This is a genomic window from Litorimonas haliclonae (assembly GCF_965138505.1).
Lineage (GTDB): Bacteria > Pseudomonadota > Alphaproteobacteria > Caulobacterales > Maricaulaceae > Litorimonas > Litorimonas haliclonae.
The window spans coordinates 1-57,671 of record NZ_CBCSCO010000004.1; the positions used below are offsets into that span (position 1 = coordinate 1).

General features: G+C 50.2%; 50 protein-coding genes and 4 tRNA genes (1 of these 54 running past the window's edge). 29 read left to right on the plus strand and 25 right to left on the minus strand.

The window, feature by feature from the left end; all coding sequences use genetic code 11:
• Positions 1-257: 257 nt before the first annotated feature.
• The 5 genes from ACNA05_RS09660 to ACNA05_RS09680 all read right to left on the minus strand — a co-directional run bounded on the left by ACNA05_RS09660 (position 258) and on the right by ACNA05_RS09680 (position 5,790).
• Positions 258-890, minus strand: coding sequence for a CarD family transcriptional regulator (locus tag ACNA05_RS09660; RefSeq protein ID WP_415811277.1), 633 nt, complete (start codon positions 888-890; stop codon positions 258-260).
• Between the two features lie 180 nt (positions 891-1,070).
• Positions 1,071-1,415 carry a ferredoxin FdxA gene (gene fdxA / locus ACNA05_RS09665; protein ID WP_415811278.1) on the minus strand — a complete coding sequence of 115 codons (345 nt, stop codon included), beginning with the start codon at positions 1,413-1,415 and terminating at the stop codon, positions 1,071-1,073.
• A gap of 72 nt (positions 1,416-1,487) precedes the next feature.
• Positions 1,488-1,817 (minus strand): S4 domain-containing protein, encoded by a 330-nt coding sequence (locus ACNA05_RS09670; RefSeq protein ID WP_415811279.1) that lies wholly within the window; start codon positions 1,815-1,817, stop codon positions 1,488-1,490.
• Positions 1,814-4,795, minus strand: a complete 2,982-nt coding sequence (locus ACNA05_RS09675) for a helicase-related protein (protein ID WP_415811280.1) — start codon at positions 4,793-4,795, stop codon at positions 1,814-1,816. The genes ACNA05_RS09670 and ACNA05_RS09675 overlap by 4 nt, the downstream gene beginning before the upstream one ends.
• Positions 4,796-4,869: 74 nt before the next feature.
• Positions 4,870-5,790 (minus strand): DUF3108 domain-containing protein, encoded by a 921-nt coding sequence (locus tag ACNA05_RS09680; protein ID WP_415811281.1) that lies wholly within the window; start codon positions 5,788-5,790, stop codon positions 4,870-4,872.
• Positions 5,791-6,056: 266 nt separating this feature from the next.
• On the opposite strand from ACNA05_RS09680, the gene rpmB reads away from it, so the two are divergent.
• The gene (rpmB, locus tag ACNA05_RS09685) at positions 6,057-6,353 is read left to right on the plus strand and encodes a 50S ribosomal protein L28 (protein ID WP_415811282.1); all 297 of its coding nucleotides are present in this window, start codon (positions 6,057-6,059) and stop codon (positions 6,351-6,353) included.
• Between the two features lie 100 nt (positions 6,354-6,453).
• Positions 6,454-6,954, plus strand: coding sequence for a DUF805 domain-containing protein (locus tag ACNA05_RS09690; RefSeq protein WP_415811283.1), 501 nt, complete (start codon positions 6,454-6,456; stop codon positions 6,952-6,954).
• 3 nt (positions 6,955-6,957) lie between these two features.
• Here ACNA05_RS09690 and ACNA05_RS09695 read toward each other — a convergent pair whose 3' ends face one another.
• A complete protein-coding gene (locus tag ACNA05_RS09695) occupies positions 6,958-7,911 on the minus strand; it encodes a TrmH family RNA methyltransferase (protein ID WP_415811284.1) in 954 nt (317 codons plus the stop codon).
• 141 nt (positions 7,912-8,052) lie between these two features.
• Here ACNA05_RS09695 and ACNA05_RS09700 point away from each other — a divergent pair.
• The 12 genes from ACNA05_RS09700 to rpoC all read left to right on the plus strand — a co-directional run bounded on the left by ACNA05_RS09700 (position 8,053) and on the right by rpoC (position 21,634).
• A tRNA-Tyr gene (locus ACNA05_RS09700) sits at positions 8,053-8,137 on the plus strand.
• Between the two features lie 29 nt (positions 8,138-8,166).
• A tRNA-Gly gene (locus tag ACNA05_RS09705) sits at positions 8,167-8,240 on the plus strand.
• A gap of 113 nt (positions 8,241-8,353) precedes the next feature.
• Complete coding sequence (tuf, locus tag ACNA05_RS09710; RefSeq protein ID WP_415809882.1) at positions 8,354-9,529, plus strand: elongation factor Tu; 1,176 nt, start codon at positions 8,354-8,356, stop codon at positions 9,527-9,529.
• Positions 9,530-9,590: 61 nt separating this feature from the next.
• A tRNA-Trp gene (locus tag ACNA05_RS09715) sits at positions 9,591-9,666 on the plus strand.
• 103 nt (positions 9,667-9,769) lie between these two features.
• Positions 9,770-10,021 (plus strand): preprotein translocase subunit SecE, encoded by a 252-nt coding sequence (secE, locus tag ACNA05_RS09720; RefSeq protein ID WP_415811285.1) that lies wholly within the window; start codon positions 9,770-9,772, stop codon positions 10,019-10,021.
• 3 nt (positions 10,022-10,024) lie between these two features.
• Positions 10,025-10,558: a transcription termination/antitermination protein NusG gene (gene nusG, locus ACNA05_RS09725; RefSeq protein WP_415811286.1), complete on the plus strand. Its 534-nt coding sequence runs from the start codon at positions 10,025-10,027 to the stop codon at positions 10,556-10,558.
• A 155-nt stretch (positions 10,559-10,713) separates the two neighbouring features.
• Complete coding sequence (rplK, locus tag ACNA05_RS09730; RefSeq protein ID WP_415811287.1) at positions 10,714-11,142, plus strand: 50S ribosomal protein L11; 429 nt, start codon at positions 10,714-10,716, stop codon at positions 11,140-11,142.
• A gap of 4 nt (positions 11,143-11,146) precedes the next feature.
• The gene (gene rplA, locus ACNA05_RS09735; protein WP_415811288.1) at positions 11,147-11,842 is read left to right on the plus strand and encodes a 50S ribosomal protein L1; all 696 of its coding nucleotides are present in this window, start codon (positions 11,147-11,149) and stop codon (positions 11,840-11,842) included.
• A 290-nt stretch (positions 11,843-12,132) separates the two neighbouring features.
• Positions 12,133-12,648, plus strand: coding sequence for a 50S ribosomal protein L10 (gene rplJ, locus ACNA05_RS09740; protein ID WP_415811289.1), 516 nt, complete (start codon positions 12,133-12,135; stop codon positions 12,646-12,648).
• Between the two features lie 51 nt (positions 12,649-12,699).
• Positions 12,700-13,071, plus strand: a complete 372-nt coding sequence (gene rplL / locus ACNA05_RS09745) for a 50S ribosomal protein L7/L12 (RefSeq protein ID WP_415811290.1) — start codon at positions 12,700-12,702, stop codon at positions 13,069-13,071.
• 170 nt (positions 13,072-13,241) lie between these two features.
• The gene (rpoB, locus tag ACNA05_RS09750) at positions 13,242-17,327 is read left to right on the plus strand and encodes a DNA-directed RNA polymerase subunit beta (RefSeq protein ID WP_415811291.1); all 4,086 of its coding nucleotides are present in this window, start codon (positions 13,242-13,244) and stop codon (positions 17,325-17,327) included.
• A 131-nt stretch (positions 17,328-17,458) separates the two neighbouring features.
• Positions 17,459-21,634, plus strand: coding sequence for a DNA-directed RNA polymerase subunit beta' (gene rpoC, locus ACNA05_RS09755; protein ID WP_415811292.1), 4,176 nt, complete (start codon positions 17,459-17,461; stop codon positions 21,632-21,634).
• A gap of 89 nt (positions 21,635-21,723) precedes the next feature.
• On the opposite strand, the gene ACNA05_RS09760 is transcribed toward rpoC, so the two are convergent.
• Positions 21,724-22,557, minus strand: a complete 834-nt coding sequence (locus ACNA05_RS09760) for an SDR family NAD(P)-dependent oxidoreductase (RefSeq protein WP_415811293.1) — start codon at positions 22,555-22,557, stop codon at positions 21,724-21,726.
• Positions 22,558-22,682: 125 nt separating this feature from the next.
• Here ACNA05_RS09760 and dnaG point away from each other — a divergent pair, with 125 nt between their 5' ends.
• From dnaG to ACNA05_RS09775, 3 genes are all read left to right on the plus strand, one after another.
• Positions 22,683-24,494, plus strand: coding sequence for a DNA primase (gene dnaG / locus ACNA05_RS09765; protein ID WP_415811294.1), 1,812 nt, complete (start codon positions 22,683-22,685; stop codon positions 24,492-24,494).
• 109 nt (positions 24,495-24,603) lie between these two features.
• A complete protein-coding gene (gene rpoD, locus ACNA05_RS09770) occupies positions 24,604-26,655 on the plus strand; it encodes an RNA polymerase sigma factor RpoD (RefSeq protein ID WP_415811295.1) in 2,052 nt (683 codons plus the stop codon).
• A 153-nt stretch (positions 26,656-26,808) separates the two neighbouring features.
• Positions 26,809-28,014, plus strand: coding sequence for a dipeptidase (locus tag ACNA05_RS09775; protein WP_415811296.1), 1,206 nt, complete (start codon positions 26,809-26,811; stop codon positions 28,012-28,014).
• Between the two features lie 8 nt (positions 28,015-28,022).
• Here the strand turns inward: ACNA05_RS09775 and ACNA05_RS09780 are convergent, their stop codons facing one another.
• From ACNA05_RS09780 to ACNA05_RS09795, 4 genes are all read right to left on the minus strand, one after another.
• Positions 28,023-28,958, minus strand: a complete 936-nt coding sequence (locus ACNA05_RS09780) for a calcium/sodium antiporter (protein ID WP_415811297.1) — start codon at positions 28,956-28,958, stop codon at positions 28,023-28,025.
• 3 nt (positions 28,959-28,961) lie between these two features.
• Positions 28,962-29,843 carry a DUF4349 domain-containing protein gene (locus tag ACNA05_RS09785; protein ID WP_415811298.1) on the minus strand — a complete coding sequence of 294 codons (882 nt, stop codon included), beginning with the start codon at positions 29,841-29,843 and terminating at the stop codon, positions 28,962-28,964.
• Positions 29,844-32,720, minus strand: coding sequence for a M16 family metallopeptidase (locus ACNA05_RS09790; protein WP_415811299.1), 2,877 nt, complete (start codon positions 32,718-32,720; stop codon positions 29,844-29,846).
• Positions 32,721-32,828: 108 nt separating this feature from the next.
• Entirely contained in the window at positions 32,829-33,323 is a 495-nt protein-coding gene (locus ACNA05_RS09795; protein ID WP_415811300.1) for an asparaginase domain-containing protein, read from the minus strand.
• 147 nt (positions 33,324-33,470) lie between these two features.
• Here ACNA05_RS09795 and panD point away from each other — a divergent pair, with 147 nt between their 5' ends.
• Positions 33,471-33,833 (plus strand): aspartate 1-decarboxylase, encoded by a 363-nt coding sequence (gene panD / locus ACNA05_RS09800; protein WP_415811301.1) that lies wholly within the window; start codon positions 33,471-33,473, stop codon positions 33,831-33,833.
• Positions 33,834-33,900: 67 nt separating this feature from the next.
• Here the strand turns inward: panD and ACNA05_RS09805 are convergent, their stop codons facing one another.
• Positions 33,901-34,626 (minus strand): SIMPL domain-containing protein, encoded by a 726-nt coding sequence (locus ACNA05_RS09805; RefSeq protein ID WP_415811302.1) that lies wholly within the window; start codon positions 34,624-34,626, stop codon positions 33,901-33,903.
• 174 nt (positions 34,627-34,800) lie between these two features.
• On the opposite strand from ACNA05_RS09805, the gene ACNA05_RS09810 reads away from it, so the two are divergent.
• Positions 34,801-35,517: a head GIN domain-containing protein gene (locus tag ACNA05_RS09810; RefSeq protein ID WP_415811303.1), complete on the plus strand. Its 717-nt coding sequence runs from the start codon at positions 34,801-34,803 to the stop codon at positions 35,515-35,517.
• Here the strand turns inward: ACNA05_RS09810 and ACNA05_RS09815 are convergent.
• From ACNA05_RS09815 to ygfZ, 10 genes are all read right to left on the minus strand, one after another.
• On the minus strand, positions 35,514-37,037 hold the full coding sequence (locus tag ACNA05_RS09815; RefSeq protein ID WP_415811304.1) for an L-aspartate oxidase: 1,524 nt from the start codon (positions 37,035-37,037) through the stop codon (positions 35,514-35,516). The two genes, ACNA05_RS09810 and ACNA05_RS09815, sit on opposite strands and share 4 nt — an antisense overlap.
• Positions 37,038-37,041: 4 nt before the next feature.
• A complete protein-coding gene (gene nadA, locus ACNA05_RS09820; RefSeq protein ID WP_415811305.1) occupies positions 37,042-38,202 on the minus strand; it encodes a quinolinate synthase NadA in 1,161 nt (386 codons plus the stop codon).
• Positions 38,203-38,288: 86 nt separating this feature from the next.
• Positions 38,289-38,576: a hypothetical protein gene (locus ACNA05_RS09825; protein WP_415811306.1), complete on the minus strand. Its 288-nt coding sequence runs from the start codon at positions 38,574-38,576 to the stop codon at positions 38,289-38,291.
• A 6-nt stretch (positions 38,577-38,582) separates the two neighbouring features.
• A complete protein-coding gene (locus ACNA05_RS09830; RefSeq protein WP_415811546.1) occupies positions 38,583-39,146 on the minus strand; it encodes an HD family hydrolase in 564 nt (187 codons plus the stop codon).
• Between the two features lie 35 nt (positions 39,147-39,181).
• Complete coding sequence (locus ACNA05_RS09835) at positions 39,182-40,327, minus strand: beta-ketoacyl-ACP synthase III (protein WP_415811307.1); 1,146 nt, start codon at positions 40,325-40,327, stop codon at positions 39,182-39,184.
• A 118-nt stretch (positions 40,328-40,445) separates the two neighbouring features.
• On the minus strand, positions 40,446-40,658 hold the full coding sequence (locus ACNA05_RS09840) for a hypothetical protein (protein WP_415811308.1): 213 nt from the start codon (positions 40,656-40,658) through the stop codon (positions 40,446-40,448).
• Position 40,659: 1 nt separating this feature from the next.
• Positions 40,660-41,271, minus strand: coding sequence for a DNA-3-methyladenine glycosylase I (locus tag ACNA05_RS09845; protein WP_415811309.1), 612 nt, complete (start codon positions 41,269-41,271; stop codon positions 40,660-40,662).
• Complete coding sequence (locus tag ACNA05_RS09850; RefSeq protein WP_415811310.1) at positions 41,268-41,648, minus strand: hypothetical protein; 381 nt, start codon at positions 41,646-41,648, stop codon at positions 41,268-41,270. The genes ACNA05_RS09845 and ACNA05_RS09850 overlap by 4 nt, the downstream gene beginning before the upstream one ends.
• The gene (locus ACNA05_RS09855; RefSeq protein ID WP_415811311.1) at positions 41,645-42,118 is read right to left on the minus strand and encodes a GNAT family N-acetyltransferase; all 474 of its coding nucleotides are present in this window, start codon (positions 42,116-42,118) and stop codon (positions 41,645-41,647) included. The genes ACNA05_RS09850 and ACNA05_RS09855 overlap by 4 nt, the downstream gene beginning before the upstream one ends.
• Entirely contained in the window at positions 42,102-42,878 is a 777-nt protein-coding gene (gene ygfZ / locus ACNA05_RS09860; RefSeq protein ID WP_415811312.1) for a CAF17-like 4Fe-4S cluster assembly/insertion protein YgfZ, read from the minus strand. Before ygfZ ends, ACNA05_RS09855 begins: the two co-directional genes overlap by 17 nt.
• Before the next feature lie 98 nt (positions 42,879-42,976).
• Here ygfZ and ACNA05_RS09865 point away from each other — a divergent pair, with 98 nt between their 5' ends.
• Positions 42,977-43,405, plus strand: a complete 429-nt coding sequence (locus ACNA05_RS09865) for an OsmC family protein (RefSeq protein ID WP_415811313.1) — start codon at positions 42,977-42,979, stop codon at positions 43,403-43,405.
• Between the two features lie 85 nt (positions 43,406-43,490).
• Here the strand turns inward: ACNA05_RS09865 and glnA are convergent, their stop codons facing one another.
• Both glnA and ACNA05_RS09875 read right to left on the minus strand, forming a co-directional pair.
• Complete coding sequence (gene glnA, locus ACNA05_RS09870) at positions 43,491-44,900, minus strand: type I glutamate--ammonia ligase (RefSeq protein ID WP_415811314.1); 1,410 nt, start codon at positions 44,898-44,900, stop codon at positions 43,491-43,493.
• 55 nt (positions 44,901-44,955) lie between these two features.
• The gene (locus ACNA05_RS09875) at positions 44,956-45,294 is read right to left on the minus strand and encodes a P-II family nitrogen regulator (RefSeq protein WP_415811315.1); all 339 of its coding nucleotides are present in this window, start codon (positions 45,292-45,294) and stop codon (positions 44,956-44,958) included.
• Positions 45,295-45,617: 323 nt separating this feature from the next.
• On the opposite strand from ACNA05_RS09875, the gene ACNA05_RS09880 reads away from it, so the two are divergent.
• The 4 genes from ACNA05_RS09880 (at position 45,618) to ACNA05_RS09895 (ending at position 49,713) form a co-directional block, all read left to right on the plus strand.
• Positions 45,618-47,909, plus strand: coding sequence for an NADP-dependent malic enzyme (locus ACNA05_RS09880; RefSeq protein WP_415811316.1), 2,292 nt, complete (start codon positions 45,618-45,620; stop codon positions 47,907-47,909).
• Between the two features lie 3 nt (positions 47,910-47,912).
• The gene (locus ACNA05_RS09885) at positions 47,913-49,379 is read left to right on the plus strand and encodes an MATE family efflux transporter (protein ID WP_415811317.1); all 1,467 of its coding nucleotides are present in this window, start codon (positions 47,913-47,915) and stop codon (positions 49,377-49,379) included.
• Positions 49,380-49,443: 64 nt separating this feature from the next.
• Positions 49,444-49,528, plus strand: a tRNA-Leu gene (locus tag ACNA05_RS09890).
• A gap of 32 nt (positions 49,529-49,560) precedes the next feature.
• The gene (locus tag ACNA05_RS09895; RefSeq protein WP_415811318.1) at positions 49,561-49,713 is read left to right on the plus strand and encodes a hypothetical protein; all 153 of its coding nucleotides are present in this window, start codon (positions 49,561-49,563) and stop codon (positions 49,711-49,713) included.
• On the opposite strand, the gene ACNA05_RS09900 is transcribed toward ACNA05_RS09895, so the two are convergent.
• Positions 49,710-50,741 (minus strand): hypothetical protein, encoded by a 1,032-nt coding sequence (locus tag ACNA05_RS09900; protein ID WP_415811319.1) that lies wholly within the window; start codon positions 50,739-50,741, stop codon positions 49,710-49,712. The genes ACNA05_RS09895 and ACNA05_RS09900 overlap by 4 nt on opposite strands.
• Before the next feature lie 514 nt (positions 50,742-51,255).
• Here ACNA05_RS09900 and ACNA05_RS09905 point away from each other — a divergent pair.
• From ACNA05_RS09905 to ACNA05_RS09925, 5 genes are all read left to right on the plus strand, one after another.
• A complete protein-coding gene (locus tag ACNA05_RS09905) occupies positions 51,256-52,308 on the plus strand; it encodes a substrate-binding domain-containing protein (protein ID WP_415811320.1) in 1,053 nt (350 codons plus the stop codon).
• Positions 52,309-52,426: 118 nt separating this feature from the next.
• The gene (gene pstC / locus ACNA05_RS09910; protein ID WP_415811321.1) at positions 52,427-53,683 is read left to right on the plus strand and encodes a phosphate ABC transporter permease subunit PstC; all 1,257 of its coding nucleotides are present in this window, start codon (positions 52,427-52,429) and stop codon (positions 53,681-53,683) included.
• On the plus strand, positions 53,683-55,023 hold the full coding sequence (locus tag ACNA05_RS09915) for a PstA family ABC transporter permease (protein WP_415811322.1): 1,341 nt from the start codon (positions 53,683-53,685) through the stop codon (positions 55,021-55,023). Before pstC ends, ACNA05_RS09915 begins: the two co-directional genes overlap by 1 nt.
• A 14-nt stretch (positions 55,024-55,037) precedes the next feature.
• Entirely contained in the window at positions 55,038-55,805 is a 768-nt protein-coding gene (gene pstB / locus ACNA05_RS09920) for a phosphate ABC transporter ATP-binding protein PstB (protein ID WP_415811323.1), read from the plus strand.
• A 218-nt stretch (positions 55,806-56,023) separates the two neighbouring features.
• Positions 56,024-57,671, plus strand: the 5' portion of a protein-coding gene (locus ACNA05_RS09925) for a TonB-dependent receptor (RefSeq protein WP_415811325.1). It continues 755 nt past the right edge of the window; only the first 1,648 of its 2,403 coding nucleotides appear in the window; it begins with the start codon at positions 56,024-56,026; the stop codon falls past the right edge of the window.

Sequence of the window (57,671 nt, forward strand, 5' to 3'; positions counted from 1 at the left end):
GGGTTACGACGACATTTCCGCCGCCGCTGCCGCCACCTCCGCCGCAGGAAGCGAGCGCAAGCGCGGAAGCGCTGAGCAATGAAATGAGTATAGTTTTAGATTGCATGGAACGCTTAACCCTTATTTATTATTAAAAATAATATCCGAAGGTATCGGAGAGGTTGCAAGTCACATTGGCAGAGAAATGAAGAATATTGCACAAAAAAAGGGTCAAACCGGGGAGGTTTGACCCTTTAGATATAGAGTTTTAACTCAGGTTAAGCGGCTTCTTCGTCGTCACCTTCTTCTGCAGCTTTGGCCTCGGCCTCTTTTGCAGCTTTGGCAGCTTGGCGGTTACGGGCAGTGGTCAGGGTTTCGAGCACGTCGCCAAGAGCCACATCCCGAGACGTTTTGTTTATGGCCGCTACTTCGCGGACCATACGGTCAATGGCAGATTCATAAAGCTGACGTTCGGAATAGCTCTGTTCAGGCTGCTCATCCGTGCGGTGAAGATCGCGAACCACTTCAGAGACCAGGATAAGGTCGCCGGAATTGATTTTGGCTTCATATTCCTGAGCGCGTCGCGACCACATAGTTCGTTTGATGCGGGCCCGGCCTTTTAGCGTTGTGAAGGCGTCCTTCAATATGAGTTCGTTGGAAAGCGCGCGCATTCCGGAATTTGCCGCCTTGTCCGTTGGGACACGCAAAGTCATTTTGTCTTGTTCGAATTTTACGACATAAACTTCGATATCAAATCCGGCGATGACTTCTTGTTCAACGCCTGTTACCTCACCGACGCCGTGCGCCGGATAAACAACATGTTGACCGACCCGGAATGACGATTTGGATTTCTTTTTAGTCGATTTCTTCGCCCCGGATTTTTTTCCGGACGCTTTTTTCTCAGTAGCCATGAATGCTGAGCCCTTTTTAATGGGTGTCGCATCTCACTAATGCGAAAACCCTTATGAAATACGCACAAACGGCGCGGCCTTTTTCAAAGCCGCACCGCTTATGTGAAAGAACTATAACACAAATTTATCGAAAAAACCACTAGCCAAGCCAGAATTAACGGCCGAAAGCGCAGGAAAAGCTTATTCGTCGCCCGTTCCGGGCTTTTCGGAGAAATATTTCTCGAATTTTCCTGTCTCGGATTCGTAAGCTTCCCGATCTGCCGGAGGTTCTTTTTTGACTGTGATAACAGGCCAAAGCTCTGCATATTTCGAGTTGATCTCCAGCCACTTCCCGTCTGGGTCGTCTTCGGTATCAGGCACGATGGCGTCAACTGGACATTCAGGCTCACAAACGCCGCAATCAATGCATTCATCCGGGTGAATGACGAGCATGTTTTCGCCTTCATAGAAACAGTCGACGGGACAGACCTCGACACAGTCCATGAATTTACATTTTACGCATTCGTCTTTGACGATATAGGTCACGCGAGAGCTCTCCGTTGCAGGTTTGACAGGCCAATGCCGATGCGAGGCCGTTTTGTCAATATTCGCTTTTGCTTAGGACTGGATTTGGGCCTCACTTAGCCGTTTGTAAAGTCCCTGAGCCTCTTGGGCCGGGCCGCGGCGCGTCCCCGCTGCCAGCATTTCCACTGAGACCAGTTCTGCCCCCCGCATAAAGGTCACGTGATCGCCTGGTCGAATGAGGGTGTGAGGCTTTTTTGCTTTTTTCGTTTCCCCGTTTTTCAAGACTCTTATCTTTCGGCCCAGTATCATGCGGGCGGCGAGGCTGCGTGTTTTCAACAACCGGGTTCGAAATAACCAGATATCAAGTCGACAAGACGTGTCTGTCGGGACGTCAGTTGCAGGTCGGTCGTTCAGACAGCTCAACTTTTTTTATCGCCTTTTTTCTTTTCGGATTTAGTGCCCGACGTTTTTTTATCTGTTTCAGAACTGCCGTCAATGTTCAACGCGGCTAAGGCGGCAAAAGGAGAGTTTTTGAGAGAGGCTTTGCCTTTTTGAGTAGAGCCGCCGCTTCCACCACTGCGATAAGCAGGTTTCGGTTTCCCTTTAAAGCCTTTTTGATGAGGTCTTTTTCGATGTTGCTGAGAGCCTTTCGGTTTGAACCCTTTTTGTCCGCGGGCGGCTGTGAGCCAAACTTCCTTATTTGCAACTTCCGTCGTGGTGCCGTCTTCCGCATGGACGCGGTTATTATAAAGATTCAAATCATTCCGACCGGAGCTTTTCTTTGGCGTGCGCTTTGGCAATTCAGAAGACGTCTTCTTGTCCGCGTCTTCGCTTGCCGCAGTACCTTTCGCCGGTTTATCTTCGGGATTTGGTTCTGCTGAAGTGTTGTCTCGCGACTCGGGCGTTTTCTCTTCTGGAGACGTTTCTTCAGCTTTGGGTAAATCAGGAAGGCTTTCCCGAACTTCGGATTGGTAGCCTAAAGCAATCAGAACTTTTTGTGTGTCCTCATAGGTTCCGCCCAAGAGAGAAAGCATTTCCTGCATAATCTGAAAGGGGCGTCCCTTTGTGTCTGCTCCGGGTATTTTGCCGAACTGATCCTGCGCTTGGCGTATCATCAGGCTTAATCGGTTAAGGATGTCGAGACGCACGATACGGGTGCCAACGGCCCGGTAGCCCGCCAAAGCCAAGGCGCTTTCGCTGAATTTGTCACTCTGCAAGTCACCTTCATTAGGAATTGAGGTGACACCAGCAAAGGGAATGAAGGGGGTTTTGTCGCCGCCCGCGCCGTAAGCGTTCAACAGACTCAATAGGCGAGCTGGTTTAGGCTTAAGCATTTCGGGCATATAGACATTATAGAATCCAAACTGGACCCCTAACTCGCGTAGTTGACGCCGAGCATCCTGATTGAGATTTTGGATGGTTTTAAGGTGGTCGCGACGTTCGACAGAGCCGTTATTTTCCAAAAGGGTGTACGCGAAACCTTTGGCTTCTGGCAGCGCGTCTTCTTGATCTTTGAAATCCCGAAGTCCTTTTAACGGCCCAAGATGAGCTGTGACTTCAGCGCGCAAATATTCGCGCATACGATCTGAAGCAAGGTTTTGAAGGTTGGCATTGGCGAAGTCGCTGGCAATGACTTCGGCGTCCGGCGTGAAGACGGACCCGCTTGGCGCGATACGGCCCACGATCATGCCGCCCCAAAGAATTTCACCCTTTTCGGAAAGCGTGAAAATATTGTGGGCGCCGCCGCAGAGACTTGTCAAGCGTCTGTCTATTTCAGGGGCAACCGCTTTGGCGGCGGCCGCGTCCAAGGCTTTTGCTTCGAGTCCCGATCCACTGACATCCGGTTTGAATGTCAGCCCATATAATTGACCAATGAGGTGGTCATCTACGAACACATCCCCGTTATCTTTTATTGTTGCGCTCATATAGGCGTCGGCTCCTATGCCTTTTAATAGCTTGCTGGTACGCTTATCTACAAATCGCGCAATTAAGCTCGCATGTAGCGCATCCGATAGGCGGTCTTCAACCTCGCGAGCGTGATTTGCTAATGTTTTTCCGTAATCAAGGTTATTTTTTGGCATCCAATTGGATTTTGATGCACAATATGCCCAGGTTCGGATGCTTGCAAGGCGAGCGGAGAGTTCCTGAACGCCTCCGGATGTATCATCCAAGCGGTCAATCCTTTGTATCATGAAGGCACTGGATAGCCTTCCTCCGCCTTTGACTAATATGCGATAAATATCCTGCAAGAGCCGGACATGCGCGTCGATTGTGAGGTTTCGGAAATCCGGTATCTGGCACACCTCCCATAACTGCCTGACTTGTGCAGGCACTTTGATTCGCTGAGAAATTTCATCAATGGCCATGAGGCGTTCAAGCGCCGCTTCATCCTCTGCCCCTTTGATTCTGCGGAGACGTTTGGTCGGCCGCGGCGCGTGGAGCGTGTCGACTAATGAGGCTAGAGTAGAGAAGTCGAGCTTTGAGTTTCTCCATTCCGCGTAATCAAGAGGTTCAAATTCGTGATTCTCTATACGTTTGACGAGTTCGTCGTCCATGACCGGACAGTCACCGGTTGTGCCAAAGGTTCCGTCATTTCGAAAACGGCCCGCTCGTCCAGCAATTTGTCCGGCTTCCATCGGCGTTAAATAGCGCCTGCGCCGGCCGTCATATTTAGTAAGGCCGGCAAAGGCGACATGATCTGTATCCAGATTAAGCCCCATGCCGACCGCGTCGGTGGCGACAAGAAAATCCACATCGCCGTTTTGGAACATTTCGGCCTGAGCATTTCTGGTGCGGGGGGATAAACCGCCCATGACAACCGCCGCTCCGCCTCTATAGCGCCGGATAAGTTCGGCAATGGCGTAAACTTCGGCGGCAGAAAAGGCGACAATAACAGAGCGCTTTGGCAGGCGCGTTAATTTCTTCGCGCCGTCATAATGTAATGTCGAGAATCGCTCTCGTCGTTCAAATCGGATCTTAGGGACCAGAGTTTTCAAAACGGGCCGCGCGGTTTCCGCTCCCAGAAACAATGTTTCTTCCTGTCCGCGGGCGTTAAGGACGCGGTCTGTAAAAATGTGCCCTCTTTCGTGGTTTGCCATCAACTGCACTTCGTCGACTGCCAAGAAGGCAAAGCGCCGATCTATGGGCATAGCTTCGACCGTGCAGACGAAATATCGCGCTTTGGGCGGCACAATTTTTTCTTCGCCGGTAATTAAAGCAACCTGAGCCGCGCCTTTTTGTGCGATTATACGGTCATAGATTTCCCGCGCCAGAAGACGTAGTGGCAGGCCAATAACGCCACTTGATCGCCCAAGCATGCGCTCTACGGCGTAATGTGTTTTGCCCGTATTTGTCGGGCCCAGCACCGCTGTGACAGTTGCAGGATTGAGAGGGGAGGCCATAACGCCTGTCTGACTGATTCAAATTGGAATGACAACGCCTCAGTCTGGATCAGCCAGGCTAAATTGGCAGGACGTTATTCACTCGCATAATGAATAACTTCGTCGCCGGGTAGGACATATTCCATTTCGTCCACTTTCAAAACGGCCGTAATCGCACTTATTTTGTAGGTGAACCGAATCGGGATGTAGAGACCAAGTTCCGGGTAGTGTTTAAAGTAGACATTAACGGGTTGGCTGCTTTCCTCGTCTTCAGGGAGGTCTTCGGGGTCAAACCCGGAAATTGGTTCATAATAGACGTCACAGCTTATGGTCTCTGACTTGTAATCGTCAAATTTCAGGCGGCGCGTGCCGTCCCGTTCCATGCGAAGGCCGTAATGCTGTTTGGAATCAAAAACGCGAACCGTTCCATTGCAAACCTCTCCCTTATTCGCGAAGCCCCGCATCATCATATTTAAAATGGCGGAAAGGGTATCATCGGCCAGATACCTTTCTTCTGGAGTCGCGGGAGGCACGCCCTGACTGCCGAGCGGAGGCTTTATACTGACATCGACTTGTTCGGCCTCGTCATCATATATCATTTCAACGCGGCGACTTTTTTTATCTAGGTTTTGCTGGACGTGATAGTCGGGGCGCAGCCCTTGCGAATCGTGGGTGCCTTTGGAAACCGCCCATATTTCGAGCTTTTTCAATAGGGCGCCCAAGCCAGACGTTTTGATGTCTGAATAAACGGCGTACTCTGTTTGGTTATACCAACCGGAATAGTTGGAGCGGATCATACGTAATCCGAAGATATAGCCCTTGAGTTTAAACCGAAATTGCGTGGCGTCCTGGCCCGGAACCGGAACCTGATAGAAGGTCTCATTGATATTTCGCTCGTTTAAGCCATCAATATTGCGTTCGTGATCCATCAGATTAACGGCGCTGGCAGAGAGGGGGAGAACCACCCCAGCCAACAGACTTGTCAAAGCAAGTTTCGCAAATCTTATCGCACGCATGTCAGGGTCTCCGTTCTGTCTCTCTGCTCTTGCCATGACATACTCACCTTAGCTATAAGCTGAGCAAGGTAACGTGTATTCAGTTCATCTGCGTGACAATTCAGTCACACTCTATGTTAAGCGCTCTGGATTACGGATACATATTACAGATATCTTCGCGAATGGGGGGTTGACCTTCGGCAAACATCGCTCTAATTCGCCCCCACTTCCGCCCGCTGCACGATAATCTCGTGGTTGCGCGGGCCTTTATTGTTTTTAGGTGCACTATGTCCCGTCGTTGCGATTTGTTAGATACCGGCCCAATGTCCGGAAACACTGTGTCTCACTCGAAGATTCACACGCGTCGTCGTTTTGAAGTCAATCTTTGTAATGTCACGCTCTTGTCCGACTCTCTTGGCCAAAAGTTTAAAGTACGTATTGCGGCGAAAACGCTTCGTACTGTTGACACAAAGGGCGGTCTTGATGCCTTTCTTCTTGGCACAAAGAATCACAAGCTGACTGAAAAAGCGAAGAGAATTAAAAAAGCTGTTTTGAAGAGCCGCGCTGAAATCGAAGCCGCGTAATTCAAAAATATCTTTTGAAGATCAACCCGCCCTTGAGGCGGGTTTTTTTGTGGGCTGAAAGAGCCTTGACCCAAGGCTTCGTATAGGTCGTTATAAGTGTATGACGTCAACGCCCCCGATCAGGCCATCTGAGGCCATATTAGCGTTTTACCACAAGCGCTTCGATTTTGAGTCCCGCGCCCGTCGGTCAGAATTCTGGTGGGTGCAGCTGGCGTATTTTCTTGTCGGCCTCGTTGCGGCAAGCATAGAAAAGGCTATTTTGGGTTATCCAGAAACGCAAATTGGAACGCCCGTCATATTACTTGTGGAAATCGTATTTTTGATTCCTTTGGCATCTCTGACAGCGCGCCGCCTTCATGATGTTGGTTTGACGGGGTGGGCGCAATTGCCGGCCTTTATATTATATATTGAATATTTACCGGGTTATGAAGGATTTGTTCTCAATGGATTTGAAACGGGAGGCCCTGAAAGAGTTCTCACTATTTTGATGTATATTTACCTTGTCTGGATATTATTTTATTTAATCCGAAACGGCGAGACGGGGGTGAACCGGTTTGGTGAAAACCCGAAAGAGCCGCTCCTTTCTGACACATTTGATTAGCGGCTAACCTCGCCGCGCCTCATAAAGAGCAATGCCGGCAGCGGTGGCGACATTCAGGCTCTCTGCTTGGCCCGGAACGTCTTGACTCATCATCGGAATTTTAGCGAGTTGATCGCAATTCTTTCTGACGCGATCTCTAAGGCCCGGACCTTCGGCGCCCATAACGATGACCTGTCTGCCGCCGCCGGATAGGGCCTGAGATAAGGTAAGATTCGTTTCCCCGGCCAGTCCGGTGACGATCCACCCGATTCGTTGCAGGGATTGAATGGCGTTACTGATATTGGTTTCCTGACAAACCGGCACGGTTTCAAGACAGCCCACCGCCACTTTCGCTAGGGCGCCCGAGAGGGGCGGGGACTTGCGGGTTTGCATGACAAGCGCTGTTACGCCAAAAGCAGAGGCCAGACGTAACATGGCCCCGACATTGTGAGGGTCCGTTATCTGATCCAGTACGAGAATGAGACCGTTTCCGTTTGTCTCTTCAAAATCGCTCTCAGCCAGCATTTCCAAGCTTGGCCATTCCAGGGGGGCGGCTTTAACGGCAATGCCCTGATGCGCAGTATCAGACCCAAGAATTTTGCTGAGCGCAGAAGGAATTACAACCTTTGGCGTCGGAGAGCCTTGCGGAAGTTGAATGCGGCCTCGAGCGCCTTCAGTGATAAGAACTTCATGAATCGTGCGCCTTGGATTGGAGAGCGCTGCGAGCGCGGCATGTGTGCCCCAAATCCATCCGGCTCCGCCTTCGCGGCCCGCGCCTGAACGTCGGGGTTTTTGATCCGAGCGCGGTGAGTCGTCATTTCCTCGGGATTTAGGAGATCTTGGCTTAGAAGTTGCGCCGTGAGACCGCATTCCATAGGCTTTTTTGCGAGGACCACTGTCTGACGCGGACGAATTTGGGCCCTGACGTGTTTTCTTGCCTGTTTTTCTTTGAAATCCGCTATTGCGTGATGATGTCATGGTCTCTATACGTCCGCTGATATTGAACAGGTCTCTGTACACGAAGCGGCTAACATGCTTGCCGCCCAACTGACAGAGTATTTTTTGTTGGAGGCAACGAAACTTCGATTTTGTTCTGCGGCCAGAACGAAATCTTCGGTAGGAGAGGTGGCCGAGTGGTTAAAGGCGTCAGACTGTAAATCTGATCACTATGTGTACGTTGGTTCGAATCCAACCCTCTCCACCACCTTCAGCAGAAGGTAAAAATATTTTACCGCGGGCGTTGTGTAGTGGTAAGACCTCAGCCTTCCAAGCTGATGACGCGGGTTCGATTCCCGCCGCCCGCTCCAAATAACCCCTAGAGCAGGGGCCCTTGAAATGGGGTTACGGAGCCCTACTTAAGGGCAAGCAATCAAACCGGGGTCGGATAAGTTATCTGGTCCCACAACATGTGAGAGTAAACATGGCAAAAGAGAAATTCGAGCGTAATAAGCCGCATGCCAATATTGGCACGATTGGTCACGTTGACCACGGCAAGACGACGCTAACGGCGGCGATCACGAAATATTTCGGTGACTTCCGCGCTTACGATCAGATTGACGGCGCGCCGGAAGAAAAAGCGCGTGGTATCACCATTTCTACAGCTCACGTTGAGTATGAGACGGAAAACCGTCACTACGCTCACGTCGACTGCCCGGGCCATGCTGACTATGTTAAGAACATGATCACCGGCGCGGCTCAAATGGACGGTGCTATCTTGGTTGTGAACGCAGCCGACGGCCCAATGCCTCAGACACGTGAGCACATCTTGCTTGCCCGTCAGGTCGGCGTTCCGGCTCTGGTTGTTTACATGAACAAGGTTGACCAGGTTGACGATGAAGAGCTTCTCGAGCTTGTCGAAATGGAAATCCGTGAACTTCTGAGCTCTTATGACTTCCCGGGCGACGACATTCCTGTGATTGCAGGATCTGCTTTGGCTGCAATGAACGGCGAAACGCCTGAAATCGGTGAAGAGTCTATCAAGAAGTTGATGGAAGCGGTTGATTCCTACATTCCGCAGCCTGAGCGCGCGATTGATCAGCCTTTCTTGATGCCTATCGAAGATGTGTTCTCCATCTCCGGCCGTGGTACGGTTGTAACGGGCCGTGTTGAACGCGGTGCGGTTAACGTCGGCGACGAGATTGAAATCGTTGGTATCAAAGATACGAAGAAGACGACATGTACAGGTGTTGAAATGTTCCGTAAGCTCCTCGACCGAGGAGAGGCCGGCGACAACATCGGCGCTTTGCTTCGCGGTGTTGACCGTGAAGGTGTTGAGCGTGGCCAGGTTCTTTGTAAGCCAGGGTCTGTTACGCCTCACCAGAAGTTTGAAGCGGAAGCTTACATCTTGACGAAAGAAGAGGGTGGCCGTCACACGCCGTTCTTTAATAATTACCGCCCGCAGTTCTACTTCCGTACAACTGACGTGACCGGTGTTGTAACTTTGAAGTCTGGCACAGAGATGGTTATGCCGGGCGACAATGTGAACATTGATGTCGAGCTTATCGTGCCTGTCGCTATGGAAGAGAAGCTTCGCTTCGCTATCCGTGAAGGCGGACGCACAGTCGGCGCCGGCGTTGTGTCAAAAATTACTGACTAAGTCGTAAGGATACATAGCAGGTTGGGAAACACCCGGCCTGCCGCCCGATCGGGACAGATTTAGGGGTGTAGCTCAGTTGGTAGAGCATCGGTCTCCAAAACCGAGGGTCGTGGGTTCGAGTCCCTCCGCCCCTGCCAGCTCACTGAGGCGTATTTCTCCGTAAAGGCGTGTCTCGATTAAGCAATCAATAGCGCGGACTGCATGAAAATGCAGTGTCGCGTTTTGGAGTTTGAGGAAAGAATGGCTAAAAAACCGCCAGTACCTGCCAAAGCCGGAAATGCAAAAGGCGATAAGTCTTCTGTCGGTCCCGTCCAGTATTTGGGACAGGTTCGTCAGGAGGCGCGGAAGGTCGTTTGGCCGACCTGGCGAGAGACTTTGACGACAACGGTTCTCGTTATGGTAATGGTTGTATTGATGGGCGTGTTCTTTTTTGTTGTTGATTGGGCGCTTGCGACCATAATTAGACTAGTTTTGGGCTTAGGAGGCGCGTAAACCATGGCAGCTAAATGGTATATCGTTCAGGCCTATTCGAATTTCGAGAAGCACGTTCAGCGTAGTATTGAGCGCGAAGCGGAAGAGAAGGGCTTGGCTCATCTTTTTGAGGAGATCTTGGTTCCGACGGAAAGCGTCGTAGAGGTTCGGAAGGGCCGCAAGGTCGAGTCAGAGCGTAAGTTTTTTCCGGGCTATGTCTTGGTAAAGTGTGAATTGACGGACGCGGTTCACAACATGGTCAAGAATACGCCTAAGGTAACAGGCTTTCTCGGCTCTACCTCCAAACCGCTTCCGGTGAGCGAAAAGGAAGTGGCGCGTATCGTGGGTCAAATTCAGGATGGGGTAGATAGCCCGCGTCCAATGATCCAGTTCGATCTTGGCGAGACGGTCAAGGTTACAGACGGGCCGTTCCAGAGCTTTAATGGAACAGTTGAGAGCGTGGATGAAGAGAATGCGCGTTTGAAAGTGCTGATTAATATTTTTGGGCAGGGGACACCTGTCGAACTAAATTATACCCAGGTCGAAAAACAGACTTAGGGAATAACCGCTTGTGGGAGGTGTGGCTAAGTCCAGTTGACACCTTTCTGTCCTTGCTCTGGCAGGGTCGCACCACGGGCACCACAAAGTGGGCGGCATGAGGCGGCCTGCATCAATCCTCTCATTAATTTGGGAGACACTTGAAGGAGTGGAACATGGCAAAGAAGATTCAAGGCTATATCAAGCTGACAATCCCTGCGGGTTCAGCCAATCCCTCACCGCCCCTCGGCCCTGCATTGGGTCAGCGCGGTGTGAACATTATGGAATTCGCAAAAGCGTTTAACGCAAAGACGGAAGACCTGGAAAAAGGTATTCCAACACCAACGATCATTACGGTATACCAGGATAAGAGCTTTACGTTTGTTACCAAAACAGCCCCTGCTTCTTATTATCTGAAAAAAGCGGCTAGTGTTCAAAAAGGTAGTACGGCGCCCGGCACCGAAGTTGGTGGGACGGTGACGATGGCGCAGTGCCGCGAAATTGCAGAAGCTAAAATGGTAGATTTGTCCGCAAATGATTTGGATCAGGCGACAAAGATTATTGCTGGGTCAGCCCGGTCAATGGGCTTTGAGGTCAAGGGGTAAGGTCATGGCGAAAACAGGTAAAAGAATTGCGGCGGCGAAAGCCAATGTTAATCGCGACACAGATTACAGCGTCAAGGATGCTGTGAAGCTCGTTAAAGATAATGCCAAAGCCAAATTTGACGAAACAGTCGAGTTGGCCCTAAACCTCGGTGTTGACCCGCGCCACGCAGACCAAATGGTTCGCGGCGTATGTCAGTTGCCAAACGGTACCGGTAAATCAGTCCGTGTTGCTGTTTTTGCAAAGGATGCAAAAGCAGACGAGGCTCGCGAAGCTGGCGCTGATGTTGTTGGCGCTGATGATTTGGCTGAGCAAATTCAAAATGGCGACATGCCGTTTGACCGCGTTATTGCAACGCCGGACATGATGCCGCTTGTTGGCCGTTTGGGTAAAGTATTGGGCCCTAAGGGCATGATGCCAAACCCGAAAGTCGGTACCGTAACTATGGATGTAGCCAAAGCTGTTGGCGACGCCAAAGGCGGAGCTGTCGAGTTCCGCGCTGAAAAAGCTGGTATCGTCCATGTTGGTGTAGGTAAGGCAAGTTTTTCCCAGGATAAGCTGGAAGAGAATGTGAATGCATTTTTGACAGCCATCCAGAAAGCTCGTCCATCTGGTGCCAAAGGTACTTATGTAAAGCGCGTCACAATTAGCTCTTCTATGGGCCCTGGCGTGAAAATCGATACGTCTGAGGTTTCGACCTAGGCGATTAAGGAATTTGATGTCGCAGGCCTTCGGATCTGCGGCTCAAAAAACCGGATGCATTTTGTTGTGTGTTCGGTCTGTCCGAGACCACCGGTGCCTTGCAAACGCAAGGCTTAATTTCCGGCGCAGACAGAGCAAGACCGATATAATTGCGTGCTTGATGCATGCCTGCGTCTCGGTTCGAGCCCTGTTGACCTGAAAAGGGACAGAAAATCCGCTGCGTCCTTAACCGGCCGCGGCACTTGTCGGGCCCCGCATGGTGTGAGGCCCATTTAACAGGGAGACCGCAAATGGATCGTTCTCAAAAAGAACACACCGTTAAAGAACTCACAGAGATCTTCGATGGTGCAGGCTCCGTGGTTATGGCTGCTTATTCAGGCATGACCGTTGCGGAAATGGAAGATTTGCGTGCCAAGCTCAGAGAGCAAGGTGCGACTTTCCGTGTTGTACAAAACCGTTTGGCGAAAATCGCTATGAAGGGGAAACCTTTTGAAGCGGCTGCTGAGAAATTCACTGGGCCTATCGCAATTGCGTGGGCTGAGGACATGATCTCTGCGCCAAAAGTGACTGTTGAATTTGCCAAGGACTCTCAAAGTCTTGAGATCATTGGTGGCTTCATGGGTGAGGATGTCTTTGGCACGTCAGGTGTTGAAACTCTGTCCAAACTTCCAAGTCGCGAAGAGCTTATTGGTATGGCGGCTCAACGTCTTATCGGTCAAGCTTCTCAGGTTGCTCAGCGTCTTACTTCACAAGGATCAACCCTCGCTGGTGCGATCAAAGTGATAGAAGAAAAAGCGGCGGCATAACACTTTCCATTCTCGCAAAATTCGAACTGAAACCTAAAAGGAAACTAAAAAATGGCTGATGTAAAAAAGCTAGCTGACGAGCTGATGGGCTTGACCATCCTCGAAGCAAAAGAATTGAATGATATTCTTGAAGAAAATGGCATTAAAGCCGCTGCAGCTGTTGCTGTTGCCGGCCCTGCCGGTGGTGGCGACGCTGGTGCTGCTGAAGAGAAGGACGAATTTGACGTCGTCATGACTTCTTTCGGTGGCAACAAAATTGCTGTCATTAAAGAAGTTCGCGGCATCACAGGTCTTGGCCTGAAAGAAGCCAAAGAGCTTGTTGAATCTGCTCCTAAAGCCGTCAAAGAAGGCGCGCCTAAGGCAGAAGCTGAAGAGATCAAAGAGAAACTCGAAGCCGCTGGTGCGACTGTCGAGCTTAAATAGTCTCATTCGGTCCGGGGCTCACGCTCCGGACCACACTCTTTCGGACTGTAGAGCGAACAGACCGTCTGGCGGAAGCAGGTTAAAACTTTCACAGATTTATAAAAAGTAAAACGCGCTCTGGGACTGCAGCCCGGAGGCGGATTTTTGCTTTAAAAAAGAAGGTGTCTTTGATGTCGCTTACATTCACAGGTAAAAAACGTATCCGCAAAAGCTTTGGGCGCATTCCCGAAGTCGTCCGGATGCCGAATTTGATCGAAGTTCAAAAAAGTTCTTACGAACAATTCCTGCAAAAAAGCATTGATCGGGCTGATCGTGGTAAAGATGAAGGAATGAACGGCGTTTTCAACTCCGTCTTTCCTGTTCGGGATTTTTCTGACCGCGCAGTTCTGGAATATGTGTCTTTCGAGTTCGAGACACCTAAATTTGACGAAGAAGAGTGTCAGCAGCGCGATATTACGTTCGCCGCGCCGCTCAAAGTCAAAATGCGTTTGGTGGTTTTTGATATAGATGACGATACAGGCGCTCGCTCTGTTAAGGACATCAAAGAGCAAGATGTCTATATGGGCGATATTCCGCTCATGACCGATAAAGGCACCTTTATTGTGAACGGAACAGAGCGTGTTATCGTGTCTCAGATGCACCGTTCGCCGGGCGTTTTCTTCAGCCATGACAAGGGCAAGGGCCATAGTTCAGGCAAGTTCCTGTTCTCTGCGCGGATTATTCCTTATCGCGGGTCTTGGCTTGATTTCGAATTTGACGCGAAAGATATTCTTTACGCTCGGATTGACCGTCGCCGCAAATTGCCTGCGACAACAGTTCTTTATGCGCTGGGTATGTCCAAAGAAGAAATTCTGGAACAATATTACGAGTCACTTACATTTAAATTTGATAAGAAAACTGACGGCTGGGTTCGTCCGTTCAATGCTGAGGATTATCGCGGCGCGAAATTGCTGCGTGACCTAGTTGATGCCAAGACCGGCGAGGTTGTTGCGCCGTCAGGCCGCAAACTGACGAAACGCGGCGCGAAAAAGCTTGCCGATGATGGTCTGAAAAACATTCTTATTTCCAATGAGGAAATGTCAGAGCGCTTTGCGGCAGAAGATATCGTCAATACGTCCACAGGTCAGATTTACGCTGAAGCCGGTGACGAACTTTCCATCGAGTCTATGGAGCAGATCAACGAAGCCGGCATTACCGAGCTTTCCGTTCTAAACATCGACTACGTAAATGTTGGGCCGTATATCCGGAACACATTGGCTGCTGATAAAAACGATACCCGTGAGGGCGCGCTTGTCGATATTTACCGCGTTATGCGTCCGGGTGAGCCGCCGACAGCCGAAGCTGCCGAAGATCTGTTCAACTCTCTGTTCTTTGACGGAGAGCGTTATGATCTGTCCGCCGTTGGCCGGGTGAAAATGAACCTTCGTATGGACATGCAGGATGTTGGCGACGAGATCCGCGTTCTGCGTAAGGAAGATATCCTTGCTGTCGTCGATACTTTGACGAAACTGAAAGACGGCATCGGCCAAATCGACGATATCGATAACCTGGGTAATCGCCGCGTTCGTTCTGTTGGTGAATTGATGCAAAACCAATACCGTATTGGTCTGCTCCGTATGGAACGCGCGATCAAAGAGCGTATGCAGTCCGTCGATATTGAAACTGTCATGCCGCATGACCTTATCAATGCAAAACCGGCCGCCGCTGTTGTTCGTGAGTTCTTTGGCTCTTCACAGCTTTCGCAGTTTATGGACCAGACCAACCCGCTTTCTGAGATAACGCATAAGCGTCGTCTCTCTGCGCTTGGACCTGGCGGTTTGACACGCGAACGCGCAGGCTTCGAAGTCCGCGACGTTCACCCAACCCATTATGGCCGTATCTGCCCGATTGAAACGCCCGAGGGACCAAACATTGGTTTGATCAACTCGCTCGCGACACATGCGCGCGTGAACAAATATGGCTTTATCGAAAGCCCATACCGTAAAATCAATAATGGCAAGCTGACAAACGAAGTTGTCTACCTTTCCGCTATGGAGGAGGCGCGTTACACCGTGGCTCAGGCGAACGCCGAGATTAACGATAAAACAGAGCTTGCCTCTGATTTCGTAACTTGTCGGGTGAACGGCGAAGTGACCTTAGTTGCCAGAGAAGATGTTGATTTTATTGACGTCTCTCCGAAACAGCTTGTCTCTGTCGCGGCCGCGCTCATCCCGTTCCTAGAAAATGACGATGCGAACCGCGCCTTGATGGGATCAAACATGATGCGTCAGGCTGTGCCTCTGCTAAAGGCCGAAGCGCCTCTTGTCGGAACCGGCATGGAGTCTGTTGTGGCTCTTGATTCCGGCGCGACGGTTGCCGCGAAACGCGAAGGTATCGTCGAGCAGGTCGATGCAAAGCGTATCGTTATCCGCGCTACTAAGGAAACTGACCTGACACGTTCCGGCGTTGATATTTACAACCTCTTGAAGTTCCAGCGCTCTAACCAGTCAACTTGTATTAACCAGCGTCCATTGGTGACAGTTGGCGACGAAGTTAAAGCTGGCGACATTATTGCAGACGGCCCGTCTACTGATTTGGGTGAATTGGCTTTGGGTAAAAACGTGCTCGTCGCGTTTATGCCTTGGAATGGCTATAACTTTGAAGACTCGATCCTGATCTCAGAGCGTATTGTGCGTGATGATGTCTATACATCGCTTCATATCGAAGAATTCTCTATCATGTCGCGCGATACAAAGCTCGGCCCTGAAGAGATTACTCGCGATATTCCAAATGTCGGCGAAGAAGCTCTGCGGAACCTCGACGAAGCCGGTATTGTGGCTGTAGGCGCTGAAGTTCATGCCGGGGATATCCTGGTTGGTAAAGTAACGCCGAAAGGCGAAAGCCCAATGACTCCGGAAGAGAAACTTCTCCGGGCTATCTTTGGTGAAAAAGCCTCTGACGTTCGCGATACATCCTTGAAACTCCCTCCCGGGGCGTCAGGAACAGTCGTCGAAGTTCGCGTCTTTAACCGTCACGGCGTCGATAAAGATGAGCGTGCAATGCAAATTGAACGCGAAGAAATCGAAGCCTTGGGCAAAGACCGTGATGACGAGCTTTCTATTCTAGAGCGCTCAATCTACGGAACAGTTCAGAACACTTTGATGGGTAAAAACGCAGTCTCCGGTCCGCGCGGCTTTAAGAAAGGCCCTGTGACCGAAGAAACTTTGAACGACATTCCGCGCTCCGATTGGTGGCGTATTGGTGTCGATGACGAGCAAGCGATTGGAGAATTGGAAGCTCTGAAAGAGCAGTATGATTCTTCTAAAGCACGTCTGGACGCCCGTTTTGAGGACAAGGTCGACAAGCTACAGCGCGGCGACGAGCTTCCGCCAGGCGTCATGAAGATGGTTAAAGTCTTTGTTGCTGTGAAGCGTAAGCTTCAGCCAGGTGATAAAATGGCCGGTCGTCACGGAAACAAGGGTGTTATCTCCAAGATTAACCCGATCGAAGACATGCCATTCCTCGAAGACGGCACCGCCGTTGATATCGTGCTGAACCCTCTAGGCGTTCCGTCGCGAATGAACGTTGGTCAGATCCTTGAAACCCATTTGGGTTGGGCCTGTTCCGGTGTCGGCAAAATGATCAACGAAGCTTTGGAAACTTACAAAGCCGAAGGCGATATGTCCGCGCTGAAAGATACGCTACAACATGCTTATGGCGAAGAGGAAACTCTGCCGCGTAAGAATGACGAGCTTATCGAACTTGCCGGGAACCTGACGAAAGGCGTACCAATTGCGACGCCTGTCTTTGACGGTGCCCGTGAGCCGAACATTGTTGAAATGCTGGAAAAAGCAGGTCTGCATAGCTCAGGTCAGGTGACATTGCATGACGGCCGGACTGGGGATCGTTTCACCCGCCAAGTAACAGTCGGATATAAGTATCTTCTGAAACTGCACCACTTGGTTGACGACAAAATTCACGCCCGTTCAATCGGCCCATACTCGCTCGTTACTCAGCAGCCGCTGGGTGGTAAGGCGCAGTTCGGTGGCCAGCGCTTCGGTGAGATGGAAGTCTGGGCTCTGGAAGCTTACGGCGCGGCTTATACGCTGCAGGAAATGCTGACAGTCAAATCCGATGACGTTGCGGGTCGTACGAAAGTGTACGAATCCATCGTTCGCGGTGATGACGGTTTCGAAGCCGGTATTCCGGAGAGCTTCAACGTTCTGGTCAAAGAGATCCGCTCTCTCGGACTGAATGTCGAGCTGACAAACGGATAGAACATAAGACAGGGCAGGGGTGTTGACATCCCTGTTACACTGACTTGTCGGTGAATCGTTCCTATATACGTATTCACCAAAGAATTTTTAGAGAGGCGGGACGCCGTCGCTCACTTTGAAAGGAAAATCCCATGAACCAAGAGGTCATGAACATTTTCAACCCCGCGCAAGAAGGCCCGACCTTCGACCGTATCCGCATATCCCTCGCCAGCCCTGAGAAAATTCTCTCTTGGTCATTCGGGGAAATCCGGAAGCCTGAAACCATTAACTACCGGACTTTCAAACCGGAAAAAGACGGCCTGTTCTGCGCCCGTATCTTTGGCCCTGTCAAAGATTACGAATGCCTTTGCGGTAAATATAAGCGTATGAAGTATAAAGGCGTTGTCTGCGAAAAATGCGGCGTCGAAGTTACTGTTACCCGGGTTCGCCGTGAGCGTATGGGCCATATCGAACTGGCCGCGCCAGTTGCGCATATCTGGTTCTTGAAATCGCTTCCATCGCGTATTTCAACCATGCTCAACATGACGTTGAAAGAAGTCGAGCGCGTTCTTTACTTTGAATCCTACGTTGTAACCGAGCCAGGCCTCACCTCTCTCGAAGAGCGCCAGATCTTGTCCGAAGAAGAGTATATCGACGCGCAGGCCGAATTCGGCGAAGACAGCTTTACTGCCGGTATCGGCGCAGAAGCCGTGCGCGATATGCTGCAAAACCTCGACCTTGAAGCCGAGATTGAGCGCACACGTTTTGACATGACCGAAACCGGTTCTGTTCTTAAACTGAAGAAATTCCGCAAGCGTTTGAAGCTCCTTGAAGCCTTCGTTCAGTCCGGTAACCGTCCAGAGTGGATGGTTCTGACTGTCGTACCGGTTATCCCGCCAGAGCTCCGCCCGCTTGTTCCTCTGGATGGCGGCCGTTTTGCAACGTCTGACCTGAACGATCTTTATCGCCGCGTTATCAACCGGAACAACCGTTTGAAGCGTCTGATTGAACTTCGCGCTCCTGACATCATCATCCGTAACGAAAAACGGATGTTGCAGGAGTCTGTTGATGCCTTGTTTGATAATGGCCGTCGCGGCCGTGTGATTACAGGCGCCAATAAGCGTCCGCTGAAATCCATGTCCGACATGCTTAAAGGTAAGCAGGGTCGTTTCCGTCAGAACTTGCTCGGGAAGCGTGTGGACTATTCCGGACGTTCTGTGATTGTGGTTGGCCCAGAGCTGAAACTGCATGAATGCGGCCTGCCGAAGAAAATGGCCCTTGAGCTGTTCAAGCCGTTTATCTATGCGCGTCTTGATGCCAAAGGTCTGTCTGGTACAGTTAAACAATCCAAGAAATTGGTGGAAAAAGAGCGTCCCGAGGTTTGGGATATTCTCGACGAAGTTATTCGCGAACATCCGGTTCTATTGAATCGCGCACCAACGCTTCACAGACTAGGTATTCAGGCCTTTGAACCAAAATTGACAGAAGGTAAGGCGATTCGTCTTCACCCGCTTGTCTGTTCAGCCTTTAACGCCGACTTTGACGGTGACCAAATGGCGGTTCACGTGCCGCTTTCTATCGAAGCGCAGCTTGAAGCTCGCGTTCTGATGATGTCCACCAACAACATCCTGTCCCCGGCAAACGGTAAACCAATTATCGTCCCGTCTCAGGATATTGTTTTGGGTCTGTACTACATGTCTCTGATGCGCGACGGCGAAAAAGGTGAAGGCATGACATTTGCTTCCATCGAAGAAGTCGAAGCGGCTCTGGACAATGGTATTGTCAGTATTCACTCTAAGGTGAAGGGACGTTTCCCTGTCACGGATGAAGACGGAAATGTAACCTATGAAGTTGCTGAAACGTCTCCGGGTCGTTTGAAATTGGCTGAATTCCTGCCAAATCATCACCTCATTTCTTATGACATCATCAACAAAATCTTGACGAAAAAGGAAATCGGCAAATTGATCGATACGGTCTATCGTCACGCTGGTCAGAAGGCGACGGTTATCTTTGCTGATAAGATGATGGGTCTCGGATTCCGCGAAGCGGCGAAAGCCGGTATTTCGTTCGGTAAAGACGACATGGTCATTCCTGACGAAAAATATACATTGGTGAACGAAACACAGGACCTCGTTTCTGACTTCGAACAGCAATATGCAGATGGTCTCATCACCAAGGGCGAAAAATACAACAAGGTTGTAGATGCCTGGTCCAAATGTACCGACAAAGTGGCCGACGCCATGATGGGAGAGGCCGCGCGCGAGCGTAAGGTTATCAACTCTATCTTCATGATGGCGGACTCCGGCGCTCGTGGTTCGAAGAACCAGATGAAACAACTTGCGGGTATGCGCGGTCTGATGGCCAAGCCGTCCGGCGAGATTATTGAAACTCCGATTACGGCAAACTTTAAAGAAGGTTTGACCGTTATGGATTACTTTAACTCGACCCATGGCGCGCGTAAGGGTCTGGCCGATACCGCCTTGAAAACTGCTAACTCAGGTTACCTGACACGTCGCCTTGTTGACGTTGCGCAAGATTGTATCGTGACCGAGCAAGATTGCGGTACAGAGAACGGCATTGAGCTTAAGCCTGTTGTCGATGGCGGTGAAGTCGTTGTGTCTCTGGGCGAGCGCAGCTTGGGCCGGACATTGGCAGAAGACATTCAAGATCCGCGTTCAGGCGAACTTATGTTCCCGGCAAATACATATGTCGACGAAGATATAGCCGCTGCGATTGATGAATCCGGTTTGCAAAACCTTCGTTCTCGCAGCCCGCTGACTTGCGATACCGTCACGGGGGTTTGCGCGACCTGTTATGGCCGCGATCTGGCGCGTGGTACGAAAGTCAATATGGGCGAAGCTGTCGGTGTTATCGCAGCTCAGTCCATTGGTGAACCCGGAACCCAGCTTACCATGCGGACCTTCCATATTGGCGGTACAGCGTCTGTTTCAGACAAATCTGTCATCGAATCTGCGAATGAAGGTATTCTCCAGTATGACAAGGAAGATGCGATTGAAGCCGGTAAGGTCTTCATTGCGAAATCCCGCAAACTGGAATTCTCTATCATCGATAAAGACGGCAAAGAGCTGGAAACGCATAAGGTCGATTACGGTACACGTCTGTCCAAGAAATCAGGCGCGAAAGTCGCTCGCGGCGATCGTCTGGCCGAATGGGATCCATATGCGACCCCAATCCTGACAGAGGTCGGCGGTACTGTCCGTTTACTTGATATTGTTGATGGTGTTTCTGCCAAAGAAGAAACCGATGAAGAAACCGGTATTTCTTCCAAGGTGATTGTTGACTGGCGCGCCTCTTCGAAATCCGGTGATATCCAGCCTGTGGCGGTTATTGAGGACGAGAACGGCGAACCTATCAAACTACCAAACGGCAACATTGCGCGTTACATGCTCGCTGTCGGCGCGATCCTGTCTGTTCAGGACGGCGCGAAAGTGAAGCCTGGTGCTATCCTGGCGCGTATCGCCAAGGGCGGTGCGACGCAACGGGATATTACCGGTGGTCTACCACGTGTTGCGGAACTGTTCGAAGCGCGTCGTCCAAAAGATGATGCGGTTATCGCGGATATGGATGGTAAGATTGAGTTTACGCGCGATTACAAAAATAAGCGTAAAATCCAGATTACCCCTGAAGATGAAACGATCGAGCCGTCCAGCTTCCTGATTGCCAAAGGTAAGCACATGCTTGTCTCTGATGGCGACAAAGTGAAGAAAGGTGACTTCATCATTGATGGTAATCCTGCGCCGCATGACATTCTGGCGATTATGGGTGTTGAAGCCTTGGCGGAATATCTCGTGGACGAAGTCCAAGGTGTATATCGTCTGCAGGGCGTGCCGATTAACGACAAACATATCGAAGTTATCGTGCGTCAAATGCTGCAAAAGGTCGAAATCTCCGATCCAGGCGATACCACTCTTCTCAAGAATGAGCAGATGGACAAAATCGAATTCAACAAGGTCAACAAGGCCTTGCTGGAGCGCGATAAAAACGCCACCCCTGCTCAGGCTGACCCAGTCCTTCTCGGTATTACCAAGGCGTCTCTACAGACACGCTCCTTCATCTCCGCGGCGTCCTTCCAGGAAACAACCCGCGTGCTGACAGAAGCCTCAGTCCTCGGCAAAGAAGACATGCTCGAAGGTCTGAAAGAGAACGTTATTGTTGGCCGCCTTATCCCGGCAGGTACAGGCGGAAACCTCCGTAAGTATCAGAAGCTGGCAAATGACCGTGATGAGAAGTTCTTGGCCGACAAAGCCGCTGCTGCGCCTCAACTCGAAGAGTTTCCAACGGAAATCGAAGAGGGTGCGGCCGAATAGGGTAAGCCAAGTAAATATTAAAAAAGCCGCTCCAAACGGGGCGGCTTTTTTGTTTTCTATGACTGATGGTAGAGGTTAAGTTTTTGTCCTTATTCGAGTCCAAGCACTTTCAGATTTTCATCATAGTCATTTAAGAGTTGTTTGTTTCGCTCGACCACGGCTTGCCGCGCGTCGGGGTCGTTGAAAACGTGAAGGCGGTTTTTCTCCACAGCGTCGAGGCAAAGCTCTGCATAAACCTCGGCATCCATACCGTTTTCAATGAGCTCTTTGACGGCTTGGTAGTGTTTTGAAGTTCTGATAACCTCTACATATTTCCCAGCGACCGGGGCTTTTTCCGTTGTGTTGTGAATGTTAGACTTCACCCAAGTCGGGCAGAGACAAGAAACACCTATTCCAACAGCCGCCAGTTCTTTCGAAAGAGCCTCGGAATATCCGACAACGGCAAATTTGGTCGTGAAATAAGGCGACATCCCGATGTCGGTGGAATGACCAGCCATGGACGCCGTATTGATGACATGACCGCCTTCCCCTTGCTCTATCAGCGTGGGTATAAAAGCTTCGCACCCATAAATAACGCCCATCACGTTGATATCGACGATCCATTTCCAATCTTCCAACGCGATCTTGCCAGGCCTTCCGCCAAGGCTGACGCCGGCATTATTGAATATGAGGTGAACCTTTCCGAAGGCGTCTAGTGTGGCTTTGACGGCGTTATGTAGATCTTTGGCCTTCGCGACATCGCATAGGACCGAAGCCGTTTGGTCTGGCGCACCTAACGTCTCAACCGCTCGCTCAAGTCCCGGCCCGTCAATGTCGGACAGCATGACTTTCGCGCCGCGCTTAACGAGCGCCTCGCAGAGCGCATAACCAATGCCGGAGGCGGCTCCGGTGACGAATGCAACTTTATTTTCTATTTCGGTCATAAAAATCCCCTTTTAATCTTGATTATAGTTCAGCCCGGGAAGGAAAAGGCATGAATATGTTTAGCGCATATGCAGACCTTCATTCGCGACTCGCAAATATCGATGTTTATGCTTATCTCTAAGCTATGAGGTTTGGCGAAACATTTTTAGACGAAATAAAGGCGCGTGTGCGCCCGTCTGACGTTGTGGGCCGCCACGTGAAGCTTAAACGTCAAGGCCGCGAATTCGCTGGTCTATCTCCTTTTACGAGCGAGAAGACGCCCAGTTTCTTTGTGAACGACGAAAAAGGATTCTACCACTGTTTCTCATCGGGGAAACATGGGGATGCTATATCCTTCTTAATGGAGATAGAGGGGCTTACTTTTCCAGAAGCTGTTGAGAAACTGGCGGGTTTAGCCGGAATGGAAATGCCGAAGTCCGATCCGCAGGCCGAAGCGCGCGCAGCGCGAAACAAGGAAACTATTTCCTGGATGGAGCGGGCCAAAGAGTTTTTCGAACGGTCCCTTTATCGGCAGGTGGGCCAAGAGGCGAGGGACTATTTGTCAAATCGCGGGCTCTCAAGAACGGCCGCAGAATATTTCGGTATGGGCTTCGCGCCCAATGATTTCTCGGCGCTTAAGTCGGAATTGATCCAACAAGGAGCGACAGAACGCCAGCTCGTTGAAGCTGGTTTAATTATCGAATCGGACGATAGGTCCCGCGATAGCTGGGATAGGTTCAGAAACCGTATCATGTTTCCCATTCATGACAGCCGGGGACGTCTCGTGGCGTTTGGCGGCCGGGCCATGGAAAAAGACGCTAAGGCGAAATATCTAAATTCTCCTGAAACCCCAGTGTTTTCCAAAAGCCGCCTGCTTTACAATTTTCACCGCGCCCGAAAGGCCCTAGCGGCCCCTAAGAACGGCTCTCGGGGCATGATCGTTGCCGAAGGGTATATGGATGTCATTGCTCTCTCCCGTGCAGGGTTTGAACATGCGGTCGCGCCTATGGGAACGGCCTTAACTGAGGAGCAACTGGAACTTCTGTGGCGCGCAGGGCCTGAACCAATTCTGTGTTTCGATGGGGATAAGGCTGGGCTCCGCGCAGCCTATCGATCCATCGAACGGGCGCTGCCTTTACTAAAACCCGGCTATTCGCTTCGCTTTGCCTTATTGCCGGAAGGGCAAGACCCTGACGATCTTATTAGGGCAGATGGTCCTCCTGCGATGAAGGCCATTTTAGAAAACGCACTGCCGCTGATTGATATGCTCTGGCGGCGAGAAAGAGAGAAAGAGCCACTTACGACGCCGGAACAAAAAGCGGGTTTGAAAGCAAGGCTTTATGCTGCCTTGGATGAAATAGACCATGCGGACGTCAAGTCTCTATATAAAACAGAACTTTTGGAGCGGTTTGACAAGGCCTATGGATGGAAACCCAATAGGCGACAAAACCGCGCCCAAGAGCCTAAAGCTGATAGGCTGGCAATAAAACGCGATGCGGCAGCGCTTTCAAAAAATAGTCGCCGCGAACGCGCCCTCATAGGCGCTGTCCTCGTCTATCCCGAGTTAATTTCCCGCGTGGATGAGACCCTTTTCGAGCTTCCATTTGCGAATGCTGATTGCGCCCGACTTCAGCGCAGCCTTTTGTCATACTGGCGAGTCACAAAAGCGGTTGAAATCAACGCACTTAATACGCATATATCTGAGGAGGGACTGGAATCCTTGCGTAAGGATATTCTCCGGGACCGATTATTGATAATAGCGGCCATGGGTGGTGCGTCTTCGGATTTGGATACACGAACAGCCTTCTGGGAAGCAGAGGCTACCGCTCTACTAGAGCAAAACCAGACAAGCGACGAAACGCGTGGCACAAGACTGCGAATGGCAGACACCATTCGTGAAGATAATTCGGAAGCGCTTAGGCGCTTGATGCGGGCGGCCAAGCTGGATGACAGTTAGGCGGCACGCGAAGGAAACATATGGCCGTATGTTGGGCTCAACATGCGGCTAAGACTATATTAAAGCCTGAGGTTTATCCTACAGTCTTTGACATTGGAAAGGTGCCTCTATGGCCGGCACAGCCACCTCTACAAAAAAAGACTCTGAAACAACAGAAGTCACAACAGAAGCGAATGCAGCCGCGATCGTCCCAGGCAAGCGCCTTGATATGGATAGTATCGAGGTCAAACGGATGTTGGCTAAGGCCAAGAAAAACTCCGGCCTCTTACCGATTGATGAACTTCGCAAGCATATCGACATGGACGGCATCTCGGCGGACGAGATCGAAGTCGTTTTGGCGGCATTGTCCGAAATCGGTATTTCTGTCTATGATGATACCGAAGAACCGACGATTGGCTCTAAAACTCTGGCGCGGACCGCGACGACAGCTGTCAAAGGCGGGAACTCCAAGGAAGAGCTAGACCGCACGGATGACCCTGTGCGGATGTATCTGCGCGAGATGGGCGTGGTTGAGCTTCTGTCCCGTGAAGGCGAAATTGCGATTGCCAAACGCATCGAGGCGGGCCGGGATACAATGATCAAAGGGCTGTGCGAATCGGCCCTAACTTTCGAAGCGATCATGATCTGGCGCGAAGAACTCGAAGAAGGTCACATTCTCCTTAGAGATATTATCGATCTGGACGGCACCTATAACCAATCTATCGGGAATATTCAGGAAGACCGGTCTCAGGCAGCCGTACGCCGTGAAAAAATCGAAAAAGGCGAGATCGAAGCGACCGAAGAAGATGACCTGTCCAAACCGGTTCATCCGCCGCGCAATAAAATGCCGGAACGCAATTATAAACCCGGCGAAAAACCAATTGAAGATGATGACGAGGATGAGGAAGATAAAACTAACCTCTCCATGGCCTCTATGGAAGCCGCTCTCCGTGATACAATCATGGACAAGCTGGACCGCATTTCCGAGGACTTTAATCGCTTTCAAAAGCTCCAGCAAATGCTCATCAAGGCACGTTTGTCTGGGAAAAAACTACGCAAGCCGCAAGCCGAAGAATATGACCAGATTCAAGAAACAATCATTGAAGAGATCAAATCGCTTCAGCTCAATAATGCTCGTATTGATGCCCTAATCGATCAGCTTTATGCAATTAACAAACGCTTCATCAGCCTCGAAGGACGCCTTATGCGTCTGGCTGACGGCAACGGCGTGCCGCGTCATGAATTTCTGCAAGCTTATTTGGGGTCAGAACTGAACCCGAACTGGATGGAAGACATGGCCGGGCAGTCAGAGGCTTGGGACCGTTTCTTGAAACGCGAAAAAGTCTCTATCGATAAACTCCGCAATGAAATTGGCGGCTTGGCTCAAGAGACAGGCGTTCCTGTCGATGAGTTCAGACGCATCGTTCAGACCGTCCAAAAGGGCGAACGCGAAGCCCGTCAGGCGAAAAAAGAAATGGTCGAGGCCAACCTTCGTCTCGTGATTTCGATCGCCAAGAAATACACCAATCGCGGTTTGCAATTCCTCGACCTGATCCAAGAAGGCAATATCGGCCTGATGAAGGCGGTTGATAAATTTGAATATCGCCGGGGTTATAAATTCTCGACTTATGCGACGTGGTGGATCCGTCAGGCGATTACGCGCTCTATTGCGGATCAGGCCCGGACTATTCGGATTCCGGTTCATATGATCGAGACGATTAACAAAATCGTTCGGACTTCGCGCCAGATTTTGCACGAAATTGGCCGCGAACCGACTCCCGAGGAGCTTTCCGCTAAGCTCTCCATGCCGCTTGAAAAAGTCCGCAAGGTTATGAAGATCGCCAAAGAGCCTATCTCCCTTGAAACGCCAATTGGCGACGAGGAAGATAGCCAACTCGGTGACTTCATTGAGGATAATAATGCGATCCTGCCGATTGAATCTGCTATTCAGTCCAATCTGCGCGAAACAACGACTCGCGTTCTGGCGTCTCTGACGCCGCGTGAAGAACGTGTCCTGCGGATGCGCTTCGGGATCGGTATGAACACAGACCACACGCTAGAGGAAGTCGGACAGCAATTCTCTGTCACACGCGAACGTATCCGCCAGATCGAAGCTAAGGCTCTACGCAAACTCAAACATCCAAGTCGAAGCCGGAAGTTACGATCTTTCTTGGATCAGTAAAGTTTAAACAAACCGCCTTCGGGCGGTTTTTTTAATGTGCAAGACACGTCGAATTTCACGCATTGATTTTGTATGGGTTTCGCTTCACGCTGTCTATAATCGGCGAATGCCATTATAAATATATTTCATAATAAATTTGAAGCGAGGACGATTATGACATTCAAACAATACACACTTTTAGGCCTATCGGCTCTGACATTGGCAGCCTGCCAAACAACGACTTCGGCGCCAGAAATGAGCGTTGCGGAGGTTCATGACGCGGCTCTCACTCTTGATACGCATATCGATATCCCTCTGACTTATATGAGCGAAATTGACCCTGGGCTGGCAACAGACCTTCAAGTCGACCTTCCCAAACTTGTTTCCGGAAAGCTCGATAGCGGGTTTTGGATTGTTTACACGCCGCAAGGCGACCTGACGGCTGAAGGCTATGCCGAGGGCCTCGAGATTGCGGAAACCCGCGTCAAAGCGATCACGCAGATGTCTCAAGCCTATCCAGAGAGTATAGAGATGGCCAGAACGGCAGAGGATGTACGCCGCATTGTTGGCGACGGAAAACATGCTGTTTTGATCGGAATGGAAAATGCTTATCCGTTAGGGGAGAGCGTGGAGTCCATACCTCTTTGGGCGGAACGGGGGGTTCGATATGTGGGCCTGACTCACTTCGGCCACAACCAGTTCGGAGACAGTTCCAACCCTAACCCTGAGCGCGATACAGGCCCGAAATGGAATGGGCTTTCACCGCTCGGTGAAGATTTGGTTCGGGCTTTGAATGAGAACGGGATCATGGTTGATGTCAGCCACACCGGCAAAGCCACAATGATGCAGGCCGCGGATCTATCCACCACCCCGATTATTGCGTCTCATTCGGGCGTAAAAGCCATTGCGGATACAGAACGTAATCTCGACGATGAACAGCTTCGGAAAATTCGCGACGTAAATGGCGTGGCTCAGATGGTGGCCTTGGGAAGCTATGTGAAACTCCCGACACCAGAGCAGAAAGCGGCACGGGACGCCCTGGATGCAGAGTTCGGCGATCGCAGTGCTTGGGACCAAGCTAAGCGTGACGTGTATAGCGAGAGACGCGCCGAAATAACGGCAATGTCTCCAGAGGCAAATGTATCCAATTTTGTCGATCACATTGACCACGCCGTCAGTGTGGCCGGTATCGACCATGTCGGAATCGCGTCAGACTTTGACGGCGGCGGCGGTATTATTGGCTGGAAAGATGCGTCGGAAACAGAAAATGTAACGGCTGAACTGATCCGCCGGGGGTACTCTACCGAAGAGATCGGCAAAATCTGGGGTGGTAATCTCTTGCGGGTTCTTGAAGCCGTCGAAGCCGAAGCGGCAAATTAGGTCGAACCTCAGGTAGTGGCTCGCATCACGAGCCATACCAAGTAAGCAATATAGGCGGCCGTCATCAGGCCGCCTTCCCAACGTGAAATTCGCTCGCGCGTCGCAGCGAAAACAAACATGGCGAATGTGGCGCCGACAAGAACGATACCGTCCCAAATTGAAAACCCTGCTAGATCATTCAATGGGAAGACCAAGCCTGTAATTCCTAAGACGGCGAAGACGTTAAAAATATTCGATCCAATAATATTACCGAAAGCGATGGCATTTTCTTTTTTGAAGCTTGCCATGATGGAGGCAAAAAGTTCCGGCGCAGATGTGCCGACGCCGACAATCGTAATTCCGATTATAGCTTCCGGCACGTTGAAGAAAGTCGCAATACCGGTTGCGCCTTTGATTAAAATCTCTGCGCCAGCGACAAGTAGAGCAATTCCAAAAATACTCATAATAAGAGCGGTGGGCATCGAGAGTGAAATGATCGACACTTCGCTTTCGAACCCGCCTTTATCCGAGCGAAAAAGTTGCACCATATAAGTAACAAAAATGGCCAATAAAACGCCAGCGGCCCAAACGGGAAGGGCGCCAAAATAAATAATGAGCAGGCAGATGAGTGACGCCAGCATCACGAAAAAGAAATCGAGGCCTAGGCGCCCTCTCGGGGCTGCCATGGGATAGATTAGCGAACACACGCCCAGTATTAAAAGCAAGTTGACCGTATCCGAGCCGACAACATTGCCAAGGGCTATGGCGTCTTCGCCGCTTGCGGCGGCGCCAAAGCTGGCCACAAATTCCGGCATGGATGTTCCAAACCCAACAAAAGTCGCGCCAATCAGGGCTTTGGAAAGTCCCATACGGTTTGCAATGACGACAGAGCCTCGGACAAGGCACTCACCGCCGCCCATCAACAGGCCGAAGCCGACCAAGACAAAAACAATACTTAAAAACATAAATTAGACAGATTTCTTTTTTCGGCGACGCCAAATCCAACGCAGTAAAAAGAGTCCGGGTAGGATTACGAAAATTACCCACGGGAGTATGAACGCCAAAAAGCGAATGACGCCCGCTAATCCTTGGGAAAGCTCACCAAAAAAGCTTTTCAACGCGGCGGCGATAGGGGCAAAAGCGCTCCGGCTTACGGCGACGCTTTGCGACCGGTAATTAATGTCCACCTGAGACATGGTCACGCGTTGCCGCAAAACGGCAAGCGTCGTCGTGGCGCTCTCTATCTCGCTTTGAACGCGGGCGAGTTCCCGTTCAAGTGCCAGAAGGTCGGGAAGTTCGGCGTCACGTGTGGCGAGCAGTCCTTGGAGGCGGTCCCGCAAAGTTGTCTGCGCCTTTAGCCGCGCATCCGTATCCAAAATCGAACGGGTCAGATCCTCAGCTGAAACTGAATTAGACGTCATGCGCCCATCCTGCTCGGACACAGAAGTCTGTATTTGCCCTATGAAGGTCTCAAGCCAAGCGGGTTCAGCGCGAAGGCTTAGATTAGCGCTGACATAATCGTTATTAGTGTCATTGGTTGATGAAGACAGGAGCTGGCATTTGCCCGGTCCTGCATCCTGACAAATCTTTGCGTGGGATTTCGCCGTTGCCGCCACAGATTTTGCGGGCAAGTCGAAACCGTAATTATACCGATAAGCGAGATAAGATTGAGACGTCGGATTATTTGACGCAGTCGGCGCAGGCTCCGAGGCCGCCTTGCTATAGGCCATATCGCTTTCCATGGCGACTGGCGGCGGGGCAGCAGATCTACTGCCATGGAAGGAATCGCTGCTGCTTTCATTGCAGCCAGCCAATAGTAAAAGGCTGAATGGCAAAAGCAGTAAGCGCATTTATTCAGTCTCGCCGTTCAGTAGAACGGCGTCGCCGAATCCAAGGTCATTTAATCGCTCAGCTTGCGAGGACGCATCTCCAACCACGACGACCCGCATAGCGTCAGGGCGGATATAGTCGCTCATTAAGGCTTTGGCGTCAGTTAGCGGCATAGCTTTAACACGTTCCATATTCTGAGCGTTGATGTCATCTGGCAGGCCGTTCCGGCTGATCTCTTGTACTAGACGCAATTTGTCGCCAAGCGTTTCATTCTTTAGAGCCTGACCACGAAGGAGAGCATCTTTTGTCTCCGACAGTTCTTCACTTTCCATACCTTCGGCATGGTCTTTGAGGATGTCGCGGATAAGCTCTAGACTTTCTTTGGTCGCATTTGTTCGGACGGAAGTTTGTACGCCGAAGGTTCCGTCAGTCGCATTGCCGTTTGCGTAGGAGCGGATGCCATAAGTATAGCCTTTATCTACCCGTAGGGTTGTATTCAGCTTTGATGTATAAATGCCGCCGAGAGGGAAGTTTAAAGCCTCAAGCTTGGCATAATCCGGATCCGTTACTGGTAGGGCCGGACGTTCCATCCGGATGACAGATTGTTTTGCCTCTGGAATATTATAAAAATAAACTGTCGTCTCATCGACGGGTTTCAGTTTTGGCAGAGGCTTTGGCTCGGCGGAGACTTCAACAGGGTCTGCGATATTCCCAAACAGCGTCTCAGCCTGGCCGGCTTCGAAATCCCCAACGATATTTAACTTCGCGGTTGAAACGTCATAATATTTCGAATGAAATACCTTCACAGCGTCAAGCGTAATAGCGCGAACCTGATCTTCTGACCCCGATCCTGCCGTCGCCAAAGGCGTTTCTTCGGCATAGGCCAGTTTATCAGATTCTCGAAGGGCCACAAAATTGGGATTGGCCAGAGACGCGACGGCGTTTTGAGCGTAATTCTCGCGGAGGGTTTCGAACTCCGTTTCATCAAAGGCGGGCGCGTTGATGATATTGGACAAAAGCGCGACTGTTTCTGGTAGGTTACGAGCCAAGGTCTTGCCACTAATCGTTGTAAATTGATCTCCTGTTGAAACGGAGAACTCTGAGCCAAGTTCCCCGAGAGCCTCTTCGAACGCGGCTGTATCGTAATCACCAGCGCCTTTAAGGAGCATATCCCCGGTAAAGGCCGCAAGACCCGGCGTGCTGAGCGGCGCGCGGTTTTTACCGGCGTCAAAATCAAGAGAAAACTCAATAAGCGGAACTTCGTCGGACTGAATGCCGAACATTGTCAGACCGTTTTCACCGTCCGCGTGCCAGATTTGTGGCGACGGTAGGGTGTAGCTATCTCCGAAAGGCGGTTCGACCGTGCGGTCAAAGGAAGACGGGGAGGGCTCGAATATGCGAGCGTCAGGATCGTATGCGACGTCCTTTTCAGCGCCTTGAACGACAACCTCTTCAACTACTTCCGCTTTTTGTGCGCCTTCGAGAGCCAGATCCAATTGTCCCATCGGTACAAAGCTCGTTGCGACATAGGGTTGGTCTTTGATGTAGCGGTTATAAACATCCATGACGTCTTCGGCAGAGACTTCGCGAAGACGTTCGACGTCTGTGGTGAAAAAGCCGGGGTCGCCTTTGAATACGTTATACTCACCAAGAGCAATGGCTTTGCCGAGAGCGCTTTGAACTTCGTCATATACGGCGACTTCGGCTTCGGTCTTGATACGCTGCAGCGCTTTTTCAGGGATACCGTTTTCTTCGAAACGGGCAAAGGCCGATTGGATTGCCGGGAGGAGATCGTCTGTATCTTCTCCGGCTTTGGGTGAGATAAAGATATATAACTCCCCAGCTATTTCTTTTGTGTAATTGAACCCTCCCACGCCAGTCGTCAGTTGCTCTTCGTCAATAAGAACTTCGTTCATTGGCGCCTGTTTCCCTTCGGTCAGGTAATCCAGAAGGATATTCAGAGCGTAGGAATCGGGATGGTATTCGGGTACAGCAGGCCAAGCCATGGTAAGTTGTGGTACCGTGGCGAAATTATCTTCGTGGAAGAAGATTTTAGTCTCTTCCAATTTAACCGGCTGGGCCGTGATTTTTGGTGTCGGGTCACCGGCCGGAATTTCTCCGAAATACTTTTTCACGAGAGATTGGGCTTCATCCATGTCAAAGTCACCCGCAATCGTGACGGTTACATTGTCCGGTTTATACCATTTCGCGAAAAATTCTTTGGTATCTTCCAAGGTCGCGTTTTCGAGATCTTCTAATGATCCGATGACTTGGTGGTTATAGGGGTGGCCTTCGGGATAAATTGCTTTGCCAATGACATACAGATTATGCCCATAAGGTTGGTTGTCTACGCGTTGTCGTTTCTCGTTCTTTACGACTTGTTTTTCACGGTCAATAACGTTCTGGTTGACCGTATTAATGAACCATCCGAGCTTGTCAGCTTCGGCCCAGATAATTTTCTCTAGTCCATCCTTGGGGACAGCTTGAAAATATTGGGTCATGTCGTTGGTGGTAAATCCGTTCGTACCTTCGCCGCCAATGCGTGTGTTCATTTCATCCAAGCCGCCATAGCCCAGATTTTCAGAATCAAGGAAAAGCAAGTGTTCGAACAAATGGGCAAACCCGGTTTTTCCGGGAACTTCGCGTCCTGATCCGACATGGGCGGCCAGGTCAATTGCAACGACCGGATCTGATCTATCGACATGGAAAATAACGTCCAGACCATTTTCCAGTGTTATCTTCTCATACTCTAAGGTCGGAAGAGCACCGGTCTTTGTATTGCTCGCCGTTTCAGTTTCAGGAGGGGTTGCCTGTGCTTGGGCCGTCTCGGCCGCATTACAGGCGATGAGCGCCAAAGGTGCTATCAAAATGGCAGCATTTTTAAAACAAAGTGTCACGGCAGAATTTCCCCAAAAACGAAACGTTGAGGTTAATTACGCCAAGGCACTATGAATGTCGATAACTAAGGCTGGGGGCGCGCCGTCTTAACAGGGTTCGGCGCTGCATTAGTCGTCAAAACGTCCCGTCTCTGTGTTTTTATGCAGAGTTTGCGCCTCAAAAACCTGACCATTCATAATGCCGTAAACTCCAGCGGGGAGGGTTTGTACGGCGATCATGGCTCCGCCCAAATTAAAGCCGGCATCCGAACGGCCGAGAGATTGCGGCCGCATGGCTCCGGTCAGGATAACGGTCTTATTTTCCACTTTTCCATCCAGATATTGGGCGCTGAGTTCCATTGTACCGGTTCCATGAGTGATAATAATATGGTCTTCCGGCGCGTTTATGACGGCTTGATATATTTCCTCGCGGTGGTCGTCAGTCATGTCGAGGCTGTCAATTTGAAACAAAACCTCCTGACGAACAGCCCGACTTCTGCCCTGCCGCAGGATTGCAGACACTCTAGACTTCCTCTTGGGGTCAAAGATAAGCCCCTCTGTCTTGGTATCATGGACTTTGTCCAATGTACCCCCGGTAATGAATATCGCAATATTATCAGTCATGAGCGGTCTCTAGTCCAATTTTCTCAAAACCCCAAGGAGAAGACGGAGTGTGCCTGAAACACAGAACAGCCCTGCATTTTTGTGCCTTCACCTTTTGTAATGACCCTGCCATGCCTATATAGGGCGTGAAGACGAAAGGAGAGCAATATGCTTCTGACTATGATGAAAGGTAAAATTCACCGGGCCACGGTGACACAAGCCGATCTACATTATGAGGGGTCGATCTCAATTGATCAGGACCTTTTGGAGCGCTCCGGTATCTTGCCGAACGAGCAAGTAGATATTCTCAACATCACAAATGGCGAGCGATTTACGACCTATGCGATTACTGCGCCTCGCGGTTCAAAGACATTTGGCCTTAACGGCGCCGCGGCGCGGCGCGTTCAGATCGGAGACAAGATTATCATTATCTCCTATTGTCAGATGGAAGCCGAAAAAGCCCGTAATTACGCCCCAGATGTCGTTCTCCTCGATGAGAACAATGATGTAATTATCCCGCCTGTTCATTAAGGCGGGACATCAGACAGTTCTGATTTCAACTAAAATAAAATGTAACGGGGCTTGAGGCCCCGTTTTTTTATTGTTCAATCGCGTAGCTAAGGTTGACCGTGACCTCGAGGGATTGCTCACCACTTGCAATTGGCGTCGGTGCGCTTTCCATAGAATCACTTCGGAAACCCGCCTGCATCATCATCGGCCGGGGCTGCCCACTGCTGTTAGCTTCGCTCATATTCAATAACTTGCCGAGTTTTACGCCTGCGGCGTCTGCCATTGTTTCGGCTTTTAATTTTGCTGCACTAATAGCTTTAGCACGAGCTTCGTTCATGGCGTTATCTGGATTGTCGATTGAGAAATTAATGCCGCCAATATTATTCACACCTGCTTTAACAAGGGCGTCCAGCATTGCGCCCACGGATTGTAAATCCTCACTCTTTGCAGTAACGGTATTTCGCGCTTCGTAACCGTCAATTGTTGGTGTTTGGCGGTCTTGGTAATTGTATCGGGGTTGTAGAGAAAGCTGGCTCGTCTGAATGTTGCTTTCAGGAATTCCAGCGGCTTTTAATTCCTCGAAAACGGAATTCATCTTCGTCGCATTGGCAATCATAGCTTGCTGTGCAGTTTTCCCTTCAGTCACAACACCTGCGCTTACAGTTGCGCGATCGGGCGCGGCAGAAACTTTTCCGGTTGCACTAACATCTAGGCTGGAGGTTCGAGTTTCAGCCGGGCTGATATGAGGCGCCGAGGCGGGAGCGCAGGCGGCAAGTCCTAAAACGACGAGTGAGGTGAGGGCAATTAAACGCATAAAATCTCCTATATTTTCGACTATTATGTCCCGCCCTCATGGCAAATCAATGCCGAAATACTGTCAGGATTAAATGTGAGCGATTGTTAATGAGAACAATATTTATTGTTTTTCAATAAGAAATTGACTTGCTGACCGCGAAGTATTATCGAATAACAATAAAAGGAGATTGTTATGACCCACTTAGAAACTAAGAAACAAATTAAAATTGCTTTTGCATCTATAATCGTTGTTGCCGGTGCCATGGGAACAACGTTTAGCGCTCAAGCCCACCCCGATCACGATGAAAACTCTGACAGCAAAACCCGCGTCGAGCAGAGCTATGACTATCAAGACTTTGATAAAATTTCCGTGGTTGGAGTTTTTAATATGGATGTGGAGGTCGGGGGTTCAAATTTCTCAATCAAGACCTCCGGGGAAGAGCGCTATATGTCTCATCTCAATGTTTATGTTGATGATGGAACCTTGTATTTGGATAATGACGAAGATGAGAAGAAGCGGTCCTGGAGGGGTAAAAAAAATAAGGGAATCGACATTACGATCACGCTGCCGTCTCTGAATGGACTTGAGGTTACAGGGATCGGCAACGGCGAAATTTACGGAATTGATAGCAATGAATTTGAGGTCGAATTCGCCGGATTAGGCGCAATGGAGCTTTCTGGCCGCTGCGGCAAACTCGACGTCGACTATGCCGGGATGGGCGACATGGACGCCAGGGGACTGGAGTGCGAAGATGTAACGATTGATATGTCTGGAATGGGGTCGGCAAGTGTTTATGCGTCGGAAAGCGTGGACGCCGATATGTCCGGTATGGGCAGTATTGATGTTTACGGAAAACCCAAAAAAGTGAAAAAAGACAAAGGCTTTATGTCCTCTGTCGATATTCACTAATACAGAAAATCATAGGTTAGATAGGAAGAGCGCGCCTGCTCTTTCGTGTCCGGGAAGTCGTCGCGGAAATGTCCGCCGCGGCTTTCTTCGCGGGCAAGGGCGGCAGAAGCAATAATGCGGGACGTTACGAGCGGATTAGCGCGACCAACCTGATTTATGAGCGAATCTATATAACTAATGAGTTCGTTCAGGTCTTTGGCATTGCGCCGCACGCCGCATTTATCCGTCATAGCCCGGCGAAGCCCCTCACTCACCCCTTTGGCCATAGACAGCCAAGGCTGAGACCGGATCGTTGTCGCGCGCTTTGGCGCTATCTCCATATTGTTGATATGAGCGGCCGCTCGTCCGCCAAAGACAATTGCTTCGAGTAAAGAGTTGCTTGCCAAGCGATTTGCCCCGTGAACGCCCGTGACACTACACTCGCCCACGGCAAAAAGACCGTCGAGATTGGTTTGTCCGACACTATTGGTCGCCAAACCGCCCATATGATAGTGCACCGCCGGAGAAACCGGAATGAGCTGCGTGCGTGGATCAATTCCGGCTCTCATACAGCTCTCGAAAACGGTCGGGAATTCCGTGTCAAAATGTTCGCCTATAGCCTCCCGGCAATCCAGAAAAGGCTGACGCCCTGCTTGGATTTCCGCAAAAATAGCGCGGGCGACATCGTCTCTCGGCGCAAGTTCGCCCTGTTCGTGATAGCGGTGCATAAATCGCACGCCGTCCGAGTTGGTAAGGGTTGCACCTTCGCCGCGTAGGGCTTCTGTTGCCAGCGGGGCCGGGTCGCGGCCCACGTCAATGGCGGTAGGGTGGAATTGGACAAATTCCATATCGCGCATTTTCGCCCCGACAACGGCGGCCATGCCGAGCGCGTCGCCCCGGGCTGTTCTGGGGTTTGTTGTGACAGAAAATAATCCGCCAATTCCGCCTGTCGCCATCACGGTAATATCAGCTTCGATACCGAGTAAGGCTCCGTCATCGCGCCGTGCCAACGCGCCCGCAATGCCGCCATATCCATCCGTCAGTAGGCTCTCTGCACGCCAGCCGATAAGGCCGGTTATATGCTCGGACGATTGGGCCTTTTTGACCATAATATTGATAATTTCACGCCCGGCGGTATCGCCTTTCACGCGAGCAACGCGCGGCATGGAATGCGCCGCTTCCAAAGAGAGGTAGAGACGCCCTTGATCATCCCGGTCAAACGGCACGCCCATTTCGGCAAGATCATGGACCCGTGCCGGCCCTTCTTCGGACAATATTTTGGCAATCGCGGGATCCACCAGACCATCCCCAGCCGCAATCGTGTCGGCGGCGTGGCTTTCCGGTGAGTCATCCGGCGAAAGGGCCGCCGCGATGCCGCCTTGGGCCCAAGCTGACGCGGCCCCGATGGTGGAGCGGCGAGAGGTCAGTACGAAAACCGGACGCGGTGCAAGTTTCAAGGCCAAATAAAGTCCGGCCAAACCTGCGCCCACGACAAGGACAGCGCCTGGCGGCAGGCGTTTTGTGTCGAGGGGAAACGACAAAGCCTTAGATAACCTTCACGTCTTCTTGGGGCAGGGTAGGGTCAAAGTGGCCTTTGATTGGATCAAAGGTGACATTAATCATCCGCATGACAGCGTCATAGGCTTTGACGCGCATGTCTTCGGGGACCAGCACTTCATTGGTCTCGTCGCGTAGACACTGATACATATTTTCCAGCGTGATACGCTTCATATGCGGACAGAGGTTACACGGGCGGACAAAATCTGTGTCAGGGTTCGCCATGGCGACATTATCCGACATGGAACATTCGGTCAGGAGGATCACATTTTTCGGGCGATTGTCAGACACGTAATCGCTCATCGCTTTCGTAGAGCCTGTAAAGTCGGATTCGGCGACGACTTCTGGCGGACATTCTGGATGGGCCAGAACCGTTACGCCGGGGTTGGATTCGCGCATTTCTCGAACGTCTTGAGCCGAAAAGCGGGCGTGAACTTCGCAGCGGCCATGCCAGGCGATAACTTCGATATTGGTTTGCTTGGCTACATTTTTGGCCAAAAATTCATCCGGAATCATGATGACTTTATTTACGCCCATTTCCGCTGCGATGTGCTCGACTATCGCGACGGCATTAGATGATGTGCAGCAGATATCACTCTCCGCTTTCACATCGGCGGAGGTGTTCACATAAGTGACAACCGGAATGCCGGGATAGCGCTGTTTGATAAGTTTAACGTCATCGCCTGTGATGGAAGAGGCAAGAGAGCACCCGGCCCGCATGGACGGGATTAAGACGCGTTTGTCTGGACAAAGGATTTTAGAGGTTTCGGCCATGAAATGGACGCCGCCCTGAATAATCATGTCGGCATCTGTTTTTGTGGCCTCGATCGCGAGTCCGAGACTGTCGCCGCGATAATCACCAACAAGGCCAAAAATATCCGGAGTCATGTAATTATGCGCGAGGATCACCGCGTTCTTTTCTTTTTTCAGGGTGTTAATGGCGTGAACGAGCGGGGCGTAAGCCGGCCATTCAAATTCAGGGATGAAGTCGCTGACTTGTTCGTATAGATGATCTGTGGTGGCTTTGACATCATCATCATAAGGCAGATCTTTACCGGGAATATCCGGCACCGCGCAGACGCCATTTTCGACCTCAAGCGTTTGGCCGATCCAACGTCCGTTTTCCCAATTGATGAGTTCTTTACCCATAGTCCTGCTGACCTCCTAGAAATGTCCTATGACGTATATAAGGACGCGGCACCAGCGATGCTATTGAAATCCTGGTATTTAAGTCTTTAGAGATAGGGAACGGCGAGCACGAGAAGGCCGCCGATAATACCAAGAAAAATACCGAGATTACTGATACGGGAAACCGGAAGCGGCGCTCTGCGGTCCATCACCCGCCCAATAAATCCGAACACGAGGGCGATTAAAGCGCCAATCATCGCTAATATCTGCAGTGTCATCTTGCTGGTTGAATTATCGACGAAAACCCCTGTTGTTTGGCCAAAGAGCAGGTAGCAAATTGCGAAAATGGCTAGGGCCATGCCGATAATAGTGAGTGTATTGATAAGTCTGCGCATAGGGATCTAACGTGCTATCTTGTTTGAGAGTTCCTCAAAACGCTCGAGAAACGCGTGTTCCGCCTCTCTGACGGGTAAGGGCGAAAGCGTCAAGCTTAGACCTTTTGGAGGTTGCTTGAAAAGTGCGTTGGCTTCGCTTTTTTCAAAACCTGCAATCTGAGTCGCCTCAAACCAGGCGCAGTAAATATCACACTGTTTGATCCGTTTCTTGAGGCGAGGAGGCATTTTTGCCGGAAGACCGAATCGAAGATGTATAGCCTCTTCCAAACGGGCTTCGAAAGATTTGTAATCCAGTCCTAGCGCATTTTTGAACGGGCTTATCATGTCTCCAATGACATATTCAGCGGCGTCATGAAGGAGAGCCGTTAAGCGCTGCTCCGGCGTAGATTCCGGGTAAACCTCTGTCAGTAGGTCTTCGACAATTACGCTGTGTTCGGCCACGGAAAAGGCGTTATAGCCCGTAGTTTGTCCGTTCCACCTCGCAACCCGCGCTAATCCCCGAGCAATGTCTTCGATCTCGATATCAAAAGGAGAGGGGTTGAGCAGGTCAAGGCGCCGACCCGAGAGCATTCTTTGCCAAGCGCGTTTGGGTTGAGGCGTTCTCGTCACGCCACCTTCCGCACAAAAATGGCGCCGGCGGAATAACCTGCCCCGAAGCTACATATTAGTCCCGTTTCGCCCGCTTCGAAATCATCGCTGTACTTATGAAAAGCAATGATAGACCCGGCGGAACTCGTATTGGCGTATTCATCCAAAACGACGGGTGCTTGCTCAATCTCGACATCCTTGCCGAGGACTTTCTTCGCGATTAAAACATTCATATTCAGGTTTGCCTGATGCAGCCACATCCGTTTCAACTCGTGCGGGTCAATCCCGTTGACCTCACATTCTTGCGTAATCATCTTTGCGACCAAAGGCACGACTTCTTTAAACACGCTGCGCCCGTTCTGAACGAAGAGCTTATCTGTGAGGCCTTTGCGTCCTCTGGGGCCGTGCAGTCCGTCATCTTCCGGGTCGGCCTTATTTAGAAAGCCGAAATTGTTTCGAATGTTGTTTGAAAACTGCGTTACTAATTTTGACCCGATAATTTCCCAATGTTCCGCTGGGGCCATGTCATCAGATTCAACTAAAAGCGCGGTAGCCACATCGCCGAAAATGAAATGCGCGTCGCGGTCTTTGAAATTCAGATGGGCCGTGCAGATCTCTGGATTGACAACCAAAACGGATTTTGCCTGTCCCCCGAAAATCAGGCCGCGCGCCGTTTCAAGTCCGAAAGTGGCAGAAGAGCAAGCCACATTCATATCGAACGCAAATCCGGACGTTCCCAAAATAGATTGTACTTCGACGGCGATAGCTGGATATCCGCGTTGTAAGTTGGAACAGGCGACAATGACAGCGCCGACATCCGCGGCGCGACGTCCCACCGCATCGAGAGCCTGCTGCGCGGCTTTGGCGGCAATTTCAGCCAGAATAGAGGGCTCTTCATCCGGGCGGGCCGGAATACGCGGCGCCATAATATTGGGATCAAGAATGGGATCTTTCGAAATGACATAACGCGCTTTTACGCCCGACGCTTTTTCAATAAATTCAGCGTTTGAGTAAGTGAGAGCATCGAGTTCACCTGCCTCAATCGCGTCGGCGTTCTCTGTATTCCACTTATCGACATAAGCATTAAAGCTCTCGACGAGTTCTTCATTTGAAATTGAGTCTTCCGGTGTCCAGAGACCTGTGGAACTGATAACGGCTTTCATACCCGAACCCTTCATAGGTTTTTATTTATCAAACAGCTATGCAACGTTCCGCGCATGGAATTCAAGGCCTAAGAGGCAGAAGATTCTTGTAGAGAAAGGGCGTTTTGGCTGGATGTCCTCACTTCATCAGGCAGGGCGGGTCTTCAACTTTGCGGTCTTTATCTCTCAGGCAATCCACATAGCCTTCCATTCGCGAGGTCTCATCCTCAGTTTGGGTCGGAGGCTCATCGGGTTTTGGTTCGAATAGAGATGCGCAGCTGCTCAATATAATGGCTGATAATGTGACAACCATGATTGTTGAAAACTGGGTTCCTTTAGCTGACTTGATCATTTCATACCCGCCTGGTTGTTTTACAGGATTCGTTAACGTGACAATCGATGCTGTGATCGTTGACCATCCCCACGGCCTGCATAAAGGCGTAAAGAATGACCGGGCCGACGAATTTAAAGCCGCGTTTTTTCAAATCTTTTGAGAGAGCGTTGGATTCCGGCGTTTCAACTGGGGCGTCTTTAAATTCCTGCCAGTCATTTTGAGCGGGTTTGCCGTCAACATAGCCCCATAAATATTTTGAAAAGTCTATTCCTTCCTCATCGCGCATTTTAACGTAGATTTGCGCGTTAGTGATGGCTGCATTTATTTTCAGGCGAGACCGGATGATGCCGGGGTTATCGAGCAATCTTGCTCGATCTGCATCTGTGTAATGCGCGATAATATCAGGGTCAAACCCATCATAGGCTTTGAGTAAATTATCTCGTTTTCGTAGGATAGTAATCCAGGCCAGCCCTGCCTGCTGCCCATCTTGTATCAATTTAGAGAATAACGATTTCGAATCGTAGAGCGGCCGGCCCCATTCCTCATCGTGATACGCGCAATAAAGCGCATCGTCGGGCGGCACCCATCCGCATCGTGGTAAGTCCGGATTATGATTTGGAAAATCCGTCATCTCATCAATTCATGTTCGCTAAGTTCTTCGTAGCGAGACTGACCCGTAAAGGGTTCATCCGGTTTGTCGTTTTCTGTTATCCATTCCCAATTCAGATCCATCGCCATACGGCCATCTTCAAACTTAGTGAATTCTGCGACGGCTTTTCCTGCCTTCAAGTCGCGCTCGGTTGTCAGGCAATGATAAAGCATATGGCCGCGGCCCGTCTCGTCGAACTGCCCAATGATATGGCCTTCGCGTACATCTCCGCCGAAATAATCAGCAAAAAAGACGACGCCTTCTTGCCAAAAGTGAAATCGCGTCTTGCCGCTGATGACTCCGTTATCTGTGTTCTTGACGGGTACGAAAACGCGGTTGTCCAGAGACATCCGGCTCACAAAATTTTCTCCATACCGATATTGGCGCGGGCGTAGACCGGATGCGGACCTTCATGATTTACAGTCCAGCCATTGCGTGCATAGAGGCGTAAGGCTGCCGCATTTTTGGTGTTGGAGAGCAGAAAAATGGAGTCCAAATTCAGGCCGTTTCTTGCGAAGTCTTCTACTGCTGTCATCAGTATTTGACCAATTCCCTGGCCCCGAAACTGTTCATCGACAGCCATCTTCGTCAGTTCATATTTGCCTTGTTCATGACGCTTTAGAGCTACGACACCGGCGACAACCCCCGCAATATGAGCTGAAAAAACGTGACTACCATTCTCAATATAAATTTGAGGACGTGCGACCATTAATCTGTCGGACTCTTCCATGTGATGAAGTTGTTCAATCCACTGCGCATTCAAAGCGGCAAAGCGGGGAAGGGCGCTAACGTCATTTCGCCTTATGTCTATTTCACCCGGTGTGACCATTGACCGAATCCATAATTTCAATATTCATTTCATTCACTGTGGGGTCGACTTCTGCTTCTTTCCAGCGATTAAGCCGGATCATGGCCATACCCATTTGTTCGTGAACCGAGAGCAACTCTCCAATAACCCGCTCCCCAGCCATTATTTTGTCGCCTGCTTGAGCTGATCCTTGCAGAATAACGCCCCTCATACGTTTTTTGACAATCGTCATGCGTTTCATGCGGCTCACGACTTCCTGACCGATAAAGCATCCCTTCTTGAAATCCACGCCGTTCACTAAATCCATATTGGCGTCAGCGGGAAAAGTTGTCGCGGTCTCAAAATCCCACTCGCTGTCTACTACGCCAAGCGAGAGGCGATGGGCGTTGTAATCTCCGTCTCCAGTCAGTTCAGTTTGAGAAACTAAGCGATTCCCAAGGGACGCATGTCTGGGGTCAGCATGTCCTTGCGTGCCTTCTTCGCCCCAGAGAGCATAAACGTCATAATCCTCGGATATATCTTCAATCTGAATGGCGGCGCGCATTTTATAAAGAGTCAGGCGTTTGATCAGATCATTGCCAAATTTGGACGGCGTATCAATAATCAAGCCGTCTTCAGTTTCTGTCACAAAAAAATCAGCGATGATTTTGCCTTGCGGCGTGAGCAAGGCGGCAAAGGTCATATCCTGATTGAGAGTATTGGTAATGAGCCCGGCGAGCCAATCCTTGGCTGTCTCCCCTGTAATGCGGAGGAGGGTGCGATTTAGACGGGTGATAGGCATGGTTTAAAACTAATCCATTGTCCCGAATTTACAAGGTCGGAACTTTTCTGAAATCTGCGGATAGCAAAGGCAACTCCATTTTTGGAAAGGAAAACTTTATGTCTATTAAACGTCACGCCTCCGCTCATTGGTCAGGAAATTTGAAAGAGGGCAAAGGAACGATATCAAGTGATAGCGGTGCATTGTCGGACCAGCCTTTCGGTTTTAACACGCGATTTGAAGATAAGAACGGTACGAACCCGGAAGAGCTCATCGGCGCTGCTCATGCCGGGTGTTTTGCAATGGCGTTCGCAAATGAGCTTAGCAGTCTCGACGTCGTTCCAAACGATGTCTCAACCAAAGCTACGGTGCAGTTGGAAGAAATTGACGGCGGATTTAAAATTACCCGGTCCGATATTGATGTGACGCTGGACGCGCCCGGCGCAGACCGCAGTGTGATTGATAAGGCTTTTAAAGCCGCTGAAGACGGATGCCCAGTCTCCAACGCCCTAAATGCTGAAGTCAAAGTGACTTTGACGGTAAAGTAAGAGGCCGTCAATTAGCGGGACCAAAACCCACTAAATAGAAAAGCCGCCTATGAGGCGGCTTTTCTTGTTCAAACTTGCGAGTGACTTAGCACTTGTAATACATATCGAATTCAACCGGATGCGGATGTAAGGCGAGACGCTCAACTTCTTCCATTTTTAAGTCGATATAAGCGTCGATTTGGTCGTCATCGAAGACATTGCCCGCTTTCAAGAAGTCACGGTCAGCATCAAGGGCTTCCAAGGCTTCGCGAAGAGACCCACAAACTTGAGGAATCTTGGACGCTTCCGCCGGAGACAATTCATACAAGTCCTGATCCATTGGATCGCCTGGATGGATTTTGTTTTTAATGCCGTCGAGGCCAGCCATGAGCAACGCTGTATACGTCAAATAAGGGTTACCGGCCGGATCCGGGAAGCGGGCTTCCAGACGTTTACCTTTCGGAGAGGCTGTCCAAGGAATACGGATAGAGGCCGAGCGATTGCGGCTGGAATATGCCAGCATCACAGGCGCTTCATAGCCCGGAACCAGGCGCTTATAAGAATTGGTTGAGGCATTAGAGAAAGCGTTGATAGCTTTGGCGTGTTTAATGACGCCGCCAATGTAGTGAAGGCAGGAATCGGATAAGCCCGCATATTCATCACCGGCAAAGAGTGGTTTTTTGTCCTTCCAGATAGACATATGAACATGCATGCCTGTGCCGTTATCGGCGTACATTGGTTTTGGCATAAACGTGGCGGTTTTGCCGTAAGCATGAGCCACATTATGCACGAGATACTTATAAAGCTGCATATTGTCAGCCATGGTCAGTAGAGTATCGAACTGCATTCCGAGTTCGTGTTGAGCTGGCGCCACTTCATGGTGATGCTTTTCTGGGCGAAGGCCAAGCTCTTCCATGACGGAAATCATTTCAGAGCGCATATCCTGCGCGGAGTCGACAGGGGGAACCGGGAAGTAACCACCCTTAGGACCAGGACGGTGGCCCATATTGCCGCCTTGATACTGCGTGCCTGTATTCTCAGGTAGTTCAGCTGAGTCAATTGCGTAGCCTGTAACGTTTTTGTCTGTATTCCAGCGAACATCGTCAAAGACAAAGAATTCCGCTTCTGGCCCGAAAAAGACATCGTCGCCCACATTGGCCGCGCGCATGTATTCTTCAGCCGCCTTGGCTGTGCCCCGTGGGTCACGGTTATAGGCTTCACCTGTGTCAGGTTCCAGAATGTCACAGAAAACGGCGAGTGTATCTTGCTGGTAAAACGGATCCATTTTTGCCGTTGACGCATCCGGTAAGAGAACCATGTCGGATTCGTTGATGGACTTCCAGCCGCTAATGGAGGAACCGTCAAACATCGTTCCGTCCGTAAAGAGATCTTCATCAACAAGATCTGTGTGGAAGGTCACATGCTGCATTTTCCCGCGTGGATCTGTGAATCGCAAGTCGACGAATTTGATATCCTCGTCTTTGATTTTTTTCAGTAATTTTTCTGTATCGGACATAGTCCTGTATTCCTTTCCCTAAAGGCCTTTAAAATTATTATAGTGTGTGGCTGGTTTAAAGTGCCGCGTCGCCGGATTCACCCGTCCGGATACGGATCGCCTGACTAACGTCTGAGACGAAAATTTTGCCATCACCAATTTTCCCGGTTTTGGCAGCAGTTTGAATAGCTTCAAGCGCGGATTCGACTTGATCGTCTGCGACAACCAGCTCGAGTTTCAGCTTGGGAAGGAAGTCCACCACGTATTCGGCTCCGCGGTAAAGTTCAGTATGCCCTTTCTGGCGGCCAAACCCTTTGGCTTCCACAACGGTCATACCTTGCAGTCCAACGCCTTGTAGGGCCTCTTTGACTTCATCCAGTTTGAAAGGCTTGATGATGGCTTCGATTTTTTTCATGGGTTCCTCCTAAGTACCGCCTCGCAGATCGTCGGGACGGTTGAAAATCAACTCACTTCTGAAATCTGAACGCATCAGAGTCGAGTCACGCTAACGGGCCAGTTTCACAGATTTACTGACAATTGAATTATTGCACTTCTATTGGGCGACAACAACTGGTCGCGCCTTATTTTTAATCAACGCCCTCGAAGATAAAAGCAATTATGGGTAGGATTGAAACACAAACAGCGTTATGAGCCAGAAAATTATTCGATGCGGGGAGGGAGTAGGCCAGTCGGCAAATTCTCTCCGTTGTGTCTATTGGGATAGAGCGAGAGAGAAACATGGCTAAACTCGAACCACGTCCGCCTAAACGGGCTTATATCACTGACCAACAGGCTTTGGATTTTCATTCAAAGCCTATTCCCGGGAAGCTTTCGCTTCAGCCGACAAAGCCTATGGCGACGCAACGCGACCTGAGTCTGGCCTATTCTCCGGGTGTGGCTGTTCCGGTCGAAGCGATCGCGGCGGATAAGGACACGGTTTACGATTACACGTCCAAGGGCAATATGGTGGCTGTAATCTCTAATGGGACGGCTATTCTGGGACTCGGAAATTTAGGAGCGATGGCGTCCAAACCTGTAATGGAAGGGAAGTCTGTTCTTTTTAAAAGATTTGCGGATATCGATAGTTTCGACATCGAAGTCGAGGAAGAAGACGCCGAGAAGTTTATCGAATGCGTTCAGCGCTTTGGCAATACATTTGGCGGCATCAATCTGGAAGACATCGGGTCTCCGGAATGCTTCATCATTGAGCAAGAGCTCCGTGACAAGCTCGATATTCCTGTTTTCCATGATGACCAGCACGGGACAGCGATTATCGCAACTGCTGGCCTGATCAATGCCTGTCATCTGACGGGCCGCAAATTCGAAGATTTGAAACTTGTGCTCTCTGGAGCCGGCGCCGCGGGATTGTCTGTTCTGAACCTGGTGAAAGCGCTTGGCGTTAAGGATGAGAACGCGATCGTCGTCGATAGTCGCGGCGTTATCTATCAGGGCCGCCAGGAATATATGGATCAGTGGAAAGCGCCGCATGCGGTTGAAACTGATAAACGCACACTGGCGGAAGCTATTGAGGGCGCCGATGTCTTTTTCGGACTTTCTGTCGCCGGGATTGTGTCGAAAGAGATGGTCGCGTCTATGGCGCCAAAACCGATTATTTTTGCGATGGCCAACCCTGATCCGGAAATTTCGCCAGAAGATATTAAAGACGTACGTGACGACGCTATTATTGCGACAGGCCGTTCCGATTACCCTAATCAGGTCAATAACGTTCTTGGTTTCCCCTATATCTTCCGAGGCGCGCTTGACGTACGAGCACGAAATGTAAACGAAGAAATGAAACTTGCCTGCGCGCGGGCTCTGGCTGATCTGGCTCGCCAAGACGTGCCCGAAGAGGTCGCAGCGGCATATCACGGCAAACGGCCGTCATACGGTCCGGAATATATTATTCCCGCGCCGTTTGACCCGCGCCTTATTTCCGAAATCCCGCCTTATGTCGCTCAGGCCGCGATGGACACAGGCGTCGCGCGCAAGCCTATTGAGGATATGGAGGCTTACAAAAAGTCTCTGGCCCGACGTCAGGATCCGACGGCCGCAATTTTGCAGGGCATTACAGCCACTGTCCAACAAGATCCAAAAACAATCATTTTTGCCGAAGGCGAAGAACCTGCTGTAATCCGCGCCGCGCAAGCGTTTCAACAACGCGGTCTTGGCAAAGCGATTCTCATCGGCCGCGAAAAACCGATTTATGATAATATGAAACTGCTTGGCATTGAAAAGCCAGACAGTCTGATGGTGCTAAACGCCCGTCTTTTTGACCGGAATGCAGAGTTTACGGATTATCTTTACTCCCGTTTGCAGCGCAAAGGTTTCCTTCGCCGCGATGCCCAGCGCCTCGTCAATAATGACCGAAACGTCTTCTCTGCTTTGATGCTGCATCATGACTTGGCGGACGGCATGGTGACCGGTGTGACGCGAAGCTATGATATTGCGTTGAACGATGTGCAGCTTGTGCTGAACCATGTCGAACATGAGCGCACCATGGGTGTGAGTGTGGTCGTCAATAAAAACCGCACTTTATTTATTGCGGATACAAACATTACTGAATTACCCGAAGCCGAAGACCTGGCAGATATCGCCGAAACGACAGCGCATTTTGCGCGACAATTTGGATTTGAACCCCGTGTGGCTTTCTTATCTTACTCTACATTCGGCAACCCGATTGGAGAGCGGATGCAAAAAGTTCGCAGGGCCGTAGAAATTCTGGACGGACGCGATGTCGATTTTGAATATGAGGGGGATATGGCGGCCGATGTGGCGCTCGATCAACTTCATGTTTTGACGTATCCGTTTTCTCGATTGACGGATGCTGCCAATGTCTTGGTCATGCCGGCCATTCACTCAGCGTCTATTTCAACAAAGTTATTAGACGCCGTCGGCGGGGCCACTGTTTTGGGGCCTTTCCTGACCGGATTAGAAAAACCCGTGCAGATTTGTTCGCTGGGGGCCACCGCATCCGAGATTGCCCAAATGGCGACGCTCGCGGCGTTTGCTCCGTCTCACCGAGATGAGTAACGATTGACCGACGATCAGAGATCTGCGCCCAAGGACACGCTTGATGCCCAGCTTTCCGAATCCCTGCCGGACGCTATTACGCCTCCGGTTGGAACGGGCAAGGGTAGAATCGATCTGACAGAGGGCCCTATTCAGGGGCATATTCTTCGTATGTTGGGGCCATTCGCCTTAGCTGTATTGGCACTACTTTCAGCCGGTTTGATCGATACCATTTATCTCGGCAATTTGACCGACGACGCCCGCCCCGACTTGGGTGTGATGGCCTTGGCGGCCGTTGGTTTTGCTTATCCGCTGACCTTTCTGGGGAACAGCGCAAATATCGGTTTAGGCGCAGGCACGATGAGCGCCATTAGCCGGGCTATAGGAAAAGGGGACCATGCAAAAGCCGCCCGTCACGCCGCGGCGGCTATTCTTTTTGCTCTCTTTGTTATGACGATTCTGGTTTCTTTGATGTGGTTGTTCATCCCGTCCCTTTTACCCATGATGGGGGCAAAAGGAGAGGTCGGCGTCATGGCCTCTCAATATTTGGCGATTTCTCTTCCAGGCCTCGTGATTGTTTCGGTCGCAATGATCTCCAACAATATTTTAAGGGCCGGAGGCGAAGCGGCTTTGCCGTCCTCCATCATGATATTAGGGGCGGTTTTGAATATTATAATCGACCCTTTTCTGATTTTCGGCTGGGGGCCATTCCCCAGGCTCGAAGTCCCCGGAGCCGCTTTGGCGACGGTCATCGGGAATACAGTGGCGGCGTTATTCGGATTCTACATCGTCCAGTTCCGCCGCAAAGCGGTGTCATTTGTCGAGATGACATTTTCTTCCATTCGTCATGCATGGTGGACCGTCGGAAAGGTTGGGCTCCCAGCGGCTGTGACCAATATAATTGTGCCGATAGGTACAGCTGTGGCGGTTTCGATTATCGGGAACAGTCTTACCGTTGAAGACGTGGCCGCTTTTACTCTGACCAGCCGCGCGGAACTTCTTTCTGTCGGCCTGCTATACGCTCTGTCGGCCTGTATCGGCGCCGTGACGGGGCAAAATGGCGGCGCAGGCAAAACGGATAGAGTTCGGGAAGCGTTTAAGGTGAGTTATAAAATCTGCCTGATTTGGACAAGTATAGCCGCGGCGATTCTCGCTCTGCTTGCCCGTCCGATTGCAGATGTCTTTACCAATGATCCCGTCGTTCTGGATCTGGCAACAACTTACTTCTGGATCGTACCTATTACGATCTCAGGATATGGCTTTGTTTTTGTTAGTGCAGCCGGGTTTAATGCTTTGGGTCGTCCTTTGTTCGGGTTGGTTTACACAATTATGCGCTCGCTCCTTCTGTTTGCGCCTTTAATTGGTGTGGGGGTATATTTCGATGGCTTGCGAGGTGCGTTCTTTGGAATTGCGGCTGCTAATATTATTAGCGGCGGCATCGCGTATTACTGGTCAATGTATAAAGCACCTATGGCGGCAAAAGACGGTTGACGAAGGCGAGACAGGGCGCTAATCCGCGCGCCTACTTACCACCTCCTAGAGGTGAGAGCATCGTGCGGGTGTGGCGGAATTGGTAGACGCGCCAGATTTAGGTTCTGGTATCGAGAGATGTGAAGGTTCAAGTCCTTTCACCCGTACCATTTTCAATCAAGTCGTTTCAGGATTGGCTCCTATGAGCCTCGCTGCCTATCGCATCATGGCGGATTGGCCTCTTGCCGGCTCAATTAGGCACATTGAAGGGCCGGCGTTTATTCTCGTAAGTTATGGAATGCTAAAGGCCAGTGAACGAATCTCTGACCATGGTAACGACTCGCGCCGATATTAGAGCGTGATCATGTTTCCGGTAGCTACCCAAGGCACGAGGACAGCCAGAAGAATACTGATGATCAAGCCGAAGAATAACCGGCCCATGTCAAGTAAGACGTCTCTGACGGCTTTCTTCATAGGGCGTAGGTTAGCGACAAAACTGATGGCTAACTCGCGACCCGCTATCAGTCCCAAGAAGACCCATGTTGTCGACATCGGCACGTCGTTCATTTCTTTGAAGTAGTAAAGAATAATAGCGAACATCAAATCGATGACTGTGGCCGCCCGAACATCGGTTGTATTCGTCTTGGATAGGACGATTTCCTGAATTTTACCGCCGCGCGTTTTGAAAACCCAGCCAAGTAAGACGACCATCACTATGGTTGCGAATACGAGCGTCGGTGTGTTGAACGTGACCTGGGTGACGCCGTCAATTTCAGTTGTCGTACGCGGAAGGAAGATGAAGATATTGGCAAAATCCTGCGCTAGCCATTGCCACCACAAAAAGGCGGTTGATGACCACTGTATAAGAGTCCAGTAAAACGGGAGGGGCTGGTCTCGGGTATTATGTATCCAACGCGACCACATCCGAGAAATAACTGTGTAAATGACGACGCCGGCGCCAAAGGCGACGACATAACCCATACCTGATTTAATAAGCATTTTACCCAGAACGCCTTCGGTTTCCGCCCCGCCTGTTAAAGCAAAGACCGTTAGAACCAAGAAAGTCGTCGAGACGGGAATGCCATACCGTGTCAGAAATAACAGCACGATGGGGGGGAGGACATGATACCATTGAACGCCGCCATCAGGGTAAGGGAGTCGATTAAGTCGTCCAAAGGCGATATCCCCGGATTGTGTATAAAAGCCAAATGCCATAACGATCACGAGAACAGCGGCAGCAAAAATCCACAAAACCCACCAAGGGCGTTTTGAGTTTGAGGATAAGAAAGTCCCCAATGTTTGAATAGCGTCATTCGCGACAACGGAATAAGCCGCAATCAAAAAGCCAGCAATAGCTAGAATTTCTATGCCTAATACAGACATTCAGATCTCCCTAAGTCTCACCTGATTCTAAGGTTGCGACTTCATTATTCTAAGGTCGCGCCTTTTTCTTACGAGTTGTTACAGCCGTATTACAAAGATTAAACAGTTTTATGACAAAGTCATAAAATGTCAGCCTTGAACACAGACCTTGCCGCTCGCTATACCTAAGCCCAAGAGGAATGCTAGATAAGGTTATACACAGAGAAGCCGCCCGCTGTTCTCGGGCTTGTAACTGCCCAAATCTGTGGAATCGCAAAATCCTGATTTTAGCGGCATATGCTGAGGCTGCAGGCGCTTTAAAATTCCCGTCCAAAGCTGTGGCTGTCATCAAAGTGTCATTAAAATATGACGAAAGTGATACAAATTTTTGACATTCCGCGTTTGGCGATGTCCGTTGGAGAACGGCTGAATATTCAATATAATTCTTTAGCCAGGTCCCAGGTCTTTTGTGCGTGTGAGCCGCGGCCTCCGAGCAGAATGCTGCACAAGATGTGAAGAGGTAATAAAGATGACCATGAAAGCAAAAATTCTAGCGCTTACAGCAATCGCGGCTTTAACAGCCTGTCAGCAGCCGAATTCTCTGCCCAAGCCCGCTGAATCTAGCGAAATACGCGTGGTGGGATCTTCCACTGTCTATCCCTTCTCCACTAAGGTCGCGCAGGAATTTAAAAATATAACCGGTCATAATGTTGTCGTCGAAGCGACAGGCTCTGGCGGCGGGCACAAACTGTTTTGTAATGGGTCAGGCCCGGGAACGCCTGACGTCACAAACTCTTCGCGGCGACAAAAAAAGTCTGAATATGAGCTTTGCAAGAAAAACGGTGTCGAAGAAATTGTCGAGGTCAAGATTGGTTACGACGGAATTGTTCTCGCAAATGCGCGTAACGCCCCGAATATGGATATGTCGTTGAGAGACATTTATATGGCCTTTGCCAAAAATGTTCCGATATCCGATACAGATTGTACTCTGCGTCCAAACCCACATACAAAATGGTCTGAGGTAAATTCAGAGTTACCTGCCATCAAGATCGAAGCTTACGGGCCGCCGCCAACGTCAGGAACGCGAGATGCGTTCGTTGAAATTGCTATGGAAGGCGGGGCTAAAGAAATCAGCTGTCTCGCCGATTTAGCTGAAACGGATGAAGATGCATTCGAGGTTGCGGCGCATACTTTGCGGGAAGATGGTTTTTGGATCGACGGCGGCGAAAATGATAATGCCCTCGTTCAGACGCTTGTGAACACCCCGAGCGCTATAGGGGTTTTCGGCTATTCATTCCTTGATCAAAATATCGACAAAATCAAAGGTGCTCGGATTGAAGGCATCGAGCCGCAATTTGAAAATATTGTCGCGGGAGATTATAAAGTCTCAAGGTCACTCTATTTTTATCTGAAAAAGGACAATGTAGAATTTACACCTGGACTAAAAGAGTATGCGTTGGAATTCACATCAGACCAAGCAGTCGGGGAGGGAGGCTATCTTGCGGAAATCGGCCTCGTGCCTTTGCGAGGCCCAGAGCGGACAGAAATACGTGAGGATGTTAAGCAGCTTAGAGCTTATAGCCAATAGGCTCTGATAGAATCGTTGTTACCCTGTGATTGAGTGACGGAATGTCACAAAACTATTGCACAATCGTCTTATGCGGGCGCCGAACGTTAAATAAACCTTTAGATAAGAGGAAACCCCAGTGGATCAGATAATACTCTATATTCTGATTCTGATGGTCGTTCTGACGGTTGGCGGGTTTCTTTATAATAAGAACCTCGCATTGGATCGCTATTTGTCCAGCCGGGCCAATGAAGCGATGGGGACGACGCTTTTAAAGGGGTCAGGATGGCATTCCCAAGCCAGTTACCATGGGTATTTCACGGCGTGGGTTGTTGGTTTCTCTTCTTTCCTACTTTTCGTCGCGGGACTATATTTCCGCAATGGCAGTGACATCTATGATTTGACATGGCTTGCTTTGGTGCTCGCTTCCGGGGTGTCTATAGTCTTTCTGCTAAACCGAAAAATCAGCCCGGAATTTGCCGCTAGAACCTGGGTGGAGCGCTTCATCCATTTCTGCCTTATCATTCTCTCTTTCATCGCAGTCCTGACAACATTTGGCATTGTCCTCTCGCTCTTGTTTGAGAGTTTACGGTTCTTCTCTAAAGTTTCATTTTTAGACTTTCTTTTTGGGTTGCAGTGGTCGCCGCAAACAGCCTTGCGAGCAGATCAGGCCGGCCAATCAGGGAGTTTTGGCGCCGTTCCAATCTTTGCGGGTACATTTTTAATCATGCTCGTTGCGATGGCGATTTCCGGCCCGGTCGGCCTCATGATTGCGATTTACCTATCGGAATATGCATCTGCTGGGACTCGAAAAATTGTGAAGCCTTTGATTGAAATTCTGGCGGGTATCCCGACAGTGGTCTACGGTTTTTTTGCGCTTTTGACTGTGGGCCCGACAATCAGAAACTTTGCCGAGACACTGGGGTTTTCTGTTCCAACACAAAGCGCCTTGGCGGCGGGCGTTGTCATGGGGGTTATGATTATTCCCCTAATCTCCTCTTTGTCAGATGATGTTATTAATGCAGTTCCGCAATCTTTGCGGGATGGATCCTATGCTCTGGGAGCTACCAAATCTGAAACTATGAAACAGGTCGTGTTCAAAGGCGCGCTCCCCGGTATTATCGGGGCGTTTCTCTTGGCGGTATCGCGCGCAATCGGCGAGACCATGATCGTTGTAATGGCGGCGGGGCGAGCCGCAAATTTGACAGGCAATCCCTTTGAGGCGGTCACAACGGTGACGGTCCAAATCGTGGCGTTGCTAACGGGAGACCAAGAATTTGATAGTCCCAAAACGTTAGCCGCTTTTGCTTTAGGATTGGTCTTATTTGTGATTACACTGATCCTAAACATGATCGCTCTTTCCGTCGTCAGGCGCTATCGCGAGAGGTATGATTGATGGCGACCTCTCCTGACATTCAAAACTCTGAGTCTGGCGTGACGGAGACAAAGCGCGAATCCCAGCTGGCAGCTGATAGGGCGCAAAAGCACTTAAAGTCCCGCCGGGCGCGGGAATGGCGTTTTAAAATCTGGGGACGGGCAGCTGTCCTGTTCGCTTTAGCGGCGTTGACCTGGTTGCTTTTCAGTCTCGCCGGAACGGGTTTTACGGCTTTCCAGCAGAACTTTATGACTCTGGATGTCGAATTGACCGAATCGGTTATATCTCCTGACGGCACGCGTGACCCACAAGAACTTAGAGGCGCGAATTACCGCCGCGTGTTGCAAGAAACAATGTATGACCTCTTTCCAGAGGTGACCGAGCGGCGGGAACGGCGCGACCTCTTTGCTCTCACATCTGCCTCGGGTGCGACGCACCAAATTCGCGTATTGGTATATAATGACCCCTCTTTGATCGGACAAACTGTGACGATGACGGTGCCAACCTCTGATATGGTAGATCAACTTCTCAAAGGGTATATTGACCGGGATTTACCAGAATCCCTTCGTCAAGTTTCGAACGAACAGATTGCCTGGATCGACTCTCTGAAAGAGCGCGGAATCATCAAGAAGAAGTTCAACACAATTTTGTTTACGCATCCAGATAGCCGAGATCCGGAACTGGCAGGTATTGCCGGGGCAGTGGTGGGATCTATCATGATTGTTGTCATTGCTTTCCTTTTGGCGCTCCCCATAGGGGTTGGCTCCGCGCTTTATCTGGATGAGTTTGCTCCTAAAAATAAATGGACTGACTTGATCGAAATAAACATTAATAACCTTGCGGCGGTGCCGTCTATTGTTTTTGGTCTCTTAGGACTGGCCATTTTTATCAACTTCATGGGGTTGTCCCGATCGATTCCCTTGGTAGGCGGTATGGTCTTAGCTCTCCGGGCTTTCCCAACCATCGTGGTTGCAACCCGAGCGGCTCTTCGGTCCGTCGGGCCGGGGATTGTAAACGGCGCTTTGTCATTAGGCGCCTCGCATACACAATCGGTCTTCCAGCAGAAACTTCCCTTGGCGGCCCCTGGCATTTTGACCGGGTCAATCATTGCAATGGCTCAGGTACTGGGCGAGACAGCTCCGCTTTTGATGATCGGTATGGTCGCATTTGTCACCGAAGTGCCAAATAGCGTAACAGACCCCTCGACCGCTCTGCCCGTGCAAATCTTCTTATGGTCTGATAGTGCAGAACGGGCGTGGTCGGAGAGAACAGCGGCCGCAATTATCATCCTTTTGGTTATATTGGTTCTTATGAACGGTCTGGCAATTTGGCTCAGAAACCGTTTAGAAAAACGCATGTAGAGAAAATTTCGACTATGGATATTCAAAACCCGAAATTTATCTGCCGTGATGTACGCGTTCACTATGGTGACTTCGAAGCGCTCCACGGCATTGATATTGATATTGCTGACCGCGGCGTAACAGCTTTTATTGGGCCGTCAGGATGTGGCAAATCCACTTTTCTTCGAACATTTAACCGGATGAACGATACGATTGACGGCGCCCGTGTCAGCGGCACTGTCACAATGGATGGTCAGGATATTTACGACAAAGGCCTTGACCCGGTCTTACTACGGGCCCGCGTGGGTATGGTGTTTCAAAAGCCAAATCCGTTTCCGAAATCCATTTATGACAATGTCGCTTATGGTCCCAAAATTCATGGTATGACCACAAGCAAAGCCGAGATGGACGCTTTGGTTGAGAGGTCACTTCGCCGCGCCGGACTCTGGGATGAAGTCAAAGACCGATTGAAAATCGCGGGTACTGGCCTGTCAGGGGGGCAGCAACAGAGATTGGTTATTGCGCGCGCTATTGCGGTAAATCCCGAAGTCATATTGATGGATGAACCCGCCTCTGCTCTGGACCCGATTGCGACGGCCAAACTCGAAGCGTTAATTCAGGAGTTGAAAGAGCGTTATTGCATTATAATCGTCACCCATTCGATGGCGCAAGCGGCTCGCGTTTCGGACAAGACTGCCTTCTTCTATATGGGCGAGTTAATCGAATATGACGCGACAGAGAAGATTTTCACTAATCCGGGAGACAGCCGTACTCAGGATTATATCACTGGCCGGACCGGATAAATTTTCACGGAGTCTTTTTTGGATTTTCAGAAGTGAGTAAATCCAAAAATTTGTGTCATTTATATCACAGAAATTACTGAAATCTGATTTGGGCGCCGCTTTTGGGACGCAATCCTCAGCTGACAACAGTTAAATGATATTTGTCAAATAGACGCCGGCCCGTCGAAGCATATTGAAGCAGTTATTTAAACTGACACAATATGAAGGGGATATCTATAATGTGTTTTAATCGGACTTCAGTTTTAAAGTTCACGGCTTCAAGCTTTATTTTAACGACTTTGCTGGGAAATAATTTTGCTTTTGCGCAAGAAAATTTGAATGCAAATGAAAATGAAAACAAGGATGAAGTAATAGTCACCGCTCGAAAGAAGGCTGAAAGTCTTCAAGATGTTCCGCTCTCTGTTTCGAGCTTTTCAGATGAACTAATTCAAGAGGCGAATATCTTCGATTCCAGTGAACTTTCGGACTTTACGCCAGGTTTTCAACAGCAACAATCTTTTGGGCGGGACGGTGACAGACCCATTATCCGGGGCACGTCAAATATCTTAATTTCTGAAGGTAAAGTGGGGATTTTCATCGATGGAGTCCCTTTCATAGGAGATTCTTCTGCGCTGGATTTTGATGGTTTTCAACGCATTGAAGTTATTCGGGGACCACAAAGTGCCATTTATGGACGTGGAACGCTCTCTGGCGCGATCAACTATGCGACGCGACCGCCTTCAGATGAAAGAGGAGGCCGAATTAAGCTGACTGCAGCTGAACATGATCAATACGAGATTTACGGCAGTTTAAGCGGTCCTATCACCGACAATCTCAAAGGTTTTGTTAGTGGGAAATATTACACATTAGGCGGAGATCGCGAGAACAGCGTCACGGGTGATTCCCTTGGACAGGAGACTATCAGTCTAAACGCGGGATTTAATTTTACGCCAACTGATAATCTGGATTTTGGGCTACGTTATATTTATTCCGAAGATGATGATGATCATTTCCCAATTGCGCTTCAGGATTCTAGTTTCAATAATTGTCTGCAAGGGGGGTCCCGTGGATATTTCTGCGGTACAGTCGACGTGCCGGATGTCTATACTCTGGCCACTCCAGAACTTGTTGACGCCGGCCTACAAAGAAAAACCCACCGTCTGATTGGTACGGCTGACTATAATTTCGAAAATGGTATGACATTGTCAGGCCTATTTGGATTTACAGACCTGAACGAAAGATCAGGCGTTGATCAATCTTATAATGCAAGCGCTCCACTATTCATCACGTCTCCGTTTGTTTGCAATGCTTTCATTCCGGATTGCTTATTTGGTGCCAGTGGATTCTACGGCGACAGTGGGAGTGACAGGCAGGCTTTGTCTGGTGAATTGCGCCTAAGTTCCGCTCAGGACCAACGTTTTCGCTGGCAGTTCGGTGGATTTGTTTTTAATGATGAACGTAAAGGGACAGATTATGCTCTGACCCAAACTGAATTCGGCTATGATCTGATCTCTGAAACTGACGAGACCAATAACTATGCTGTCTTTGGGGGAGTAGAATATGACGTAACAGAAAAACTCACTGGGGGTGTCGAATTGAGATATGCCAGTGATAAGATTCAAACGCGTCAGGGCGCGTCCTATGTCTTGGGAGACTTTTTTCCAGATGCGGCGAACCCAAGCCGGGTTATTGCGGGTGAGGGTACGGATCGCTCAGCCACATTTGAGTCTGTTTTACCGCGATTTACATTGGATTATCAGGCCAATAATGACTTATTGTTCTATGGTGTTGTTTCAAAAGGAAACTCCCCTGGAGGGTTCAATGGTGTAGATGCGCCAGCGACAACATATGATGAAGAAACTTTATGGAACTATGAAGTTGGAATGA

Excerpts from the sequence above, each read along its gene's own strand:
- ACNA05_RS09835 (WP_415811307.1), bottom strand. The coding sequence starts at position 40,327 with ATGAAAGCCGTTATCAGTTCCACAGGTCTCTGGACACCGGAAGACTCA.
- rplL (WP_415811290.1), top strand. The coding sequence starts at position 12,700 with ATGGCTGATGTAAAAAAGCTAGCTGACGAGCTGATGGGCTTGACCATC.
- ACNA05_RS09660 (WP_415811277.1), bottom strand. The coding sequence starts at position 890 with ATGGCTACTGAGAAAAAAGCGTCCGGAAAAAAATCCGGGGCGAAGAAA.
- ygfZ (WP_415811312.1), bottom strand. The coding sequence starts at position 42,878 with ATGCCTATCACCCGTCTAAATCGCACCCTCCTCCGCATTACAGGGGAG.
- ACNA05_RS09865 (WP_415811313.1), top strand. The coding sequence starts at position 42,977 with ATGTCTATTAAACGTCACGCCTCCGCTCATTGGTCAGGAAATTTGAAA.
- rplJ (WP_415811289.1), top strand. The coding sequence starts at position 12,133 with ATGGATCGTTCTCAAAAAGAACACACCGTTAAAGAACTCACAGAGATC.
- dnaG (WP_415811294.1), top strand. The coding sequence starts at position 22,683 with ATGAGGTTTGGCGAAACATTTTTAGACGAAATAAAGGCGCGTGTGCGC.
- panD (WP_415811301.1), top strand. The coding sequence starts at position 33,471 with ATGCTTCTGACTATGATGAAAGGTAAAATTCACCGGGCCACGGTGACA.
- ACNA05_RS09810 (WP_415811303.1), top strand. The coding sequence starts at position 34,801 with ATGACCCACTTAGAAACTAAGAAACAAATTAAAATTGCTTTTGCATCT.
- ACNA05_RS09875 (WP_415811315.1), bottom strand. The coding sequence starts at position 45,294 with ATGAAAAAAATCGAAGCCATCATCAAGCCTTTCAAACTGGATGAAGTC.
- ACNA05_RS09690 (WP_415811283.1), top strand. The coding sequence starts at position 6,454 with ATGACGTCAACGCCCCCGATCAGGCCATCTGAGGCCATATTAGCGTTT.
- ACNA05_RS09680 (WP_415811281.1), bottom strand. The coding sequence starts at position 5,790 with ATGCGTGCGATAAGATTTGCGAAACTTGCTTTGACAAGTCTGTTGGCT.
- ACNA05_RS09895 (WP_415811318.1), top strand. The coding sequence starts at position 49,561 with ATGAGCCTCGCTGCCTATCGCATCATGGCGGATTGGCCTCTTGCCGGC.
- ACNA05_RS09760 (WP_415811293.1), bottom strand. The coding sequence starts at position 22,557 with ATGACCGAAATAGAAAATAAAGTTGCATTCGTCACCGGAGCCGCCTCC.
- ACNA05_RS09905 (WP_415811320.1), top strand. The coding sequence starts at position 51,256 with ATGAAAGCAAAAATTCTAGCGCTTACAGCAATCGCGGCTTTAACAGCC.
- ACNA05_RS09855 (WP_415811311.1), bottom strand. The coding sequence starts at position 42,118 with ATGGTCACACCGGGTGAAATAGACATAAGGCGAAATGACGTTAGCGCC.
- nadA (WP_415811305.1), bottom strand. The coding sequence starts at position 38,202 with ATGGGTAAAGAACTCATCAATTGGGAAAACGGACGTTGGATCGGCCAA.
- ACNA05_RS09805 (WP_415811302.1), bottom strand. The coding sequence starts at position 34,626 with ATGCGTTTAATTGCCCTCACCTCACTCGTCGTTTTAGGACTTGCCGCC.
- glnA (WP_415811314.1), bottom strand. The coding sequence starts at position 44,900 with ATGTCCGATACAGAAAAATTACTGAAAAAAATCAAAGACGAGGATATC.
- ACNA05_RS09775 (WP_415811296.1), top strand. The coding sequence starts at position 26,809 with ATGACATTCAAACAATACACACTTTTAGGCCTATCGGCTCTGACATTG.
- nusG (WP_415811286.1), top strand. The coding sequence starts at position 10,025 with ATGGCAGCTAAATGGTATATCGTTCAGGCCTATTCGAATTTCGAGAAG.
- rpoB (WP_415811291.1), top strand. The coding sequence starts at position 13,242 with ATGTCGCTTACATTCACAGGTAAAAAACGTATCCGCAAAAGCTTTGGG.
- rplK (WP_415811287.1), top strand. The coding sequence starts at position 10,714 with ATGGCAAAGAAGATTCAAGGCTATATCAAGCTGACAATCCCTGCGGGT.
- ACNA05_RS09840 (WP_415811308.1), bottom strand. The coding sequence starts at position 40,658 with ATGATCAAGTCAGCTAAAGGAACCCAGTTTTCAACAATCATGGTTGTC.
- rpmB (WP_415811282.1), top strand. The coding sequence starts at position 6,057 with ATGTCCCGTCGTTGCGATTTGTTAGATACCGGCCCAATGTCCGGAAAC.
- ACNA05_RS09785 (WP_415811298.1), bottom strand. The coding sequence starts at position 29,843 with ATGCGCTTACTGCTTTTGCCATTCAGCCTTTTACTATTGGCTGGCTGC.
- secE (WP_415811285.1), top strand. The coding sequence starts at position 9,770 with ATGGCTAAAAAACCGCCAGTACCTGCCAAAGCCGGAAATGCAAAAGGC.
- pstB (WP_415811323.1), top strand. The coding sequence starts at position 55,038 with ATGGATATTCAAAACCCGAAATTTATCTGCCGTGATGTACGCGTTCAC.
- ACNA05_RS09845 (WP_415811309.1), bottom strand. The coding sequence starts at position 41,271 with ATGACGGATTTTCCAAATCATAATCCGGACTTACCACGATGCGGATGG.
- ACNA05_RS09795 (WP_415811300.1), bottom strand. The coding sequence starts at position 33,323 with ATGACTGATAATATTGCGATATTCATTACCGGGGGTACATTGGACAAA.
- ACNA05_RS09695 (WP_415811284.1), bottom strand. The coding sequence starts at position 7,911 with ATGACATCATCACGCAATAGCGGATTTCAAAGAAAAACAGGCAAGAAA.
- tuf (WP_415809882.1), top strand. The coding sequence starts at position 8,354 with ATGGCAAAAGAGAAATTCGAGCGTAATAAGCCGCATGCCAATATTGGC.
- rpoD (WP_415811295.1), top strand. The coding sequence starts at position 24,604 with ATGGCCGGCACAGCCACCTCTACAAAAAAAGACTCTGAAACAACAGAA.
- ACNA05_RS09825 (WP_415811306.1), bottom strand. The coding sequence starts at position 38,576 with ATGCGCAGACTTATCAATACACTCACTATTATCGGCATGGCCCTAGCC.
- ACNA05_RS09880 (WP_415811316.1), top strand. The coding sequence starts at position 45,618 with ATGGCTAAACTCGAACCACGTCCGCCTAAACGGGCTTATATCACTGAC.
- ACNA05_RS09900 (WP_415811319.1), bottom strand. The coding sequence starts at position 50,741 with ATGTCTGTATTAGGCATAGAAATTCTAGCTATTGCTGGCTTTTTGATT.
- ACNA05_RS09780 (WP_415811297.1), bottom strand. The coding sequence starts at position 28,958 with ATGTTTTTAAGTATTGTTTTTGTCTTGGTCGGCTTCGGCCTGTTGATG.
- ACNA05_RS09830 (WP_415811546.1), bottom strand. The coding sequence starts at position 39,146 with ATGCTCTCGGGTCGGCGCCTTGACCTGCTCAACCCCTCTCCTTTTGAT.
- ACNA05_RS09675 (WP_415811280.1), bottom strand. The coding sequence starts at position 4,795 with ATGGCCTCCCCTCTCAATCCTGCAACTGTCACAGCGGTGCTGGGCCCG.
- rpoC (WP_415811292.1), top strand. The coding sequence starts at position 17,459 with ATGAACCAAGAGGTCATGAACATTTTCAACCCCGCGCAAGAAGGCCCG.
- rplA (WP_415811288.1), top strand. The coding sequence starts at position 11,147 with ATGGCGAAAACAGGTAAAAGAATTGCGGCGGCGAAAGCCAATGTTAAT.
- ACNA05_RS09915 (WP_415811322.1), top strand. The coding sequence starts at position 53,683 with ATGGCGACCTCTCCTGACATTCAAAACTCTGAGTCTGGCGTGACGGAG.